The following is a 46,373-nucleotide window of genomic DNA, read 5'->3' as shown; positions in this document are numbered from 1 at the left end:
GTAAGCCAGCAGCTCGCAAGACTGCGAAGAAGACTACCGCTAAGCGTAAGCCAGCAGCTCGCAAGACTGCGAAGAAGGCAACCGCCAAGCGTAAGCCAGCAGCTCGCAAGACTGCCAAGAAGGCAACCGCTAAGCGTAAGCCAGCAGCTCGCAAGACTGCCAAGAAGGCAACCGCTAAGCGTAAGCCAGCAGCTCGCAAGACTGCCAAGAAGGCAACCGCCAAGCGTAAGCCGGCAGCTCGCAAGACTGCCAAGAAGGCAACCGCCAAGCGTAAGCCAGCAGCTCGCAAGACTGCGAAGAAGGCAACCGCCAAGCGCAAGCCAGCAGCTCGCAAGACTGCCAAGAAGGCAACCGCCAAGCGTAAGCCAGCAGCTCGCAAGACTGCCAAGAAGGCAACCTCTAAGCGTAAGCCAGCAGTTCGTAAGACTGCTAAAAAGGCAGCTGCTAAGCGCAAGCCAGTTAAGAGAGCGGCTAAGCGTCGGTAATATCTGTTACACAGTTAACAGATTCATAACGGGGCTACAAAGCCCCGTTATTTATTTCAGAAAGCACTTCCCGCCGGTAGGAATACCCGCCCGTAAAGCCTAAAATCCGCCCCATGATCAGGTTATCTCAAGTCAGTTTATTGCGTGGTGGTAAGGTTCTGCTGTCAGACAGCGATCTTGTCATTCATCCAGGGCAGAAAGTCGGTCTTACCGGTGTAAATGGTTCCGGTAAATCCTCTTTATTTTCATTAATTCAGGGACGGATACATGCCGATACCGGTGAATTTTCCATACCATCGGGCTGGCGGCTTGCCCATATGGCTCAGGAGGTGGAGGCACTTCAGCAGGCCGCAGTGGAATATGTGCTGGATGGTGACCATGAACTGCGGCGTATTGAACGCGAACTAGCATCCGCTGAGCAAAAAGGTGATGACCATGCTCTGGCGCGTCTTCATGCAGATTTTGATGCTCACCATGGCTATACCGCACGTTCCCGCGCTGAACAGCTTATGCATGGTCTTGGTTTCCGACAGGATCAGGTAAGCACGAATGTAAGCGATTTCTCCGGTGGCTGGAGAATGCGTTTAAACCTTGCCCGCACTCTAATGTGCCCTTCCGATCTTCTGCTGTTGGATGAGCCAACCAACCACCTGGATATGGATGCCATCCTCTGGCTGGAAGAGTGGCTGAAGCGTTATCCGGGGACATTACTGTTAATCTCCCACGACAGAGACTTTCTCGATAATGTGGTTGAGCATATCGCTCATATCGAAAAGCAGAACATCGCTCTTTACCGTGGTAACTACACCGCCTTTGAGCGTATTCGTTCAGAACGCCTTGCTCAGCAGCAGGCTGTTCATGAACGTCAGGTAAGGGAACAGGAACGTCTGACTCGCTTTATTGAGCGCTTTCGGGCCAAGGCCACCAAGGCGCGTCAGGCTCAGAGCCGAATCAAGGCGTTGTCCCGCATGGATATGGTTGCCCCGGTTCATGCAGATTCTCCTTTTAAATTTAGTTTCCCTGTTTCCGATAAGCTTTCTTCTCCTCTGATTTCGTTACGCCAGGCCTCTTTAGGCTATGATTCGGCGCTGTTGAAAAATGTCACCCTGAATCTTCAGCCGGGTGACAGCATTGGTTTACTGGGGCCAAATGGAGCCGGCAAATCTACTCTGGTAAAAACACTGGCCGCGCAACTTGAGAAGATTTCCGGTGAAGAGCAGCGGGGAGAACATCTTCGTATAGGCTATTTTGCCCAGCATCAATTGGAATCCTTGGACCAGAACGCAACTCCAGCGATCCATATCCAGCGATTATCTCCCGATGAGCGAGAACAACGTATTCGGGATTTTCTTGGTTCCTTTGGTTTTCATGGGGACAAGGTTGATGAAAATGTTGGATCGTTCTCAGGTGGTGAACAGGCGCGATTGGCTCTGGCAATAATTGCCTGGCAGAAACCAAACCTGCTGCTGTTGGACGAACCTACCAACCATTTAGATCTGGAAATGCGTCACGCTCTCACCATGGCTCTGCAGGAGTTTGATGGAGCAATGGTACTGGTATCCCACGATCGCCACCTGCTGCGTTATACCGTTAACGATCTCTATCTTGTACATGATGGGGCTGTGCAGCAGTACGACGGCGATTTGGACGGTTATGCTGCCTGGCTGGCTAAACAAAAGCGCGAGGAGGTCGCAGGGGCTGTCGATGCTGAAGCTGGTACTTCTCAGAAAGGTGGCATGTCCGCTCAGGACAAAAAAGCCCGTAAAAGGCTTGAGGCTGAACTGAGGGAAAAACTTCGACCCTATCGCAAGAATGTCGCCAAGCTTGAACAGGAAATGGAAAAACAACAGGCCTCTCTTGAAAAGGTTGAAGAAAGGCTGATGGACACCTCTCTCTATGAAGAGTCAGCCAAAGCTGAGCTGAAAAAGCTTCTGGATGAACAGGCTGCATTGAAAAAAGCTTCCGCAGCTACAGAAGAAAACTGGCTGCAATCTTCAGAAGAATTGGAGGCTATGGAAGAAGAAATCATGCGATTAAATGAATAAATGCTTTTGGAGCTTTTTCTGGTACTCGTCCCTTGTTGCCAGAAAAAGCTCTTTAAATGTATTTGTTTGTAGGTGTAAGTGTGGATTGATGGTTTTCTATCCATGTGCCATATATGGATATGCTTTATCAGTGTCAGAATTCTTTACCTCAAAAGGGCGTAATGCTGACAAATGGTTAATCCAGCCATAATAAGATAAGGAACCCTCATCACAGGGAACCTTTTGATAACGCGCTCACTATTTCACATGAATTGTTTTTTTCGAGAAATCGCTGCTACAGCACGTTAAGGGGCTTATTTTTGTCTTCTTCCATCAAGTCTACCGATGTTATTGCAATTGGCCTGATGACATTTGCGCTCTTTCTTGGCGCAGGTAATATGATTTTTCCTCCCTATCTGGGACAAATTGCCGGGCCTGACCTGGTTGTGGCAATAATTGGTTTTCTTCTCACAGGTGTTGGTCTGCCTCTACTGGGTGTCATAGCTGCAGCCCGCCTTGGCGGTGGTCTGAGCAACTTCACTCGCGATCTTCCCAAGTGGGTTTCCATCGTTGTGGGGCTGGTTCTGTACCTAGCTATAGGGCCTCTCTTTGCCGCGCCACGTACAGCTATTGTGGCCTGGGAGATGAGTGTCGCTGATATCTTTGAAGGCTATGACAACGGCCAGATGATTTACAGTGCGGTCTTCTTTGCAATTACCCTCTGGCTTTCTCTGTTTCCGGGTCGTCTGATAGATAATATCGGCAAAGTGATTACCCCAATGCTGGTATTGGTTCTCCTGTCTATTGCTGTTGGTGTGGTGTTCTTCCCTCTTGGACCTGCAGGAAATGTTGCTCCAACTCTGGAAGACAGTGCTTTTTCCTGGGGATTCCAGCAGGGTTACCAGACTATGGATACGCTGGCCTCACTGGCATTCGGTATTGTAATCATCACTGCTCTGCGTGAACGCGGCGTTTCTGATAGTGCTGAACTGACTCGCTATACGATTACCGCAGGTGTTATTGCTGCGGTTGGCCTGTGTGCTGTGTACGTAACGCTGGCTTATCTTGGCGCTACAAGTCACACAGTTGTGCCTGGAGCAGAAAATGGAGCAGATATTTTAACCAGTTATATCTACCAGCTTTATGGTCAATGGGGGATGTTTTTGCTGGGCGCCTCTATCTCTCTGGCATGCCTGACAACCTCTGTAGGTTTGATGACTGCCTGTGGTGAGTATTTCAGCGAAACGCTGCCAGTTCTGGGCTACCGTGGTTTTGTCATTCTCTGCACACTGGTCAGCGCATTAATTGCCAATGTTGGGTTGAATGAACTTCTGGATCTCACGATTCCTGCGCTGCTTATTATCTATCCAGTAGCAATCTGCCTGATTCTTCTGGCTCTGGTTCGTGGTTACCTGAAAAATCCGCCCCGTACTTACATGATGACTCTGTTCCCGGTATTTGTGGTGGGTCTTATTGATGGTCTTGCTGCAAGTGGTGTCGAGTGGGCAAAGGTTATTTCTGAAGGCTCTCTCTCCGTGTTGCCATTACACGACGAAAGTCTGGGATGGCTGCTTCCTGGCATAGTTGGTTTGATGCTGTCTATGGCGGGCAAGAAAGCAGTAGAAGATTAATCCGCCTTCTTCAAAATCGACAAAGGCTACCTTCGGGTAGCCTTTGTCGTATAAGTCGGAAGTAAAAACGGATTAAACGTTTTCTTCCTGAACGCTGTCCAGACGGCCCAGCAGTGCACCGACTTTTTCAGACCAGGATTTCAGTTCGTTGCGCAGGTCGGTGTTTTCCTGTTCCAGCTTGCTTTTGGCTTCACGCAGCTCGTCCAGTTCCAGACGATAAATACCAATTGTTTCAATCGCACTTTGAATTTTTGATTCTAGCTGGCTCAGGGATTCAATGGACATACTTAACATCTCACAGAGAAAGATTTTGACCTGCTCATATTAGGAGTTTTCAGGGGGTGGAGTAAATATAAGAAAACGATCGTTCTGTATTTGTATGTGACAGAGTTCTTTTTCATGGTGGCAAAAAGCCGGTAAGTACCCAGGCCATAATATGTGAAAACACTGGTTTGGGTGTTTAAGTAGTTTTCACAGAGGCAAACAATTATTGCCGCCTATACTTGATTAGCCAGATAGCTAAATATTATGACGAGTGTCGTTTAACACGCTCAGCTCACTCAGTTCGGGGTCTTTATGATGGAACCTGTACCAGTCATCTCAGCCCGAATCGTGTCTCACGACGATGTAGCGGATGAAGCATTGAAAGCATTTTGCCTTTCACTGCTGGTTGGTGAAACCGTTGATGAGTACATTTCTTCCAGACAAATCCACTTCGCTTCACCACAGGTCGAGAATACGTTTCTCAGTCATATTCTTGCGCTCTCTGATTACGCATTAAGCCGCGGGCTTTCCTTATAGAAGCTGAGTAACTTACAGAGCCTGAATAAGATGCCAGATTAGTGGCGCGGCAATTGCGGTAATAGCTCCGGTCAGTGCAAGCCCAAGGCTGGAAAAAGCACCCGTGACAGGGTCACTTTCGAAAGCTCTTGCTGTTCCTACGGCATGTGACGTTAATCCCAGAGTGAATCCACGCACAACTCTGCTGCGGATTTTCAGTAAATCTAAAATCGGCAAGGCAACAATTGACCCAATTATTCCCACCAGAATAACTGTTCCTGCAGCAATCGCTGGGATGCCTCCGAGCCCTTCTGTAACTGCAATAGCAATTGGAGTTGTTACAGACTTGGCTGCTAATGAGAGGAGCGTATGTTCACTTCCTCCAGATATCCAGGCCAGCAAAAGAGCAACGGCTGGTGCAAAGATTGCTCCTGCCACAAGAGTGATGAGCAATGGCTTTGCATGGGAACGTATCAGGTGCAGCTGCTGATACAAGGGAACAGCCAGAGCAACAGTTGCTGTACCTAGTAGCAGGCTAAGAATTTCCGTATCACTTCGGTACCGTTCATAGCTGATACCTGTGAGCTGGAGATACGCTGTGACTATAAGTACAGCTATAACTACTGGGTGAAAAAGAGGGAAGTTCTTGCATGCTTTGTAAATCTTCTGCCCACCAATAAAGCTGCCAGCCGTCAGAGTTATTGCAAAAAGTGGGCTACTGAGAAGTGTCATTAACTTCGGGGGAAGATCAATCATCATGATTCTCCCTCTCTTCCCGAATAAGCTTGTTCATAAGTAGCCCAGTGAAAATGATCGCTATAACTGTTCCAGCAGATGCGGCAACTGCTATGGGCAGGATCTGGCCTTGTATCTTTACAAGGTAATAGCCAAAACCCGTTGCTGCGGGAATTAACAGCATTCCAAGGCTTGCGATCAGAGTATCACTGGAAGACTGGAGGTCGCTTGGAACAGTTTTTACAACGCACAGGGCTCCGAACAGTAGCAGCATGCCCAGTACTGGTCCTGGTAGAGGTAAACCCAGCAGACTGCTGCCAGCTTCACCAAGCACCTGAAAAAACAGAAGAATAAACAGACCACGCATAACGAACTTATATCTGCCACTGAAAGAAGTTGTCCGAGCCTAGGGCTCGGGCGACGTTATGATGGCAGGTATCTACATCAGCGGTAAAGATGATGTTTGCGAAGAAGTTCCAGAAGCCCAAAGAGGAAATAAGCAATAAAGCACACCAGCGTCCATCCTGGGATAGTCAAACCAAGGAATACCCATTGCACTTCAGCACAGTCACCAGTACCACTCAGCATGACCGAGAGGAGTTCCATAATCGGCAGAACATCCACAAGGTAATCGAGGCTTGGCATACAGGCGGGAGCCTGACCTGCGGGAAGGCTTTGCAGGTAGAGCTGGCGAATAGCAAGCCCGGCACCAGCAATGGCCAGCAAAAGAATTACCGAACCGTATCTGCGTCGCCCTGTGCTCTGTGGGTTATGAATCGCTGCGATAAGAGCTGTTAAACCAATCGCCAGAACAACAATACGTTGCGACATGCACAGCGGACACGGCTCAAGTTCCATGATGTATTCAAAGAAGAATGCACCGCCAATCAAACCTGCAGAAACGAGAAATGCCAGAAAGTGGAGTAGTCGTGACTCTGGAATAACCATGCTGTTGTTTAAATCCTTATCAGGGCATGGCCGCATGAAGGTGCAGCATGCGCAGTTAGAATTCTTTTTGAAATGCTTCCATACGCTCTGCCAGATTGGAAGCACTTCGTTGGGGAGGTTGTTCCTCCCCTGATTTTTATCGCTTAATTATGTACAGGGTATATCAGACTGAAATCTCTTCCGCAGAGAAATATTCCTGCAGGAAGGTTTCAAAGTCCACTGTGTCAGCTTCTTCCTTGCTGGCCTGATCTTTATGGGATTGTTCAGCAATTTCAGTGAAATACATCACCCTTTCCGGATGCAGGGAATTATTTCGGAAAGATTCTGCATGCTTAACAGACTGTTCCAGAGAATATTCCCGGAATGTCTTACCCTTTTGTAATTCCACAAGAATCATAGCTGAAGGTGTCAGGCTGACATCACGGAGTTTGTTACTTTCTATATTCAGGCTCTTGGAATACGCATCGGTATTATTGGCCTGATCCAGAAGTCTGGCGATCGGCATCATCAATTCAAACATCTCGGCAGCCCATTCAACAAGCTCTCTTGAACGGTCGCCATCTTTAAACTGAAGACCAGGCTTACGACCTTCTCGCACGCTTAAGGTAAAGTTGCTGGTGATATCGAGGCATTCCTGGTCGGAAATCTCCGGGCTGTCCTGCAAGGCACAGAACAGCAGGAAGGTATCCATAAACAGGGACTGGTTCAGGTCAATACCTAAAGGCATCAGTGGATTGATATCCAGGCTGCGCACTTCAATATATTCAACCCCCCGTTCTTTCAGGGCAACAACCGGCTTTTCTCCTGCGCGAGTCACGCGCTTAGGTCGAATCGTGCTGTAGTACTCGTTTTCAATCTGCAGCAGATTGCTGCTCAACTGACGGTACTCACCATTCGGACCGGTACCAATCTTCTCGTAAGGTGCGTACGGCATGTGAATAGCCTTCCAGAGACTGTTCACATAATTGTCCAGCGTGTTGTAGCAGATTGGCAGGCTGGATTGAGCATCACTGGTGTAACCCAGGTCACTCATGCGCAGAGAGGTTGCCCATGGGAGATACAGCGTATCTTTATCCAGCTCGTCCAGCCCGTGACCATCACCGCCATACAAAAAGCTTTTATCGAGAGCTGGAGATGCGCCAAACAGGTAAGACAGCAGCCACGCGTAACGGCGGAAGTTGCGAATCATGGCGAAGTAGCCAGTGGATTGATAATCCATGGCTGGAAGAGAATCTGTTTTATCTGCCTTCTGCATCAAAGACCAGAACTCTTCACTTAAAGAAAAGTTGTAATGGATACCAGCGATGGTTTGCATGGCTTTGCCGTAGCGATGCGCCAGACCTAACCGGTAAACATGTTTCATTTTTCCGGTGTTGGACGTACCGTAATAAGCCACGGGAATCTGGTCATCGCCTTCAAGAACGGGAGGCATGCTGGTGGTCCAGATGATTTCCCCTTCCGGCATATTGTTCAGTGTTTCTGTATGCAGCTGGCTAAGGAAATCCAGAGCATCCGCAGCGTCCCGATAAACCGGGGTAATAAACTCAAGCAGTGCTTCTGAGTAATCGGTAGTTATGTATGGATGAGTCAGTGCGGAGCCAAGCTGCTCAGGGTGCGCCGTTTGTGACAGCTTTTGCTGTGGGGTAACCCGAAGGCCTTCTTTCTCAATGCCATGTTGAATCTGGTTAAGACAGGCACGATTGTCTCCTTCTGAAAGGACCTGGAGACGTTCCGAAAATCTGGCTGACAAGATGAAACCTTTTGTGTGGTATTCGGCTGCATGCAAAATGACAAGGTCTTTCCTAGCATTTCATGCGAGCCAAAACGTGGGCGCAGACAATCAGAGCACTATAACCTTGGCTTTGTTCAATCGCAAAGGCAGTGCGTTCTGATAGAGCGATATGAGATATAAGACGGGGAAGACTGAGAAAAGACGACACAGATTCGAAAAATTACCGGCAACCTTTTCAGGCTACCGGTAATAGAAAAAGTTACGCAGGTAAGAGTTTACTTGCGAAGCTTCTTGGCATTAGCAAACAGGTCAGCAAAGGTTGCGCCACCCTGAGCAGGTTTGTTGCCGCCCTGGTTTCCTCTGGGCTTTTGGCCGCCACGGGGAGCCTGACGACGATTGTCGTTGCCACCGTTATGGTTGGAGCGACGATCATTGCGAGGCTTGCGGTTGTCAGCAGACTTGGCATCGCCAGGTTGAGCGTTGGCATCGTCAGACATGCGCATGGTCAGCGCGATACGACGACGCTCTACATCCACTTCCAGAACCTTAACCCGAACAACGTCACCTGCTTTTACAACTTCCCGTGGATCTTTCACGAACTTGTTGGAAAGCGCGGAAATGTGAACCAGACCATCCTGGTGAACGCCGATATCCACAAACGCCCCAAAGTTGGTAACGTTGCTGATCACACCTTCCAGCTCCATGTTGAGCTTAAGATCTTTGATATCTTCAACGCCTTCCTGGAACTTGGCAGTTTTGAATTCAGGACGTGGGTCACGGCCTGGTTTGTCCAGTTCCTTGATAATGTCAGTCACGGTGGGCAGACCAAATTTCTCGTCAGTAAATTCAGCTGCTTTTACGCTACGCAGGAAAGTGGTGTCGCCGATAAGTCCGCGAACATCACGTTCAAAACGTGCCGCAATGCTTTCCACAACCGGATAGGCTTCCGGGTGAACCGCAGAGCTGTCCAGTGGGTTATCACCATTCATAACCCGCAGGAAGCCGGCACACTGTTCGAAAGTCTTGTCCCCAAGACGGGAAACTTTCTTCAGAGTATCACGGTTGCCGAATGCGCCGTTCTCATCGCGGAAGTTCACAATGTTTTGCGCAATAGTGGCGTTCAGGCCAGAAACGCGGGTCAGAAGTGCGCTGGAAGCCGTGTTCACATCAACGCCTACGGCGTTTACACAGTCTTCCACAACACTTTCCAGGCTGCGCGCTAGATGAGTCTGGCTCACATCGTGCTGGTACTGACCGACACCGATAGCCTTTGGATCAATCTTTACCAGTTCGGCCAGAGGGTCCTGCAGACGACGGGCGATAGAAGCTGCTCCACGGAAGGATACGTCCAGATCCGGGAATTCTTTGGCGGCCAGTTCGGATGCAGAGTAAACAGAAGCTCCGGCTTCGCTAACCACAATCTTGGACAGATTCAGTTTCGGGAACTGCTTGATAACTTCAGCAGCAAAACGATCAGTTTCACGGGAGGCAGTACCGTTACCGATAGCGATCAGTTCAACACCATGCTTCAGAACCAGCTTGGCAATAGTGCCCAGAGATTCTGTCCACTTGTTGTGAGGAACGTGAGGGAAGATAGTGGTGTAATCAACCAGCTTACCGGTTGAGTCTGTTACAGCAACTTTCACACCGGTACGCAGGCCAGGATCAAGACCCAGAGTCGCGCGGGGGCCGGCAGGTGCAGCCAGCAACAGGTCGCTCAGGTTTTTGGAGAATACTTTGATAGCTTCTTCTTCTGCAGTATCGCGAATACGACCCATCAGTTCTGTTTCCAGATGAGGAAGAAGCTTCACACGCCAGGTCCAGCGTACGGTATCTTTCAGCCACTTGTCGGCTGCACGGCTTTGGTCTTCCAGTTTCCAGTGTTCGGCAACCATCAGCTCACAAGGGTGAGTGACTGTGCGATCTTCAGCACCTTCGATAATCACAGATGCTTGAAGCAGGCCAGAGTTACGACCGCGGAAAATTGCCAGAGCACGGTGAGAAGGAACACCTTTCAGTGGTTCATCATGTTCGAAGTAGTCCTGGAACTTGGATGCTTCTTTCTCTTTGCCAGCCATCACACGGCTGGACATGATGCCCTCTTCCCAGAGGAAATCACGGAGACGACCCAGCAGATCAGCATCTTCGCTGAAACGTTCCATGAGAATGTACTTGGCACCGTCGAGAGCAGTTTTGGTGTCTTCAACACCTTTTTCTGAATCGATAAATTTGGCGGCTTCAGTCTCTGGAGTCAGAGTCGGGTCATTGAAAAGCGCGTCTGCCAGAGGTTCAAGACCGGCTTCAATCGCAATCTGGCCTTTGGTACGACGCTTGGGTTTGTAAGGGAGGTAAAGATCTTCAAGGCGGGTTTTAGTGTCTGCCTCTTTAATGGCCTTCTCCAGTTCTGGAGTCAGCTTTTCTTGTTCCTCAATGCTTTTGAGGATAGCGCCGCGGCGCTCTTCCATTTCCCGGATATAACGCAGGCGCTCTTCCAGGTTACGGAGCTGGGTGTCATCCAGACCGTTGGTTACCTCTTTTCGGTAACGTGCGATAAAAGGAACTGTGGCGCCTTCGTCAAGCAGTTGAACCGCTGCGGCAACCTGTGGCTCCCTGACGTTTAGCTCCGAAGCTATACGCTGAAAGATGCTCTCCATCAAGTGTTCTCTATGCGTCTTGTAAGGCAAAGACAGGGATTATACTGATGACGTCACGAGTTCACAGTGTTCGCTGTGCTTTCTGTTCAGTTAGTTATATTTCCTAAAGCTTTCTTTACTCTGGCTGGTTTCTGTACTTCCGGTGTAGTGAAGGGATTTGGAGTGGAATAAATGATGGAATGGCAGCCGACATACAGTTCCGACAGTGCTTGTCTTCCTGCTGTTTATGAAGATGTTGTTTCGCTCAATACGCCACCTCGAAAAGGGTTAAAACGCAGAGTCAGAAAAAGCGGGAGACAAACGGTTGCAGATTTTTTGGAAAGAGGGCGTATAAAACGCCGTGAACTGTTTGATGATAATCGTTTCAGGAATGACGTAAAAATCATTTATACGCGAAAGATTCAAGGTAGTATTATGGGAAAGAATGAGTTTTCGCATGCTTTCTCCCTGAAAAATGATTCTGATTTTGATGAACTTTATGGTCAGCTGTTTGACGGGCTTTACGGGCAGTTGGAGGGGGAAGTTTCTGAATGGCTGCCGTTTATTTCCCGAAGTGTTGAGATGATGAAAGCTGTTCTGCAGTTTAATAAACCTGTAGAAGAAAGTTGTATAGAGACAATTAACAACAGCACGTTAGCGATAGAAGTTGTCATCCAAACACGTAAAGACTGGGAGCGATTAAATCGGATGCTGACAAGATTTGAGTTTCTTTATACCGTTTTGAAGCGCGAGACAACGTGCGATGAAGAGTCCTGACCCCTAAAGGGTCAGAACTTTTCACTCGATGATCACGACATATCGGTTATTTCACAACCAGAGTTGATCTGGGGCGAATACCTCTTCTGCGAGCGCCCTTGAGCCCAAGAGGTGGTTGTTGCAAAGCGCTGCCGCCAGCAAAAGCTCCTTCCAGTTCGCTCAGGGGTTGATTATCAGACATATTATCGCTGCCTGCAGAACTGATACTGCTAACAGAGCTGGCGCTGGACATAGTTCCCCGATCGCCATACGTATCACGAACAAGGTTTCTCCGAACCGGACTCCCGGAACGCTGCCTGATCTTTCGCTTTCTTCGTGCTTCGGCCGGAGTATCTCTTTCTCTTTTTCTTAAACGGGTTGCACCTGAGTTTCGTTCGAAAAGAGAGAGGGTTTGCAGTCTTTCATCACCATCATTTCTAGGTTTACCAACCCAGCCACGATCAAGGTCTTCACCGAGAGCCGCGTTTGTTTCTTTAAATCCATGTGAGCGACTCATTACCAGAAAGATTTTCTTCATCTGCTCATAATCGTTGTTCACCCGGGTTTCCCGTGCTGCAAAGTTTTCTTCCGGGTCGCCATCAAAGTATTCCGGATGGAAATCGTGAATATGCCTGGCTGAATCGCTGTACAGAAAGTCTCCGTTCTCATCAATCAGGTAAGCAAGGCTAGCCGTTGAAATTTCGTGGGTGGAAATATCTCCGGGAATAATTCCAGTGTCACTGAGAGCCTGAGCTACTGACTGGGAACAGAAAACACTGCTGCCACCAGTTTTGTTTGCCTCAGGGAGAGGTAGAGACAGTTTGCCCAGCAATTTCAGAAGGCCGCGCAGAGCTCCAAGCGCATTGTAGGAGCTGGTATTTCCTTGAAGGACCAGTGCGTCAGCCAGCATTGCCCGTCTTGTAGATTCGTCCATTGGTTTGTTCATTTTCAGAACCCAGGCACTTTCATATTCTTCCCGGTAGCGACACATGATTTCCTGCAGAGTACGTACACAGGCACCATTCCACTCTGCAGTTAATATGAGGATGTTTCGGGGATCATCTTCCTTTCCATCGCACATCAGCGAGTTACCCAATACCATGCCCACATGACCCATTGGCAGGTTCTCATCGGGAGCTGAAGCCTTAATCATGGTCTGCCCCCAGGCACTGCTGCTGCCAAAAACAATAAGATCGCCGGCCGTCAGTTTGTTTGGCTGGAAGCTGGGTTGGGAAATATTGCTGACTTCAGAAGATTCTGATACCTGGCGTGAAGTCACAGGAGGTCCGGAGCTTTTAGGTGCACCAGAGCGTTTCATATATGCGGAGTGTTTCTCGTGCGTCAATTTTGAAGAATTTTGAGGCGTAGAGCTTTTACCAGTCCGAATTGGCTGATTTTGGGGTATAGGGTGCCTTGATCCAATCATTGTTCTACTCTCCAAATTATTTTTAATAAGTTTTGTTTTGAAGAGCATAATTAACTTTTCTGTACTCCTGTATTGAACTTTGGTGTTCCATAAGACTTTGGTCTTAAAGGCTTTTTACCCCTCTTTCTCGATTGTTTTCGGTATTAAGTCTGGCTGAGTACAGCCTTAAACTGGTCTGCAAGAAAGCTGATATCTTCAGGTGCTGTATAAAGAGGAATGGCTAAATAGGCTGTGTTGCCAATGCAGCGAAGGGCACAGCCCTTTTCTATAGCCATTTGTTTAAACTGTGGTCCTGGAATTTCACAGGATTTGGTGGCTGAGAAGAGCAATCCCACTTGCTGGGTTAGGGCGACATCGGGCAAGTCACTGCAATCTGCCATTTCATGAGTGATCTGCTCGGATATTCGCTTAACTTCGTTTTTCCATTCTCCAGATTCAAGAAGATCAAGGTTGGCATTGCCCGCAGCGCATCCCAGCGCACTGGCCATAAAAGTAGCTCCGTGCATAAGTGGTTCATCTTTGATGGCTTCTGTAACTTTCGTAGAAGCCAGAGTCGCTCCCAGACTCATCATGCCGGCGGTTAAGGTTTTCCCAAGGCACATAAGGTCCGGCTCGATATTGGCCTGATCACAGGCAAACAGAGAACCTGTTTTCACAAATCCCACAGCCACTTCGTCAGCGACAAAAAGAATATTGTATTCAGCGCAGAGCTCCCGTAATGCAGCCAGATACGCTGGTGAGTACATTCTGAGGCCAGCAAAACCCTGAATCAGAGGTTCAACAAACAGAGCCGCAATATGCTGGTGGTTCTGTTCGAATACAGCTCTGGCAGAATCCAGGTCTTTCGGTGAGAAGGGGCGATGAACACCGATGGGAGGAGGATCAAGATAAAAAGCGGGCTGGGCGATATGCCGGTAACGATCAAAAATTTTGTGATGATTGCCACATAAAGTCATAGCGCCAAAGGTGTCGCCATGAAATGCGTTAGCAAATGAAGCAAATTTGGTTTTCTCTGGTTTTCCTGAAAGCTGCCAATACTGCAAAGCCATTTTCATTGCGACTTCTACAGCACTGGAACCTGACTCTGAGAAAAAGACTGCCTCCATTGAACCGGGTGTTATTTCAGTGAGCCGTGTTGCCAGCTTTTCTGCAGGCTCATGAGCTAATTCAGAAAAAATGGGTACATGAGGTAAAACAGCCAATTGCTCACGCATCTTCTGTTCAACGTAAGGATGACTGTAACCATGCACCATTGCCCACCAACCCATGGTTCCGTCCAGCAGCGTTCGGCCATCTTCCAGCTTCAGCCGGATTCCCTTACTGCTGCATACCTTTAACGGGTTACCTCCCAGAGGTGAGTAAGCATGCCAAAGTGTTGAGCCGGTTGATTTCATTTGAACCTGACAACTGTTTGGGAAATGAAAAAATAGACGATTGGTGGGAAGTTTGTGTTTTGCCGCTGCCTATCTCACTGAGTGGCAGGAAGAAATCAAAAAGTATTACTACCTTTGCTTGCATGGACATTAAAAACGGAACTCCGGCAGATCAGCCGGAAATAATAGAAACACTGGTTGCAGCCTATTATGGGGATCCATTTCTTCGATGGTTATACCCGGATTATTCTGTTTATCTGGAAGCATTTCCGAAGCTTTGCGAATGTCTTCTGGAGCCTGGTTTTAGTCATGGTCGTGTTTTTCTAACAGACGACGCTTCTGGCGTAGCGGTATGGTTTCACTCATCAGCCAAAATCGATGAGCAGAAAATAAAGCAACTGCACTCTGAATACTTGATCGACGAGATGCGAAGTTGTCTGGTGGAAATTAATGAGCGCCAGTCGAAGAATTATTCAGATTGTGAGGAGTTCTGGTATCTGCAGTTTTTGGCAGTTCATCCTGAACATCAGCGCAAAGGCATTGGGGAACAGATTCTGCGAGAGAGTTTAAAGGTTCCGGATAAAAAAGAGTTACCCTGTTTTCTCTATACGAATCTTCTAGCCACTGTCGCACTTTATGAGAGAGTTGGATTCAAAGTCACTGAACAGTTTCGCGTGGGAGACTCTCCGGAAAACTATGTGATGGCCCGCAAGAAGGTTACTCACGGGACATCACCAGATTAAACGTCACCTATCTCTGAAATCAGTGGCGGGTTTCATCTGTACCCAATAGTTGGCTGATATCTTTTTCGGTGAAGGTGTAGCGGGTGTTACAGAACTGGCAGTCCATATCAATCTGTCCCTGTTCTTCCAGAATCTCTTGAATATCAGCAGGGTCTACAGTCACCAGTGCGCTGCCGGTACGTTCGCGAGAGCAGTTGCAGTGATAGTTGATGGTTTCACCATCGAACAGACGAATGTCTTCTTCGTGATACAAGCGATGCAGAACTTCCTCAGTTGACAGCTCAAGCATTTCTTCATCTTTCAGAGTTTCGGCCAGAACGGTGAAATGTTCCCAACGCTCTGTACGCATAGCCAGATCTTTGTCTTCCTGATGAGGGAGAGCCTGAAGCAGGAAGCCCGCGGCCTTTTCTCCATCACAGGTCAGCCACAGTTTGGTTGGCAACTGTTCAGACTGCTGGAAGTAGCTGCTGAGGCAGTCTGCCAGGTTTTCACCTTCCAGAGGAACAACACCCTGATAGCGTTTGCCCTTATCTGGATCAACGGTGATAACCAGCTGACCATTTTCCAGCAGGGAATGAAGACCTGCATCAGTAGGAGAAAGCTGCTCATCGCTCCAGCGAGCCACGCCACGGAAGGAGCGCTTGTCTGTGCATTCAACCATTAACAGGGAAACCGGGCCGGTGGAACGAGCCTGAAGGGTCATCTTTCCTTCAAACTTCAGAGTTGTGCTCAGCAAAACTGCCGCGGTGGCCAGTTCACCCAGAAGAACACGGATCGTTTCTGGATAAGCGTGAGGAGCAAAAGCTTCCTGCAGGCTTTTATCAAGCTGCACACGCTCGCCACGAATGTCGGTATTCTCAAAAAGGAAGCGCTGGGCAGAATCTGTTTGCATCATAATAAAACGGCAGTGCCTGTTATAAAAAACGGTAATCCGGGTATTATACCGCTTCGGTCTGCAATTCCAGCCACCATTTTCCTGCAGGATTGACCGTAAAAGTCATAACAACAATAGCGACGACAATCGGTCTGGACGATTCGAAGGGGTGTGCCATGTTTAAAGTGTTGCGGTCAGGAATGATGCAAACGCATCAATTACTTCTGGTGGGATTTTTAACTGTCTTGCTTACCGGCTGTCAAAACGTTCAGGACAGCTTGTTCGACTCTGCTATGGATTTCGAGCGTTCTCGAGCCGGGCTTGAGCCGGCACAGACTAGTGCCGGCGATATTGATTTCTCCATGCTTCAGGGCGGAAATGCAGAAGGCGAAACCATTCTTATGATTCATGGTTTTGGTGCAGATAAAGACAACTGGGTGCGTCTGGCCGGTGAACTGGGAGATACCTACCGAATTATTGCCGTTGACCTTGCTGGTCATGGTGAAAGCAGCCAGGCCACAAGTAACAAAGGCGCAGAACTGGACTTTCTGGTCACTTCTCAGGCTGATCGCCTGAACACTCTTCTGGAAACGCTGGATATCGATAAAGTTCATTACATGGGTAATTCCATGGGGGGAGCTATTGGTCTGGCCTTTGCCGTGGCTCACCCTGAGAAGCTGAGATCACTGACCCTGCTTGATAATGCCGGTATCGATTCCCCCACAAAGAGTGAATATTTCCAGCTTCTGGATAAGGGTGAGAATCCACTGATTGCCCGCGAACCGGGTGATTATGCTGTACTGATAGATTTCGTGATGAGCGAAAAACCATTTATGCCCTGGCCTATTACAGCGGTTATGGAGCGTAAAGCCATCGCCCGTAAAGATATGAACGATAAAGTGTTTACGGATTTGATGGCCTCACAGGAGCAGATGGGCGCTCCTGGCTATGTGAATAGCATGCTGGCTTCTATCGAAACTCCCTCTCTGGTGATCTGGGGTGAAGAGGACCGGGTGCTGGATGTGTCCAGTATTGAAGTGATGGAAAAGCACATGCCAAATCTGGAAGCTGTTATCCTGCCAGGCATTGGCCATGTTCCTATGGTTGAAGCTCCCGATCAGGTTGGTGAAGCCTTCCGTAAGTTTGTCAGCCGCCTGTAACTCATTTCTCTGAACTACACTGGGCTGCTTTTGTTTGGGAGAGCAGCCCATGCTGTCAGCGCTGGCATTTTATATCTGGAGCCATATTCAGCCGATTCCCGGTGAAATTGCTCACATGACATATTCTGCCGGGCAAACTGCCGCTGCTTATTTCTATGGTTTTCACAGCCGTGAAATAACAGCCGATGGCTGCACCACTCGTTATCTGGAAAAAGGTCAGGGGCCAACGCTGGTATTGCTCCATGGTGCTGGGGTGAGCAAAGAAATATGGTTGTTGATGGTTCCTTATCTTTCCCGAAGTTACCATCTCCTGATTCCTGATCTTCCAGGCCATGGGCAAAGCTGCCGTGATCTTGAGCGAGACTTTACCGTAGAAGGTAACAGTCGCTGGCTGAAGACTTTTCTGGATAGCCTTAATATCGGGCGAGTGCATATAGCGGCACACTCTGTTGGGGCATCCAGTGTTGGCTGGTTTATAAAAGAAAACCCTGGTCGTATTGATAGCGCAACATTTTTAGCACCTGCGGGAGTTGAGCAGGTTCCTGCACAAATGAACCATCTAACACTATTTATGCAAGAGCTGGTTCAAACCGGGCGCAACAGTTTGCATATTCAAAGTACAGGTGAATTTGAACGGGTTGCTCGAATGACTGTTCACAATCAGCCATGGGTTCCATGGGGCAGCTACCGCTTTTTGGCATGGGAACATATGCGCAATGCTGATCAGCTGGATAAAGTAATTACCGGTATTTTGAAAACCCGCAGTGAGATTCAAACCGGAGCAAAAAGCCTGAAAGAGCTGGTGAACGGTGTTGATACTCCGGCGCAAGTTATCTGGGGGAAAGAGGATAAAATTATGCACATATCCGGCGCAGATATTGTGGAGAAACTGCGGCCAGATATTGACGTGCACCGATTAGATAATGTCGGTCATGGCCCGATGATTGAAGCCCCGCAGAAAACTGCGGAGCTTATTGAGGAACTGATTGGTACTGTTGAGCCCGAGAGTTACAGCAAAGTCTCTGCGTACTGAAGAAACCAGAGCGTTCCCATTCCGAACACAAATGTTGCAATAACATTTCTGCTCTTCCAGGCAATAACTATTGCGATAAGGGCAGCAATGACTCGTGGATTTAACAAAGGATTTTCAGTTTCCAGCCCCGGAACAATAACTCCCGGAACTATCAGGGCAGCCAGTACTGCCGGAGGAACAAATCGCAGAATACGCCCCCACTCTTCTGGAAGAGCTTTACGGCCTGATAACCAAAAGAACGAATAGCGAGCTAGAAAGGTTCCCAAACCTCCTGCCAGGATAACAAACCACAGGGTTGGCAGGCTCATTGAAGACACTCCTTGGCTTCACTGTCTGATTCTACGGGTATGTTTGAAGACAACTTCTTCTCAGCCAGATAGCCACAGGCGATACCAACAACAGAAGCTATGACCAGCCCCAGGTTGAATGGCAAGTCGTGTAGCGCAAGAGCCAGTGAACCACCCACAAGTGCAGCAATAATGGCAGGGAAATCCTTCAAACCCGGAATCATAATGGCGATAAAGCAAAGCCAGACACCGAAGTCGAGCGACCATGACGCCGGGATCACAGAACCAAATGCAATGCCCACCCCTGTGGCTATTTGCCATATCAGCCACATAATTGCCGAGCTGCCGAGATAGAACATGGCCCGGTTTCCATAAGGCACCTGGTTCTGGTCAAACAACCCTGCGCAAATAGCGAATGACTGATCTGTCATAACATAAGCTTGAAGTGCCTTTGGTGTTGAGCTTGGTGGCAACTTGGATGACATAGACGCGCTATACATCATAAAGCGCAGATTGATGATCCAGATTGTCAGAATAATCACCAGCGGTTCCGCATTACTGGCAATTAATTGTGCTGCGGCAATCTGGGAGGCACCGGCAAATACAAAAACAGAATACAGTTGTGCCGTGAGAGGGCTCATACCAGCATCAAGTGCAGTCATGCCGGAAATCATGGCAAATGGAATAACTCCGGGAATCACAGGCAGCATTGCCAGCATGCCGGAGCGGAAAGCAGAACGATTTTGAGAAACTGTCACAAATATCCTGAAAAGTACCTTGGGCTGAAAAATATATATTTCGCGAGGATAACAGGACAGCAGACTGGTAGTCTCCGACCAGTCTGCTTCTTTGCTACTTACAGACAATCAAACTACAGCGTTTACCACTGAACGCCTTTCAGTAAACCCATCAACAGACGTTGTTCGGGAGAAGGTTTGCGCTCCTCTGTACCTTCTGTCTTTTCAACCGTCTCTCGGTTATTACCCAGCGCTGCTTTTGATTCACCAAACATGTTGTAGCTGGCACTCATCATCAGTTCGCTAAGTCGTGGCATGGTTTCGTACAGTGCCAGTGCAGTAAGCCCCATACGCGTAGCAATACGACTTGGACGACGAATGATGGCTTTAATAATCAAGTCCGCTGCTTCATCAGGCGTGAGCGTTGGTACGTTCTGATAGAGCTTGGTTGGAGCAATCATTGGCGTGCGCACCAAGGGCATGTTGATGGTGGTGAACACAATGCCTTTGTCTGCGTACTCTGAGCTGGCACAGCGGGTAAAGGCGTCCAGAGCACCTTTGGAAGCTACATAGGCAGAGAACCTTGGGCTTCCGGCAAGAACACCAATTGATGAGATGTTAATAACCTGCCCATGCTGGTTTTCTTCCATCTCTGGTAAGCAACCCATAATCATGCGCATGGCACCGAAGTAATTGATATCCATGCAACGTTCATAGTCGTGGAAACGGTCGTAACTGTTATTGATAGCCCGGCGAATCGAACGACCTGCGTTGTTTATAAGAATATCCACACCACCAAGGGTTTCCTTAATACCCTGCATTGCGTTGTTGCATTGCTGCTCACTGGTGAGATCAACAACCCAGGTCCAGACCTTTCCACCTTCTTTCCGGATAGCTTTGGCAACGACTGCCAGATTTTCTTCATCGCGATCAAACAGAACCAGATGTGCACCACTGCTTGCCAGACGCATCGCAGTAGCCTGACCAATACCCGACGCTGCCCCTGTAATTAAAACAACCTTCTCTTTTACCTTCTGAGAAAGGATCGATTCACTCAGTCGTTCTTCATTAAGGTTGTGATTCCAGTAGTGCCATAGAACTGATGCGTAGTCTTCAAGTCTAGGAATGCGAATCCCGCTGCCTTCCAGTGCTGAATCAGTATTGGTGCGGTCGTAAGTTGTTGGGAAGTTAATAAAGTCCATTGCAGCTTGAGGAATGCTCAAATCCTGAAGAATTGTCTCGGACAGTTTGGTCACAGCTGGCATTTGCCAGAGACTCTTCAGCACCATAGCTATAACCGGGCTGACGACATTGGAGTCCAGTCTAAAGGCCATGCGAGGCGCGCCACTGGCAGAATAGAAAGTGCTCATCAACTCACCCAGTCGTTTAGGCGTTGGATCAGTGATGTGGAAGCACCTGTTATCAAAGCCGGGCTGGTGAGCAATATGGTCCACAGCATCAACCAGATAATCCACCGGCACCAGATTCATGTAGCCGCCTTCAATACCGATCATCGGCAGCCACTGAGGCAGGCTGTTGCGAAGTTTGCGGATAGCCGGGAACAGATAATAAGGACCATCGGCTTTAGTGATTTCGCCGGTTCGGGAATGGCCAATGACCATACCTGGGCGATAGATGCGCCACTGCAGAGAGCATTCATTCTGAACAACGCGTTCAGCCAGATGTTTGGTTTTCAGGTAAGGGTTTTTGAAAGGCCCTGCTTCATCGAGCATGGTTTCCTTAAAGGTGCCTTCATAAAGACCGGCAACTGCAATAGAGCTGAAGTAGTGGAAGCATCTGGTTTGCAGGTTTTCAGCGAGTTCAAGCGTATTGCGGGTTCCTTCCACATTCGCTTTCATCTGGGAGTCTTCATCGGCATTGATGTCGTATATCGCTGCCAGATGGAAGAAGTGATCAATGTTGCCTTTCAGGCTTTGCAGCTTTTGGCTATCGAGACCAAGATTCTTCTCTGACAGATCGCCATAGTAAACTTGAATCTGTCCTTCAGCTGGCTGCCACTGTTTAAGAAGGCCTTCTACCTGCGGGCCTTCACATTCCCGTACCAGCAGATGCAAATGGCCATTACGTTCAAGAAGTTTGTGAACCAGAAAACGACCGATAAAACCTGTGGCCCCGGTTAAAAAATAGCTTTCACCTGATGAGTACAGAGGGGTGATATTAGTGTCAGTCATATAGGAGCTGTCTTTGTTGTTAATTAAGGAATTCTCTGTGATTCCTAGATCAACACGCTCCCATATAACCTGACTTGATTTACATCAACGAAAAGGGTCAGTGTTTGGCAAAGTTGCGTTATTCACTTTGCTCCTTGTGCACCTCAGGCAAATCTACATTCAGCCAGGGCTTTTGTACGGCCATAAACAACATAGCCGTGCTCCAGCCAAATAACAGGATCCCATTCATTGATTGGATCCCGCTCAGAAGACGCCACTCCCCTGCCAGAGTAATATCTCCGTAACCCAGTGTCGTGTAAGTCACCATGGAAAAATACACAGCATCAACATTACTTGTGATGTCGGGAGATTCTGCAAAGGTCACATAGGGAATCGCCCAGAAAACAACCTGAGCAACATGCAGAAGGAGCAGGAAAATCGATGAGCCGCAGAGAATGATAAACCCTGCATGCTTACCGAAACGTTGATGTAACTGAACATTGTTTTCCTGAAAAAACCTCATCAGGCGGCTCGTGCCCCAGGAGTGAATCAGGATAGTAACAATCATCAGCATGCAGCCGATGATGATCGATTTAATTAACATGGCCGGTTATTTCCTTATCTCTCGGCACTGAAGAGTAGCTTCAGTTCTCAAAGTCCTGCTGGCGAAAACGTTCTATATCCCTGCGCTGCTTTTTGTCCGGACGATGTTCAGATACTGGATAGGAACCACGCAAAGCCTTGCGATTAGCCGCGGCTTCTTCACGCTTGGTTATGCTTTCCTGGGTTTCTTCGTACAACAGTTGGGCTTCAGGCGCGCCACGACGGGTATCGGAAAGAGCTTTGATGACAATGACCTTTTCATCAAAACCCTGACGCAAAACGATAGTGTCGCCAACACGGGCATCTTTACTGGGTTTAGCGCGCTGCCCATTCACATGGACTTTGCCACCTTCAATGGCATCGCGGGACATAGAGCGTGTTTTATAGAAGCGGGCTGCCCACAGCCATTTGTCCAGACGAACCTTTTCCTGTCCCTGCTCTTTGGTTTCCGGTTTCTGGTTTCGTTTACTCATTAACAGCCATTTACTCTATGGGAAGAAGATCACAGAAGTTATCTATAGCCTGAAATTCCCCGGTTTCGACTTTTGGAAGAGTCAGGTCCGGTTGAGAAATCGCAAGCAGATGCTTGATCCCATAAGTGCGGGCAGAACGAAGAACTTCAAGGCTGTCATCAATAAACAGGGTTCGGGCGGGGTCAAAGTTGAGATTCTGGGAAAGCTTCTGCCAGAACGCCTGCTCTTCTTTGGGATGGCCAAAGTCGTGGGAGGAATAAAGCTCATCAAAATACTGGGCAAAGGGAATGAATTCCATCTTCAGATTCAGGCCATCCCGGTTAGTATTCGTGGCGAGAATGATCTTTTTGTTTGAAGTGTGAAGCTTTTTCAGCAGCTGCTCTGCATGGGGGCGGAACTGGATTTTATGGGTGATGTCCCTTTTCATCCCAAGGATGTCCATCCCCAGTTCCCGGGTCCAGTAGTCGAAACAATACCATTCCAGAGTGCCGGCAATCTCTTCCAGCTTGGGGCCAATAATATTCCAGACAATTTCTCTGCTGATGCCCTCTTTATCGGCGTAACGTTCAGGTACCAGCTGCTTCCAGAAGTAGGAATCAAAGTGCAGGTCGAGAAGGGTTCCGTCCATATCGAACAGAACAGTATCGATATCTTTCCAGTTAATCATTTTGGTGAACCGACAAAGCGTTTCACCAAATCATACCTTTAATCTGGTTATAAAAAGAGAGGTTTTACGTAAGCAGTAGTTTTATTGAGTAAGGGCTTTTTTGATTCGTTCATAGTGTTGTGAGTCCGGGTACCACTGTTCAAGAAGCTGTTCTGGTGTCTGCCCTGAATCATTAGTGATCTCTAAGCTGCCTTTAGCTCCGTACTCAAACAATAGAACGAAGATTTCATCAGGAGCTTCCCACTGCACAGCAATATGAAGTGGTGTGTTGCCTTTGCTGTAGTAAATTGGCAGAGATGGAGTTTTGGCGTTTACGTGATCGCTGGAAGTTGTCAGTGCTATTCGTAGTGCCTCGGCACTCAGGCTCTTTATTGCTGTTGTGATCAGATCATTTCCTGTTCTGTCCCGGCGCTTTGCCTGATAAATCGCCGCTGATTTGGGCAGGCTGTTAAGGACATGGCTGAGGGTTTCCGTCATGCCGTTAAAGGTAAGGTAATGCACCAAAGGAATGCCGTGAACATTGAAGTTGATGACATCAAATGAACTCAGCCTTCCTTCAATTAACGCATCTTTGAGAGCGGAATCCATCACTCCAATCATATAAGTTTCAACAGACTGCCCCGGTGTTGTGGTGAGAACAGGTTTTGATTCTGGAACAAGGGCAACGGGGGATTTCAGCTTTTCCAGAAAATATCTCAGCCGGGCCTGTTCTTTCCAGGATTCATCGGTGTGCTTTTTTTTCAGGTAGGCGATCAACTTGTCACGCTGTTCTTTATTTCTCAGCCGTGCTCCATGCTCCCAGGCCAATTCAAAACCATGCAGTGGCCAACTGAAACGCATCATATCGCCGAGAGTATTATCTTTACCTGCACCCTGAAGCCAGTTGGGGTTGGCGCCATTTTTCAGGGCGAATTCCACCATGTAGGGCAATTGGTTGGCTATAGCCATTCTGAGCATGGTGGCATTGTCTTTATCACCACGGTTGATGTCGGCTCCTTTTGTCAGAGCCCAGGTTGCCAGTTTTTTGAAACCACTGAATGCTGAAAAGGAAAGCAGATGGCGACCACGGTCTTCGCTCAGCCCGGAAATCGGGGCATTAAGAAGGCCAACGGCCTTGGGAAGATCCCCAACATCCATAAACTGCTGGTACTGAGTCTGCCAGGCCTTGAGAATGACCTTTTCCACACGGTTATTGGCCTGGTAAGTGGCACTGTTCCTTAAGCCGGGAATGATCTGTTGATCTAAAGTGTTATCTTCCGCAAACCCGGTAGCAGCGGTGAACAGCAACACTAGGAAGAAAGAACGGAGTATCTGTGAAATGTTCAAGGCTGTTTCCCGAAAAGCACTTAGAGTGTATGTCGGCTGGAATCAGCGCTTCCGTTAGGAGCCTGAAACAGTGCGGCGTATACTGACTTTCTCAATCAGCTGTCCGGATCAGAAGAAATATGAAAAAACTGCCAGAAATTCATAATGTCCGGGAAGTGACCCGCAGTGCGCTGTTTCGTGTAGAAGAACTAAAGCTACGCTTTTCCAATGGTGTAGAGCGTATTTATGAACGATTGGCCGGTTTTGGCAGTGGGCATCAGGCGGTGATGGTTGTTCCTCTGCTGGATAAAAACCGTTTTGTGATGATTGAAGAATACGCGGCCGGTACTGAGGATTATCAGCTGTCGCTGCCCAAAGGACTGGTGGAAGCTGGAGAGGATCTTCTGGATGGGGCCAATCGGGAGCTGAAGGAAGAAGCCGGTTATGGTGCTAAAAAGCTTGAACACCTGACAGAATTTACCCTGTCGCCAAACTATATGACCCACCATATGCAGGTGGTACTGGCACAGGATCTCTATGAAGAACGCCTTGAAGGTGATGAGCCTGAACCACTGGGTGTTCATATCTTTTCGTTTGATGAATTGCCTGAATTGGTCGCCCGGCCAGATTTTACTGAAGCCAGAGCCATGGCTGCGCTCTATCTGACACGGGATATTATTCAGGGACGTAACCAGAATTAATCGGGGGTATCTGCATGACCATCGACCATGCTGCTCTTGTAGACAGCCTGAAAGAGCTTTGCCTGAAGGCTGGAGAAGCCATTCTTACGGTGTACTCTCAGGAAAGAATTGATGTGATCCAGAAGTCTGATGATTCGCCGGTAACAGAAGCGGATCGACAGGCTCACCGGATTATCACCGACGGACTTGAGCAGCTTGGGGCTGGAATACCTGTAATCTCAGAGGAAGGCTCTCTTCCTTCTCTGGAAGAGAGGAAAAAGTGGCAGCGCTACTGGCTTGTTGACCCTCTCGACGGCACCAAAGAGTTTATTGCCCGCACTGATGAATTCACCGTAAATATTGCCTTGATGGAAGAAGGCCGCCCTGTTCTTGGTATTATTTATGCCCCTGTTGCACGGGCATTTTATTACGGAGGTAGTGCACTCCACGGCTCATGGCGGCAGAAAGAAGGTGGTGAAATTGTATCGATCCAGACACGCCCTTGTGCACCGGAAGGGTTGCTGAATGTTGCTATCAGCCGCCATCACGGACGAGATCGATTAAAAGATCTGATAGACCGTTTTGAGCAACGTTTCTCTGAAGTGCATCTGACCATTGCCGGCAGCTCGCTGAAAACCTGCCTTGTAGCAGAAGGTTCTCTGGATATTTATCCCCGCAGAGGCCCTACCAGCGAGTGGGATACAGCGGCCGGACAGGCTATTGTTGAAGGCGCTGGTGGCGTGGTTCTCAATGGTGAACTTAAGCCGCTGCGTTATAACGATAAAGAAACACTCCTCAACCCAGACTTTTATGTGTTGGGTGATCCCGGTGCTGAATGGGAAGGCCTGCTTCTCTAAGCTTCTGGCCTCTTCGAAAAACTGGAGCCATCCGCTGGCTCCTCATAGTGTTTTTCATAAACAACCTAGTGTTATCCACCACTTGGTCCGCCTTTAGGGCCAGTTGGCTGACGTGGTGGTCCGTAGGGCATAGGAGAAGAGTTTCCTGGCAGCTGTGACGAATCATTAAATTGGATCACAGGGTCAGAAAGTGAACTGTTGCCGGGAGCGGAGCCATTGCCATTACCTTGAGGAGGCGGTGGTGGAGGGGGAGGAGGCGGCGGTGGATCTTGATTTGGATTTGACCCACCGTTTTGCCCCCCGCCAGAACTAAGAAGCCCAAACCCTCCAGCAGCCCACATAAGTCCGTTGTAGACCATTGTGGCTTCTGCAGGGAAATAGTAAGCGCCTGTGGCTAAACCCACCCCTAAGCCAACTCCCATTCCTATTGCTATTTTGGGGTGCTTAACCGGTGCTTTCACAACACCAACAAGCTGACGAGAAACAAATCCTCTGTAATGTGGTACGGCTCCATCTCGTTGGACATCACTATAGTAAGCGCCACTACTGCTAGAAGTGTCTAGTGAAGTCTGGGGATGTGTTAAGGCGGTCAGCTGGCTTTCATCAATGTCACCGACGAACTCACCCGTGGTGGCATGGGCCAGCAGATTTGTACAAACGGAAATGCCGGGCAGGTTAATAGTTGTATTCTGTGCTTCTTCATCAGTGAGTTGCACAGGCTGAAGATTTATTCTGTCTTTGCTCATATCCCAGCTTGCAGCAAGATTTTTTTCGAGATGCAGGCTCCCATCCTGGTTATACATCCGAACGCGCATTTTGCCGTCTTCTACATATTCAACATGCAGTGTTGCCAAGGCATCCGTTGCACCATTCATTAACCGTTCTGTTTGAGTCAGAGCCTGATCTTTTTTACTTAGCCCGTAAGGCAATGAGTGAAGAGTTGCTACGTAACTGTGTGGGTTATGGGATCTCAAATGAAGTGAATAAGGTGTTTTGTTACCATCTTCGTCTCGCAGATAAAGTTCGTCTGTGGCTAAACCGTGAGAGGAATTGAATGGGTCAGCCAGCGAATTGCGGAGATGGAGATGGGAGCGCTTATATCCCATGTGCAAATCCCATGGATCTGGGAGGTGGCTAAAGGATATTCGGGAATCCAGCTGTGTTACCGGAGTACGCTGACCATTAAAGCAAGAAGCTAGAGTTTTCTCATCGAGTTCTGGAAAAGCTGTGTGAGAGCTATGATCAGGTTGGTGAAGCCAGTCCACCCACCCGGACATCATATTTGCCAGTTTTACGTGGTTAATGTTTTTGACTTTGCGTTCAAATGTAGCGCTTGCTGCCAACTTGGGGAGTGGTGAACCAAGGGTAGCCCCTGCGAGATGTACTTCTTTGGCACCAAACAGAGTCACTTTTTGGTTACCAGCATCTATGTGCAAAACGAGTTCTGCATCATTGTCAGGTAAAGACAGAGCAGATTCTTCCACCGTTGGTTTATGCAGCTGATTTAAGGCTACGAACATTCCTCCATGATCACTCTCTGTGACTTGTAAAAAATACAGGTCACCTTTCACAGCTGCCCCATTACGGGAGATCATTCTCGCTCCCGGGCCTTCAATAAACATAGGAGTTGTCACATGTCCGAGATCGGGCATATCAGACCGGCTGTAAACTGTAGTGATAATGGAAGGGTATGGATTGTTGGACGACGGCACAGGCGTGATCTGTTCAAAATGCGTTGTGTCTTCGAGGGGAGACTCCATGTCGTGCACCGGAACTGCGTACTGGTTGTCCTGGCTCATTATTCCGGTGTGTTCGTCACCGGCTTCAACAAAAGAGAGTAACTCCTCTGGGGTCGGTTCAAGGCATTCAATATCCTCAAGAGCTTTGGCAAGGCTGGAAGCTTCTTCTCCATCAGGAGGGTCCTGATCTCTAAAGGTTGTTACCAATAGGTTCAGGGCTGCAACAGGATCAGGCATTGCAGCGGCTTTGGTCTTTGTTCTTCTATGAAGAACTGGGCGGTACTTATGCTCGGCGGGGACAGGAATCTCAACAGCTTCACCAGATGGTTGCAGTTGTGAGTTGAGCAGTTGGTATTGGTATTTGGAATCTGCCTGAGTAAGAAAAACACCGTTAATGGCTGTGTACTCGTCAAGCGCTGTATCAGCATCACCTTCACTTGGAGTCGTTCTCAGGACAAGCATCACACCATCCTGGGCAGGTGTTACCTGTAGTGCAAACTTTGACTCTGTTAAACCCATGGAGCCTAAGTCTGCAAAGTATCCATTTTGAGCAATGTTCTGACCGTAGACAGCAGGCAGAAGTCTTTGCTGTAACCCTCCACCGGGAATCTCTCTCTTGAGGTGGAGGGAAAATGGGGTCCCATTAGCCTGGCAGACAATGGAAGCCATTAAAGCGAGTACAGCAAAGAGTATGTAATGGAGTCGCAGGATCGTCATAGAGGTACCGCCTGATTCAGGGGTCGGTAATTGAAGGGGGACAGACAGTTACTTAGCTTCAAGAGAAGAGCATGAATATTAGAAGGTAGTGGTAAAGCTTGCAGGAAATTTTGGCTGGAGCAGTTCGCAACCAGATATAAACATCAGTTCTTTAGAACGTCCAGAACACCTGATTGGCTTCCACTTCGTGGCTGCCATTATCTTCGTGAGTGACTTCACCCTTGATGCGAATACGGGTGTTGGGCTTAAGGCCACTCTGGGGAATCTGGTTGGGGGGAACATCAACTTCTATGGCAGCAGTGCCGTCATGCAACAAGATGGTTTCTGGCCCGATCTGCCGAAGAACCACGCCTGTTATATCAACAGTACTACCGCGATGATCTTCACTCAGGGCTTCTTTTACTGTGACCTTTGGAGGTGAAGGCGGCGTTGTGGTTTGCTGCGATCTGGAAGGAGATGAGAGAGAGATCGCCAAAATAAAAGCACAAAAACCGATTGTTGTTTTTACATGACTGGAGAATTGCCTGTATTCGGCTGTTTTTGGTGCTAGTTCCGGCATAAAGCTGATGATTTTTCGACTGTTCGGTTTCCTCTAAATATAGGCAAACTGAAGTAATCATCCACTGGCAGGCTTACTCCTCCACAGGCATTGCCTGTAGAGGAGTTGTATTGAATTAATCAATAATCAGAGAGGTTTCGCCACGGGGCAGGACTTCTCCGATAATGCTGGCTTGTGGGTGTTTTCCACTGGCGATAAGTTCGGCCAGCATATCGTTTGCGGATTCAGCTGGAGCGCAGATCAGCAAACCACCAGAAGTCTGGGCGTCACAGGTGAGCATTTTCAGATTGTAATCCAGATCTTCACGGAAAATTGCATCATCACCAATGTATTGCAGGTTGCGGAATGCTGCGCCGGGAATGCAGCCATCATCAAACAGGTCATAGGCTTCATCGAGAAGCGGCAGAGATTCCGCAGTAATACGCAGAGTCGTCTCACTGCCGTTGGCGATTTCGCGTGCATGACCCAGCAAACCAAAACCGGTGACATCTGTTGCACAGCGGGTGTCGTATTTGCACATGATTTCTGCGCCGGTGCGGTTTAGCAGTTTCATCTGTTCAACAGCGTCACGATAAGCTTCATCGCTGGCAAGCTGCTCCCGATGACCGGAGATCAGTGCGCCAATACCAAGAGGTTTGGTCAGAATAAGTTTGTCACCGGGACGAGCTCCACTGTTGCTGACAATTTTGTCCGGGTGCACAGTACCGATAACCGCAAGGCCAAACTTTGGTGGATGATCTTCAATGGTATGTCCGCCAACAACCAGCGCCCCAGCTTCAGAAACTTTCGCGTGACCACCCTTAAGGATTTCTGCAAATCCCTGAACCGGCAGATCTTTGGTGGAGTACATCATCAGGTTCAGGCACATCAATGCCTTTCCGCCCATGGCAAATACATCACTCAAAGCATTAGACGCGGCAATTTCGCCAAACTCTTCCGGGTCACTGCACACCGGTGGGAAAAAATCTGTAGTGAAAATCAGCGCGGTTTCATCGTTGATTTTGTATACACCAGCATCGTCGTGTGTGGAGATATCCACAAGAAGATCCGGATGACTGGGGAAGTTCAGCTGGCTGAGAATGCCTGCAAGTTCGGTGGGGGAAAGCTTTGCGGAGCAGCCGCCATACTCAACCGTTTTGAGCAGGTCGATGCCAGACCCTACTTCGGTAGGGCTGGTTTCAATAGAACTGGTTTCAGTTTCAGTGGACATAACAAATAAACCTTAATCAAATACGGGCAAGAGTGACCTGAAAGCCGGAAGCCTCAAGCTGATCTTTCAGGGTTTCAGCTTTGGCTGGGTCAACTTCCAGACTCATCCCGCATTCGGAAGAAATTTCTCTGGGCACAGGCAACACTTGGCAATGTATGTTTTGCTCGCGGCAGAAGGCCTCAGCTTTAATGGCGTACCGCATGGTTTTGAATAACAGGAATGTCCGGCTCATGAGGCTTTTTTCTGTGATGAAAGTTGCTGTGAATCGCAAAACGCTGAGACTTCTCTCAGAGCGTTCAACAGATACTCGAAGTCTTCCAGGGAGTGGTACGGTGATGGCGTTAAACGACACGTGCCATTTGGAAAGGTGCCAAGGTGTTGGTGTGCTGAAGGCGCACAATGCAGCCCGGAGCGACTTTCAATATTGAAACGGCTGGAAAGCTCCCATGCCAGAGTTCCTGCATCCATTTTGCTGTGGCTCAGGGAGATAACTTCTCCCTGGTTATCCGGGTCTTCAGTACGCAGGATGGAATATCCGGGGATGCTTTCGATGCTATCCAAAAGCTTCAGGAAGTCATCGTGATTGTGAGCAGGTTCCGGCTTGTTATCCAAAGCTGCAAGAAGACCAAAAATCCCGGCAATATTTGGAGTGCCAGCTTCAAAACGATCCGGCATCTGCAGCGGCATGGATAAATGTTCACTGTTACTGCCAGTGCCGCCGAGTATCAGCGGTTCAACACGATCTGGGTGGCGAATAAATAAACCGCCAGTTCCGGTTGGCCCCAACAGACTTTTGTGGCCGGTGAAGATCAGATAATCCAGCATCCATTCATCTACACGAACAGGGATTTTTCCAAGGGACTGGGATGCATCCAGCATAATGGGAAGATAACCAACCGCCTGACGAATAGCGGCAATCGGCTGGATAACGCCATTTACATTGCTTTGATGATTAATCACAACCAGGGCTGTATGGCTGTTAATCAGGGCAGGGACTTCTTCTGGAAGAATACGGCCATCAGAGCCTGCAGGGAGAGTCACCAGAGTAATATGACCCTGCTCTTCCAGCATTTTTAAAGGTCGTGCACAAGCGTTGTGCTCAACCGGGGAGATCAAAACCTCTGCCCCTTTTGTGAAAGACAACCCCTGCAGAATCACGTTGGCGGCATGGGTGGCGTTGCTGGCAAAACAAAGGTGTTCCACCAGTGAAATATCCATCATTTCCGCGAGCCGATCACGGCACATTTCAACGGCTGTTCCAGAAGTTAGGGCTCTGGAATGGGCAGAGCGGCCATAGTTACCACCTACTTCCATCAGGTAGCGGGTCATGGCTTCTGCTACCTGTGGAGGCTTGGGAAAGCTGGTGGCGCCATTATCAAAGTAAGTGAGCATCAGGGATACACCACATGCCCGGCAGCAGCGAGCTTTTCAGCAATGTCATACATATTGGAAATGCGGCCTGCAGCCAGCTGGTCTTTGATCTCAAAGAAATCTACGCAGGCACCGCAAACGATTACATCCACACCGCTGTTTTCCAGCGCTTTCAGGGAAACGTCTGCACCAGAGTTCTGGACTGCCAGCTTGGCACCGCCGTTATAAAGCAGAATGGCGGATGGCTTGTTATCCAACTCAAGAAGAGTGTTGATATAGCCTTTGACCAGAATCCGGCCGAGATCGTCATCACCTTGCCCCATACAATCACTTTTAAGGGCAACAACATAATCTGAGGTTGATTGCTGGGAACTCTGTTCTGGTGTCTCGGCTGTGGGCTCAGATGTCTGTGGTGCAGATGGTTTATCTGGAGCCCTCTTCGGGGTTTTATCAGCACCTTCACTGCGAACGGCATCGATAATCCAATCATCACCATCGCGGCTGGTGAGAGGTTGGGCATTCTGATCGTTTAGAAATGATACGAGGTTGGTATGGGCAATTTCATTGTCCAGCAGAACCCGGAAAGATTCCCCTGCACTCAGGGTTTTCCAAAGGCGACGGGTTTTGATCAAGGGTTGTGGACAAAGGCAGCCGCGGGCGTCCAGAAGGTGACCGGGTTTTTGAATATCTTGCATGAGAACCTCGTTAGGTTGCGTTCAAAAGGCAACCTCAGGCAAACCAGATCCGCTCATGCATCTCTCTTACTTATGCAGTGATCAGTACTGATTTGAGAAACTGTGAAGACTGAGAAATGTGCTGGATATGCACTGCCCCTGCAATGATGCAGGTCAGCCTTACGTGAAACAGACAGAGTATTTACGGCAGTTGTCTTTTCATCCAGGAAGAGGCGGCGTTCAGTTCATTATGAGTAGAAGCTCTGAATTTCATGGCCGTATAGATCAAAGAAGAATACGGAGGCTATGTGCTTTACAAAAAGCTGTAAAAACGCAAGCTCTGTTCTATACCTCTTCACCCTGTACGTACTCTCTGGTGCAGAGCAGGAGGTTTTTATGCGCCAAGTGCTGGTCACTGTGTTTCAGCTCCAATTTCTCAGTCTTTTAACGGTGCTGTGGGTTGGGAACGTTGGCGCGACGCAAGAAAAAGCAGGTAGCACGCCGTCTGTTCACCTGCCTGGAGATGCTTTGGGAGAATCGTCTGATTCTGGAAGCTATACGTATCTGAAGGAAGTTAGCCCAGGTAAAACACTGGAAATAAGAAGCAGTCGACGACTTCAAAAAGGGGTAAAACACACTCTCACAGATGATGCGTTAGTTGCCGAAACCGCACCTAAAAAGCCCAGGGTTATAAAACCTAAAAGTGTCGGGAGAAAAACAGCTCTGCGTACTGGCAATAGAACGCAATCTAAGCACTCGACAAAAGGCAGAACTTCTAAAACGCAGGAGGTAGTAAGTTCGGATACCTCAGAAGAGGGCATTAGCAGCCAGCCCGTTCTTCCTCCTGTCTCTACGGTAGCGAAGATGAATGCTACACCTTCCCCTGTGATCACTATGACTGAAGTTGAAGAAATGTCTCAGGTGCAGGGTGAGGCTGATGAAGCCAGCCATGAACACATTGATACACCTCCTGTCGTCACTGAAACTGCGCAGCTACCTGATGAAAGCGCATTAGAAAAAGATATTGAAGAAGAAACTGATGAACCAACTGCGGAAGCTATAGAAGAGGATGTTCAAGAGTCTCATATAGCCTCAGAAGAGGCTGAAGAAACCACTATTGATAGTAACAAAGTAAAAGTTACTAACTACGATAAAAATGAAACCTTTCCATTACCCGTTGATTTTCAAACTGTTGAAACTAGAAGAGTCTTAAACACAAATTTAAGAACTTCGGACGGGTGGACCTTAAGCGCGGAGTGGTACAAGGCAGGGAACTCCTACTATAGCGCAGCATATTCTATTCCTTCGGAGAAACTTGAACCCTCTTCTATGCGTATAAAGTTAACTCCAAGGGCGGGAACAACTGTAACGGGAAAACAATATACGACGGGTGAAGTGGTTATTTATGTTATTCCGAATCGTAGAGAAAGGGAGGAGGCTACCGGCCTGTACAGAGAAGAGATGCCCATGAAGCTTAAGCTACGGGCGGATAGTCAGGAGGCGGAGCATACTGCGCAAATACAGGCAGCAACATCCACATTATCCACTCTCGGTGAGGGAGAGTTGCGAGCAATTCAGGAACATCACCTTTGGGCTCAAGTTCACCGATTAGCGGCCATCGTTTCGCCAGAGGTGCTGAAAGAAGTTGTCGATATAGTCTTAAAGAGAAACTCCATTATTTATGAAAGTGCTCGTGAGGTTATAAAGAGAAATACGAAAAAAGAACTTGCTAAACGCTTGACGGAGCTGCTCGAAAGAGAGGATGTGTCGGCTTTTGGTAACTACTTGAATCAGGGTGATTACCAGGATCAGTTGTGGGGTAGCCTTGTACAAAACCTGACAAGTTTTCTCCCAGAGCATTATGACGACATGAAGCTGAGCAGTATGGACTTAGAACTGGCTGCTGGAGGAAAACTTCACAGTAAACGCCATTTTCTCGTACCTTTGGGAATTACTCCTCCTAACCAGCTCTCATCTGCACCAGCCTTTACATTTGATGGACCTGCGCTGGGTCTGGACTCTGCAGGAGAAGCCGAAGCAGGTATTCATGCATTGATTGACCCTGAAGAACTGGCTAAGAGAATGGCAAGCCTGCTTGAGCGTAGAGAAGCAAAACAGGATATTGGTGAATTTCTCACCGCTGAGTCTGTTTTGGGAATTGCCGGAGAGGCTGAAGAGGGCGATTTAGAACCGGTCATTCGCATGGTAAGTCGAGGAGAGGATGGTTCTCTCTACATACTTGATCATGGTGTTTGGATACAGGCGGAAGCAATTCCGCAAGAAGAGCGCCCTTCTGCTGAACGTCGGCACGAAGAAGTTCACCACTATCAAGAGCCTGTTCATAAAGATAGTGGAAGGCAGTATGCCCCAGATCATCAAGAGGTAAGTCATACAGCATCTACTAAATCTGTTGATAGAAGGCAGGCGCCTGCCACTGAAAGAGTGGCTCATAACCCACCACCGAAAATGCCACCAACAACTTCTTCAGCAAGAAAACCATCAGTTGCCAGTCAATCTAATCAATCCGGGTGGAAATGGTCATCGTTGTGGCCGGGAAATTGGGGAAAATCCTGAGGTAGAAGTTAAGTAATCTAGCTTTTACACAGGGCTTCAATAGCTAGGGAGAATCTAATAGGTTCTCCCTCATCACGTACTACTAATTAAGAGGTTTGTGCCCTTCCGGTAGAATGTGTGCCTGACTAACCTGCTCCAACACAATGTAACTATCGAAGTACAACGCAGGTAATTTAATGGCTGTTATTGAAGCAATTAAAAAGCACGCACCTATTCGCAAATATCACTCTGACCCTATCCCTGAAGAATTATTAAACGAAATACTGGAAGCCGGAATTCGTGCCTCTTCTTCAGGCAATATGCAGGCTTACTCTATTGTTGTGACTCAGGATAAAGCGCTGCGGGAAAAACTCTTCAAGCCTCACATGGAGCAGAGCATGGTACTAGATGCACCTGTGCTTCTGACTTTTTGTGCTGACTTTCATCGAATGAGAATGTGGCTGGAACAGAATAAAGCGCCTGAAAATTTCGATAATCTGATGAGTTTTATGATTGGCGCAATAGACGCAACACTGGTTTCCCAAAATGTCGCTTTGGCTGCAGAAGCACGTGGGCTGGGTATTTGTTATATGGGTTCCACTCTTGCGAATTGTGGCGAGATTGCTGAAGTGTTAGAACTGCCAAAACATGTTGTACCTGTTGTTGGTTATTCACTGGGTTACCCGGCTGAAGCCCCTGAACCAAGAGATCGCCTGCCACTGGATGGTTTGGTTCATCGTGAAAGCTACAAAGATTACTCTGCTGAAACTATCACTGAGATTTATAGCGAACGGGAAACTAAGGGTTGGGAACGTTATATGACCTTCCCTGAACTGAAAAAGATGATTGAAAAATCCGGCGCAAAAAATCTTGCCCAGGTTTATTCAGCCGTGAAATACACGCAAGAATCTCACAAGGAATTTTCCCAGAATATCCTCTCTCTGCTGGAACAGCAGGGCTTTATGAACAACGTCTGACACACGACGACACCACTCTATGTGCCGCAAAACGGCACATGTGTTACCAAACGAAACACTTTTCATTTCTTGGCTAAATAGCTAATTGACCGAAATGCCCAGCTAGAGCCTTTCATGGCCTTTCTATACAAAGTTGGCACGATGGTTGATATGTATATGGCAAGTGAGGCCGCAGCATGGGTTGCGAAAGGTTTCCTGGATTGACCGGGGACTGTCTCTCTGGAGATAGCCCGGTTGGGCTGGATATAACAACAAAGTGGGGATGTAAAAATGAAAAAACAACAGAGTGGTTTTACTCTTATTGAATTGATGATCGTTGTTGCGATCATTGGTATTCTGGCTGCAGTAGCTCTGCCTCAGTACCAGACTTACATGGTTAAGAGCCGTGCAACTGAAGTATTTTCTGCTGCTGGCACCGTTCAAGATAGTATCAAGGCTGAAATTCTGAATTACGGAAGCATTGACTCCACCGTGGCGCCATTCCCAAATGCCGTTACGTTTCAGGCATTGTTTCAAAACAACCTGACCGCAGCTGCACTTGATAGTCAGTTTATTGAAGATGCTTCATTTGTTGTCGACAACACAAACGGCCGTGTAGATGTTCAGTTTGAAGTTACCAACCAAGGTGTTGGTAACCAGCTGGGCGGCCTTGTTGCGAATGGTGGTTTGAGTGGTTTGTTAATCTCCTATTTCCCAGCTTACACTCCACGTACTGGTCAGGTAGAGTGGTTGTGTGCAACTCCTGACGGTGTTAACCCAGACATTTTTGAGTACATCCCTGCAGAATGTCGTTTTGATGTAGCTACACAGCTTGCTGCACAAGTTGCTGCACTTGCAGATCGTTAATCAACTTATAGTTAGTTGATAACTTTAAGGGCTAGGTATGATTTTTCTTACCTAGCCTTTTTGTATAAATTAGATTAAGAATCTGGCTGAGCAGCAATGGAAAAGTGATGGTGAGAGATAAAGGGTTCACACTGATAGAGATGATGATTGTAGTAATTATTATTGCTATTTTGTCATCGATGGCTTTACCGGCATATCAAGATTATTTGGTTAGATCTCGAATGGCTGAAGTCGTTATTTCTGCATCTGCGGCGAAAGTAGGAATTCAGGTTGATATGGTTTCTACAGGAAACCGAGATAGCACCTTAAATGCGAGTACATATCAGCAAAGCTATTTAGCGGAATTGAACGATATCGCAAATATAAGTCGATGGATTAATAATATTGCCCTTGATAACGCAACGGGTGTTATTACCATCACGATTAACGATCTCAATACAATGGGCGATTTAAAACGCACATTTATTCGATGGGTGCCAAATCGTATAGGTACCATGGTTGTTTGGCAGTGCCAGACAAACGCTCCTATAAATGGTTATGACCTACTGCCAGTAGAGTGCAGAAACCCTGTTGCAGTTCCAGTTGGGTGATAATTAATTCATCTTGTTCATGAATGTTTTTTGTTACCCGTTCAGGAAGAATAGTGAGCACCCGATTTTTGAGTTTCGAGTGCTGTAAAAAGTGGAGTAGTTAAATAACCCCCAACTCCTTCAATCGCTCCAACAAATAACTCCGCTGTGTATGCCGCTCCGAAAGCACTACCTCACTCCGAGGGTGCAAAAACAAAGGCAAAGACATCCGTGAGTTCTCTTGACTCCCACCAACAGGGTTAATCACCCGATGGCTGGTAGAAGGAAAATACCCACCAGAAGCTTCCTGCAGCATATCGCCGGTATTAATAATCAAATTGCCGAAATCTGATGGCACATCCGCCCAGTTTCCATCTTTCATTTTCACCTGTAGACCAGGCTCGTTGGCAGCCGGGAGAATGGTTAACAGGTTGATATCTTCATGGGCTGCAGCGCGAATAGCGCCAGGCTCTTCTTCTCCGGTAAATGGTGGGTAATGCAGTACCCGAAGAAGGGTGTTGGGAGTATCCACAATCATATTGGGCAGAGGTTCTGAGAATCTACTGACAACTTCTTCGGGAGAGTTATTTTCCACCCATCTCAACAGTTCCCCTGCCAATGCCGAAGCCTGTTGATAGTAACTTCGTATCTCAGTATCCAGTTCATCGGGTACTCGTCCCCAAGGATAGATGTGGTAATACTCTTTGATATCCTTCTTGGTGTGTCCTTTAGCGGTTTCAGAAACTTCTGATGGAAAGAAACCATCCTGCTTTTCCGGGTCGAATAAAAAGTCATTCTTGTGAGAAGAGTTAAAGAACTTGAGCCAGTTTGAGTAGATAGACTCAACCAGCTTTTGCTGTATGGGATGGTTGGTTAGAACGGCAAAGCCAGTGTGGTGTAAGGATTCTACAAATCTTTCGTGGGCATCGCTGGCGAAGTAGTCAACTACCTGAACATCCATAATTTTTACTACAACTTTTATTATAGGAGTGTGCGGATACTAACTATTTCTTGTCGTGCTTCACAGCTCTTTTTTTCACGACTACTTTTCTAACCACCATAGAAGTAATGGGCATAATAAGTGAAAGAAAGGGAGCAAAAGAAAAAGTTAAGAGTGTGGTTATATACGACACTTATGTTGTTTCTTCTTCCCAGGCTGGCCTTGGCCATTCTTTCGTATACTGGTCAGATAATCGTTGGAGAGCAGCAGATAGACAATGTTCATTTGGAGGTGGATAGAGAGTCTTCTGCATCAGACAGCGGCAGTACATACATCACTGCATTTACCTTAATAACTACTGCTACAGGTGGCGACTCTATTTTCCCTGCAGAGAGCTACAAGAGTTATCCACTAATGTGGCTTGCCGATAATGCCGGCAGAGGAATGGGTGGAAAGCCCGTGAAGCTGGTTCTGGTAATAAAGCAGCGAAGCGTAAAGCCATATAACCCCCAAAGCTCAAAACCTGAACTGGTGACTTCTGTATTTGCGGAAACTCTATCAACCGCAGATATTGTTGATATCAGCATGGCTGGAAAACCAGCCCTTCTTTACAGGAATGAAAGGGGGCGTTCGCCCTGGATAATGCTGATGGAAACCAAACACAGTAATAAATGTACAGTTGATCAGGCTGAAGCTGGGTTGTTTTCATGTTTGTCGGGGCAGGAAGAAAGGTTTTCTCTTTCCATTGATAACCCTGCACAAGGAACTGCAGGGTTTAGTCTGGATTTACCTGATATGAACGTCGATCGCCGTGGATGGCTATCTGCACGTATGAGCTTTACAAAGAACGCTGTAATCAATCAGGCGGTTATGCGTCCAAGAACTGTTAAACAGCACCAGTTTCAGTCTGATCAAAGATTTAGGCACTCCTTTCATGTTCCAAGAGGAAAAGGTGGTAGTTACGAGGAATATCATAGGTATAGACAAATGCTTGAGTCTTCCGGTTCTTCTGGATTTCAGCGTTCTGCAAGCATAAGGAATTGGACTGCCACAAGGGCGTCACTTGATATGTATGAAAGAGCCGGTGCTTACCCTGTCAAGAAAGAGCCGCACAAAGTAGCTGTTGAGTTACCAGGTGATTCTTCCCTAGAGAGTGTTCCCCCTCCCTCATTACCGACAACTAAACCTGTAACTTTGCTGGAAGAATCACTTTCCCTCCTTTCTTTGCAGGAAAAAATAATAGAAACAGAAAGATATTTTGTCTGGATAAGTGTGGATGGTGAGGAGCCCATTAGAGTTAGTTTAAGCCTGATACCTGGCAAGGCTACAGGAGCACTGACCCTTTCTTATCAGTTGACCTCTTCAGTAACAGATCAGGATTCTTACATTCTGTTTGAGGAGGGGGAGGATCATTTTTTATGGATGTTGAAAAACAGGTATGCGGGAAGTAATCAGTTCCCTGCTCAATTAATGGCACGGTTTGATATTTCACGAAGTGCGGAAAAGCCTGAAGCACCTTTGAAAGTGAAACAAGTTATATCCTGTTCAGTGCTTTCTGGCGTTATGGAAAGTAGAGCGCAAGAAAAAGAAACGGCTGATATGTCGTTGCTGAGTTTTGTCTCTCTCATCAGGAGTAAGCTGCCTCCGGTTACTGTTCCGCAAATGGGCATGGCGGGGGCTGAAGTCTCCAAAAGGAGACCGCGTTATGATTTTGGAGCGAGGTGCCAGTATTCAGATGTAGGTATGGGAGTAATGCTTGCCAGAGGTCGTGGAGCTAATATGTTTCTGCAGGGGAAAAGGCAGCTTCCGGATGGGCGGGTGATGAAGGTGATTTGGACGCGTCATGCTAGCAACCATGATTACTTCAAGCGAATGCTGAAGGTTGACCCAGTTCCTCAACCGCCGCCCCCTCCTTTGGAGTTTTCTGCATATAAGGGGGATCCTCTGAGTTGCCATCCTTTTACGGACAGAAGGCATTGGAGCAGGAGTTCTTCGAGATCTCAGTACCGCTCACAACAGGTTCTTCACAGCAGTCATTTAACGCGATCGGAGACTTTTAGTTCTACGCAGGCGATAACCAGTTTGTATTCAAAAGAAGGGCCGAAATCTTCTGGAAGCTCAGTGTCACTGCACCCTCCAATGGGTAGAGGTGCGGTGATGGGAACGAAGTCCTCATCCCGGTTTTGATTGGAGTTTCTACACAGCTATAAAGTAAGGTTTGCAACTTTACCGACATTCTGCCGGAAGAAATTCGCTGTCTATACGCCAGAGTGAGCTGGGGTTTGTTTCACATGTCCAAGTGATATTTCCACCGGAGGCATCAGGCTTTAACCAGAGTATTTTTCCATCCAGATCTGGCCCTGCATCAGAACCAAACCATATTTCCAGCGAGGCTTTTCCGGGGGACCAGTTGATCTGGCTAACATTGCCACTGGGTGAGCTGAAGTAAACAACATTGCTGGTCATGCCAGATTGAATATTGCTTGCGTTGGGGAAATCGCCGAATGTTGAATAAAACTCAACCAGTTCCGCTTTTGCTCCGCTGGCTAATTGCAACCCTTCGGCAATTTTTCCGCGGGTGGCATGTGCTTTATAGGCAGGGAGGGCAACTGCTGCCAGAATACCAATAATAGCCACAACAATCATGAGTTCTATGAGTGTGAATGCCTGCTGCGTTTTGTGCTGTGCCATCAGCCTCTTTCTCCCTCCAACCTTGGAATTGTCTATAGAATTGAGCATAGACAAGCCGCCATGATGCGTAAGGCAGATGGATGATTTGGTGGAAGGTGGTGGTGTGGGGTAGGTATCAATCAGGCAGATACAAAAAAGCCCCGACTATGTCGAGGCTTCTAAGTGCTTGCTTTGCAAGGCTTTAATATGGTGCCGGCACCAAGAGTCGAACTCGGGACCTACTGATTACAAGTCAGTTGCTCTACCAACTGAGCTATGCCGGCAACGGGGTGGAATATTATGGATAAGCCCTGTTTTTGTCAACACTCAGATCACGTAAGAAATCGATCTTTTAAACGGGAAAGTGTTTTTAATAGAAGAAGTTACCCGTTTTTTCAGATTTCACGCTTTTAGTGATTTCCAACGACTGTATTTATGGGTTGCATGCGTATTGCCTGCAACTCCATTCAAAGGAAATCAGGCGTGGCTGTCTACGCCAATACCTTTCTTTTTCATCAGTGATGGCAGCATGGACACCCCCACAAAACAGATAGCGCCAATGCCGAGGTAAAGAAACATTTCGCTGGACATGCCCTCACCGCTGGCAATTGCTCCCGCCATAAAGCAGAAAGCAACCGTGCCGGGAATAATGAACAGAGCCGTTAACAGTGAATAGGTCCAGAAACCGATACCAGTCAGGCCATAAGCATAGTTCTGCACATTAAATGGGAATACGGGAACAAGGCGGGTAATCATCAACATACGCCAACCTTGTTTGGAAACGCCTTCATCAATCTTGCGGAAGGCCTGATTGCTGGAAGCCCAGCCTTCAACCATATCTCGTGCTGCATAACGTGCGACCAGAAATGCACAGGCTGCGCCCAGGCTTGCGCCAATCAGGGAATACAAAGAGCCGAGAACGGGACCCCAGATAATTGCGCCAACGATTGTCACCGGGCTGCCGGGCAGAAAAAACAAACAGGCCGCAATGTAAAGGCCAACATAAATAACCGGAGCCAGCATGCCGTAGCTGGTAATCCAGGTTTGCATAGCCTTGAGGTTATCAAGAGTCAGATATTCGAAAGCACCTGTTTTGTAGAGTGTGCCTATGGCGATGGCCAGTACAGCAAGAATAACAAGCAGTTTTGTTTTGCTGCCTTTGTTTCCTTCATTGTTTTCAGCAGACATAGCCGTTTCCAGATGAATTAGATTGCAGTTGTCGAAAGAAGAGAGCCTGAGCCTGTGGTTTAAGCAGGCTCAGGAAATAATGAATTACCAGACAACAGAGGTAACGGCTTTACCATCTTCCAGATCGAGTTCTTTGTGATAAGACCATTCGATCCAGGAACCGTCGTAGTTTTTCACATTCTTGTAACCCAGCAATTGTGTCAGCACAAATGTTGTATGGGCAGAACGTACAGCAGACTGGCAGTAGGCGATGATTGGGCGATCGGCAGTTATGCCAGCAGCTTCATAAACTGTTCTCAGTTCTTCAACAGATTTGAAGTTGTTGCCTTTATCCAGTGCCTGTTTGTATTCCACAAACACAGAGCCGGGAATGCGGCCAGCGCGAATGGCACCGCTCTTCATACTGTCGCCGGTATGCTCATCGAGTGAACGGGTATCAAGAATAATGGCATCGTGATCTTTAATGGCATCCTGAACATCATCCAGGTTGGCAAGGCGACTATCGTCTTCTTCCCAGGTGAATTCATATTCAGTTGGTGTGCGTTTGGCAGACTCTTTGCGAACCATCTCAAAACCAGCCGCAGACCAGCCGTGATAACCACCGTCAATCAGTTTAACTTTGCTGTGGCCATACATGTCCAGAATCCACCACAGGCGAGCGGCGTCGTAATTGCCTTTGGCATCGTAAGGGATGATAGTGGTATCAGCTGTTACGCCCAGGCTGCCGAGAAGCTCTTCCATCTTCGCCCGTGTGGCGCGCATGCCACCAAACTCATATTCGTTGTCGTCTGCAGAAATATCGGGACGCCAAACCTGGCGTGCACCTTCTATATGGCCTTTGCCAAAAAAGTCAGCAGATTTGCGCACGTCGATCAGAACAATATCTTCACCAGCGGCCATCATATTTCTTACTTGCTGCGGTGTTAGAAGGATATCGGCGTTGTAGTAGGTTTGGTTTTTGTTGGCTGTAACTTCAACTTTTACAACTTCTGATTCGTTAAGCAAAAAGGTCCACGTACCTGCTATAGCTGCGAGTCCTAGAACAGCTCCTGCCATTAACTTTTTCATTGTACTCCCCCTGGCTTTTGATAAAGCAACTCAATGAATAAGGCAGTGAACCCATATTTAGGCGTGAGGATCTTCTGCCTCTGAATAGATTGCGCCCTGTGTGAGCGTAAAAGGCTTCTTGTGTCGTGTATTTGTTATAGGTTAGCGAGCTGTATCAGGCCACGCTTACTCTTGTAGCGGTTAACCCAACTCTTTACAGCGCCGTGATTTCTATTAGTGGCGTTGTCTGCCATGTAAGTGTCGCCGAACACCAGATCCAGAATGTGAAGAGAATCTTTGCCCCCCTTCTCCATGGATTCCCGGCATGCTGCGCAGTAGGACACCATGTGATCTGATTCAACCTCATCCGTTCGGGAAGTCATAACCCGACTGGCCAGTTCAGGATTTGCGGGAACAACCATGCCGCCGAATCCGCAGCATTTGGCAGTTTCTCGGGTGTGTGGTGGTTCCTCAGTCTTGTAACCCATTTCATCCATTAACCAGCGAATGCCGTCGTGTATGGAATCCACATTGCGGGTTGAGCAGGAGTCGTGAATAGCAAAGGTTGCATCGCTGTTCAGGCCAATATCTTTTGCGCCTTCGGGTAGGTCTAACTCCGGGAAGATCTGCCAAAGAGAGCGCACGGGCTGTTTAGCATATTCGGAAAGGGTTAGATAACAGCTCTGACAGGCGACAATAATTTCTTCTGCACCACTTCCATCAATGGCATTTTGCAGTTGAGTAAAACGTTCCTTGAACTGTTCCTGTTGTCCAAGAGCTTTCGTGGGCTTACCGCAGCACATCAGGATACTGCCAATTCCGGGCATTTTTTCCTGCAGGAAAGCATAGGTCTTTTCTACCAGTTCCGGTTTATAGGATGGCAGAGAGCAACCGGGAATAAACACACGCTTAATATCGCTCTTAAGGGGTTCCGGTGCTTTTTGTACAGTGTTGAAAACCTTTGAGAATCCCAGAGCCTGATGCACTTTAATGGCTTTATGGCCCTTCATGGGAGATTCACCATTATTGCTTTTCACCATATCGACCCGGGCACTCATTAATGCGCCTTTAATATCAAAATCATGGGGGCAAACCAGTGTGCAGGAGCTGCACATATTGCAGGAGAAAGCGACTTCCGGATCAACCTTGCCGGAGTTCATGATTTTCTGGCAGAGTTCTTTAGGTGAATGACAGTAGTCGTTCAGCATCGTGCAAGTCTGCATACACAGGCGGCATTCACACTGCAGACAGCGGCTGGCTTCATCAATGGCTGATTGTTCAAGGAAGCCTTTGTCTACTTCGTTGAAATCTGTAATCCGTTCTTTTGGTAAGCGAACTTCAGTGGTGCGACGAACAGGTTTGGTATCGTTTATTGGGATGACTGTTTGGAGTTCTGTGTCGTTAGAAAATGCGGTGCGACCTTCCAGCAAGTCTTGCCTACATAAGAGACGGTGAACACTTTCTGCTGCACGCTGCCCTTCTTCCATAGCTTCAATGGCAATGCCGGTGCCGTTAGCATCCCCTGCCACAAAAACTTTTGGATCACTGGTTTTCAGGCTGATATTGCAGCTCTTTATTCTGCTGTTGGAAAGAGTCTGCAGAGGGTTTGTAGAGATAATAGATTCAACCTGCTGACCAACGGCGAATATCACCGTATCAACATTCAAACTAGCCAGAGTTTCTTCGTCATAGGCCGGTGAAAACTGGCCTTCATCATTAAATAAAGAGACGCAGGGTTTAAGAATAACACCGGTTATATGGTCTTCACCTTCAATACGGTGAGGGCCAAAACCCATATGCAGTTTAACGCCTTCCTCTTCTGCTTCATCTACTTCCCAGTTGTGGGCTGGCATGGCGTCTTTGTCACCTTCAAGGCAGGAAAGGTGCACAGTTTCTACCTGATGTAAGCGAATAGCACTGCGGGCACAATCCATAGCAACATTTCCGCCACCAACAACCAGTACTCGTTTGCCAAGCTGTGGGAAGTTACCGTTTAAGCTGACATCCCGCAGAAACTCTACAGCGTCAAATGTGCCTTTCAGGTTGTTGCCTGGTACGGGAATGATGACACCCTTGTGAGCACCAATGGCGAGAACAACGGCATCGTTTTCTTCTTTTAACTGGTCGAGAGAAATATCTGTGCCGATATTAATTCCCATGTGGAATTTAACGCCGAGTTTTTCCAGCAGAGAATATTCGTGGTCAATAATATCTCTAGGCAAACGATAGGCTGGAATCCCAACCCGCAACATGCCGCCTTTTTCTGGCAGGCGATCGTAAATAGTTACGTTGTGGCCTTTGCGGCGAAGATCCAGCGCCGCCTGTGCACCTGCCGGGCCAGCGCCAATCACTGCAACTTGTTTGCCGGTGTCTTCTGCTTTGGTGAGATCCCAGTCTTCTTGCTTGTCATAGCTGTCACAAACAAATCGTTTTAACTGAGCAACAGATAGGGGGTGTTTATGTTCATTGCGTTTGCAGGCATCTTCACAGGGATGTGCGCAGATGCGGCCCAGTGTGCGAGGAAGAAACAGTTTACTCCGGATTAATTCAACAGCCTCTTTGAATTCACTCTTGCCAATATGACCTACATAGCCCCGAACGTCGGTATGCATCGGACATTTCGCCTGACAATAAGGATTGGCTTCTCCCATGCATTCGTCGGCGATGGGCTGGAACTTACCAAGAGTGTTCTGGGTGACCGGAATAATATCAGCTGTAGACATAGCTATTCCCCGTCTGTCACTGCCCCCCCTTCTTTGAATCCAGAGAGGTCACGGCAGGCTTTTAATTTATTTTGTTTAACCTGTAAGAGTCAGATTAAAGACTTAACTTGAATTGTGGGAATATCTTAAGTCTTAAAAAGAAGAGCGTTTGTTGATGTAGAGCAAAGGACAAATCAGTCAAACATTTGTTATCAAATGCTTGTGTATTCACTGTTTGGAATTGTTTTTAACTCTTAAAAATGAAACTCGTAATTCATTAAAACATTCTTGTTAAAACACCATTTATTAAAAAACAATAAATTTTATTTATACACAGAAGAATTGTTTTTGATTAGGCGGATATTGAGAAAACAGCAGGCATAAAAAAAGCCAGCTTCAAAGAAGCTGGCTTTTCGGAATTTGGTGCCCAGAAGAAGACTCGAACTTCCACGCCCTTACGGACACTAGCACCTGAAGCTAGCGCGTCTACCAATTCCG

General features: G+C 47.8%; 42 protein-coding genes and 1 tRNA gene. 15 read left to right on the top strand and 28 right to left on the bottom strand.

The window, feature by feature from the left end; genetic code table 11:
• The 3 genes from ACY2RR_RS24060 to brnQ all read left to right on the top strand — a co-directional run.
• A partial coding sequence (locus ACY2RR_RS24060; RefSeq protein WP_490110746.1) for a hypothetical protein occupies positions 1 to 485 on the top strand: 485 nt, incomplete at its 5' end.
• A gap of 113 nt (positions 486 to 598) precedes the next feature.
• Positions 599 to 2,530, top strand: a complete 1,932-nt coding sequence (locus ACY2RR_RS24055; protein WP_490110745.1) for an ATP-binding cassette domain-containing protein — start codon at positions 599 to 601, stop codon at positions 2,528 to 2,530.
• Positions 2,531 to 2,829: 299 nt separating this feature from the next.
• Positions 2,830 to 4,140, top strand: coding sequence for a branched-chain amino acid transport system II carrier protein (gene brnQ / locus ACY2RR_RS24050; protein WP_490110744.1), 1,311 nt, complete (start codon positions 2,830 to 2,832; stop codon positions 4,138 to 4,140).
• Positions 4,141 to 4,212: 72 nt separating this feature from the next.
• Here brnQ and ACY2RR_RS24045 read toward each other — a convergent pair whose 3' ends face one another.
• On the bottom strand, positions 4,213 to 4,425 hold the full coding sequence (locus ACY2RR_RS24045) for a cell division protein ZapB (RefSeq protein WP_281649057.1): 213 nt from the start codon (positions 4,423 to 4,425) through the stop codon (positions 4,213 to 4,215).
• 291 nt (positions 4,426 to 4,716) lie between these two features.
• On the opposite strand from ACY2RR_RS24045, the gene ACY2RR_RS24040 reads away from it, so the two are divergent.
• Entirely contained in the window at positions 4,717 to 4,941 is a 225-nt protein-coding gene (locus ACY2RR_RS24040) for a hypothetical protein (protein ID WP_490110743.1), read from the top strand.
• 12 nt (positions 4,942 to 4,953) lie between these two features.
• On the opposite strand, the gene ACY2RR_RS24035 is transcribed toward ACY2RR_RS24040, so the two are convergent.
• The 5 genes from ACY2RR_RS24035 to ACY2RR_RS24015 all read right to left on the bottom strand — a co-directional run bounded on the left by ACY2RR_RS24035 (position 4,954) and on the right by ACY2RR_RS24015 (position 10,989).
• On the bottom strand, positions 4,954 to 5,679 hold the full coding sequence (locus ACY2RR_RS24035) for an LrgB family protein (protein ID WP_490110742.1): 726 nt from the start codon (positions 5,677 to 5,679) through the stop codon (positions 4,954 to 4,956).
• Entirely contained in the window at positions 5,669 to 6,022 is a 354-nt protein-coding gene (locus ACY2RR_RS24030; protein WP_490110741.1) for a CidA/LrgA family protein, read from the bottom strand. The genes ACY2RR_RS24035 and ACY2RR_RS24030 overlap by 11 nt, the downstream gene beginning before the upstream one ends.
• Positions 6,023 to 6,099: 77 nt before the next feature.
• Positions 6,100 to 6,639, bottom strand: a complete 540-nt coding sequence (locus ACY2RR_RS24025; RefSeq protein ID WP_490110740.1) for a disulfide bond formation protein B — start codon at positions 6,637 to 6,639, stop codon at positions 6,100 to 6,102.
• A gap of 127 nt (positions 6,640 to 6,766) precedes the next feature.
• Positions 6,767 to 8,353 carry a glutamate--cysteine ligase gene (gshA, locus tag ACY2RR_RS24020; protein WP_490110739.1) on the bottom strand — a complete coding sequence of 529 codons (1,587 nt, stop codon included), beginning with the start codon at positions 8,351 to 8,353 and terminating at the stop codon, positions 6,767 to 6,769.
• Between the two features lie 257 nt (positions 8,354 to 8,610).
• A complete protein-coding gene (locus ACY2RR_RS24015) occupies positions 8,611 to 10,989 on the bottom strand; it encodes a Tex family protein (protein WP_490110738.1) in 2,379 nt (792 codons plus the stop codon).
• A 171-nt stretch (positions 10,990 to 11,160) separates the two neighbouring features.
• Here ACY2RR_RS24015 and ACY2RR_RS24010 point away from each other — a divergent pair, with 171 nt between their 5' ends.
• Complete coding sequence (locus ACY2RR_RS24010; protein WP_490110737.1) at positions 11,161 to 11,745, top strand: hypothetical protein; 585 nt, start codon at positions 11,161 to 11,163, stop codon at positions 11,743 to 11,745.
• Between the two features lie 46 nt (positions 11,746 to 11,791).
• Here the strand turns inward: ACY2RR_RS24010 and ACY2RR_RS24005 are convergent, their stop codons facing one another.
• Together ACY2RR_RS24005 and bioA are read right to left on the bottom strand one after the other, a co-directional pair.
• Positions 11,792 to 13,042: a hypothetical protein gene (locus ACY2RR_RS24005; RefSeq protein WP_490110736.1), complete on the bottom strand. Its 1,251-nt coding sequence runs from the start codon at positions 13,040 to 13,042 to the stop codon at positions 11,792 to 11,794.
• Between the two features lie 251 nt (positions 13,043 to 13,293).
• Positions 13,294 to 14,544, bottom strand: a complete 1,251-nt coding sequence (gene bioA, locus ACY2RR_RS24000) for an adenosylmethionine--8-amino-7-oxononanoate transaminase (RefSeq protein ID WP_490110735.1) — start codon at positions 14,542 to 14,544, stop codon at positions 13,294 to 13,296.
• Positions 14,545 to 14,666: 122 nt separating this feature from the next.
• On the opposite strand from bioA, the gene ACY2RR_RS23995 reads away from it, so the two are divergent.
• Positions 14,667 to 15,266 carry a GNAT family N-acetyltransferase gene (locus tag ACY2RR_RS23995; RefSeq protein ID WP_490110734.1) on the top strand — a complete coding sequence of 200 codons (600 nt, stop codon included), beginning with the start codon at positions 14,667 to 14,669 and terminating at the stop codon, positions 15,264 to 15,266.
• A gap of 19 nt (positions 15,267 to 15,285) precedes the next feature.
• Here the strand turns inward: ACY2RR_RS23995 and hslO are convergent, their stop codons facing one another.
• Positions 15,286 to 16,161, bottom strand: coding sequence for an Hsp33 family molecular chaperone HslO (gene hslO / locus ACY2RR_RS23990; protein WP_490110733.1), 876 nt, complete (start codon positions 16,159 to 16,161; stop codon positions 15,286 to 15,288).
• 155 nt (positions 16,162 to 16,316) lie between these two features.
• On the opposite strand from hslO, the gene ACY2RR_RS23985 reads away from it, so the two are divergent.
• Positions 16,317 to 17,300, top strand: coding sequence for an alpha/beta fold hydrolase (locus ACY2RR_RS23985; protein WP_490110732.1), 984 nt, complete (start codon positions 16,317 to 16,319; stop codon positions 17,298 to 17,300).
• Between the two features lie 49 nt (positions 17,301 to 17,349).
• Positions 17,350 to 18,333, top strand: coding sequence for an alpha/beta fold hydrolase (locus ACY2RR_RS23980; protein ID WP_490110731.1), 984 nt, complete (start codon positions 17,350 to 17,352; stop codon positions 18,331 to 18,333).
• Here the strand turns inward: ACY2RR_RS23980 and ACY2RR_RS23975 are convergent.
• From ACY2RR_RS23975 to ACY2RR_RS23945, 7 genes are all read right to left on the bottom strand, one after another.
• On the bottom strand, positions 18,309 to 18,641 hold the full coding sequence (locus ACY2RR_RS23975) for an AzlD domain-containing protein (RefSeq protein WP_490110730.1): 333 nt from the start codon (positions 18,639 to 18,641) through the stop codon (positions 18,309 to 18,311). The two genes, ACY2RR_RS23980 and ACY2RR_RS23975, sit on opposite strands and share 25 nt — an antisense overlap.
• The gene (locus tag ACY2RR_RS23970) at positions 18,638 to 19,378 is read right to left on the bottom strand and encodes an AzlC family ABC transporter permease (RefSeq protein ID WP_490110729.1); all 741 of its coding nucleotides are present in this window, start codon (positions 19,376 to 19,378) and stop codon (positions 18,638 to 18,640) included. Before ACY2RR_RS23970 ends, ACY2RR_RS23975 begins: the two co-directional genes overlap by 4 nt.
• A 122-nt stretch (positions 19,379 to 19,500) precedes the next feature.
• Positions 19,501 to 21,549, bottom strand: a complete 2,049-nt coding sequence (locus ACY2RR_RS23965) for an SDR family oxidoreductase (protein WP_490110728.1) — start codon at positions 21,547 to 21,549, stop codon at positions 19,501 to 19,503.
• Between the two features lie 118 nt (positions 21,550 to 21,667).
• The gene (locus ACY2RR_RS23960) at positions 21,668 to 22,132 is read right to left on the bottom strand and encodes a potassium channel family protein (RefSeq protein WP_490110727.1); all 465 of its coding nucleotides are present in this window, start codon (positions 22,130 to 22,132) and stop codon (positions 21,668 to 21,670) included.
• A gap of 40 nt (positions 22,133 to 22,172) precedes the next feature.
• Entirely contained in the window at positions 22,173 to 22,604 is a 432-nt protein-coding gene (gene hslR / locus ACY2RR_RS23955) for a ribosome-associated heat shock protein Hsp15 (protein WP_490110726.1), read from the bottom strand.
• A 10-nt stretch (positions 22,605 to 22,614) separates the two neighbouring features.
• On the bottom strand, positions 22,615 to 23,271 hold the full coding sequence (yrfG, locus tag ACY2RR_RS23950) for a GMP/IMP nucleotidase (protein WP_490110725.1): 657 nt from the start codon (positions 23,269 to 23,271) through the stop codon (positions 22,615 to 22,617).
• Between the two features lie 81 nt (positions 23,272 to 23,352).
• A complete protein-coding gene (locus ACY2RR_RS23945; RefSeq protein WP_490110724.1) occupies positions 23,353 to 24,597 on the bottom strand; it encodes a hypothetical protein in 1,245 nt (414 codons plus the stop codon).
• A 119-nt stretch (positions 24,598 to 24,716) separates the two neighbouring features.
• Between ACY2RR_RS23945 and nudE the strand changes: the two genes are divergently transcribed.
• The gene (gene nudE / locus ACY2RR_RS23940) at positions 24,717 to 25,277 is read left to right on the top strand and encodes an ADP compounds hydrolase NudE (RefSeq protein WP_490110723.1); all 561 of its coding nucleotides are present in this window, start codon (positions 24,717 to 24,719) and stop codon (positions 25,275 to 25,277) included.
• 14 nt (positions 25,278 to 25,291) lie between these two features.
• Positions 25,292 to 26,113 carry a 3'(2'),5'-bisphosphate nucleotidase CysQ gene (gene cysQ / locus ACY2RR_RS23935; protein ID WP_490110722.1) on the top strand — a complete coding sequence of 274 codons (822 nt, stop codon included), beginning with the start codon at positions 25,292 to 25,294 and terminating at the stop codon, positions 26,111 to 26,113.
• A gap of 71 nt (positions 26,114 to 26,184) precedes the next feature.
• On the opposite strand, the gene ACY2RR_RS23930 is transcribed toward cysQ, so the two are convergent.
• The 6 genes from ACY2RR_RS23930 to yedF form a co-directional block, all read right to left on the bottom strand.
• Complete coding sequence (locus ACY2RR_RS23930; RefSeq protein ID WP_490110721.1) at positions 26,185 to 28,569, bottom strand: hypothetical protein; 2,385 nt, start codon at positions 28,567 to 28,569, stop codon at positions 26,185 to 26,187.
• Between the two features lie 151 nt (positions 28,570 to 28,720).
• A complete protein-coding gene (locus tag ACY2RR_RS23925) occupies positions 28,721 to 29,128 on the bottom strand; it encodes a NirD/YgiW/YdeI family stress tolerance protein (RefSeq protein ID WP_490110720.1) in 408 nt (135 codons plus the stop codon).
• A gap of 115 nt (positions 29,129 to 29,243) precedes the next feature.
• Positions 29,244 to 30,338, bottom strand: a complete 1,095-nt coding sequence (gene selD / locus ACY2RR_RS23920) for a selenide, water dikinase SelD (protein ID WP_490110719.1) — start codon at positions 30,336 to 30,338, stop codon at positions 29,244 to 29,246.
• Between the two features lie 16 nt (positions 30,339 to 30,354).
• On the bottom strand, positions 30,355 to 30,570 hold the full coding sequence (locus ACY2RR_RS23915) for a putative Se/S carrier protein (protein WP_490110718.1): 216 nt from the start codon (positions 30,568 to 30,570) through the stop codon (positions 30,355 to 30,357).
• Positions 30,567 to 31,730: an aminotransferase class V-fold PLP-dependent enzyme gene (locus ACY2RR_RS23910; RefSeq protein WP_490110717.1), complete on the bottom strand. Its 1,164-nt coding sequence runs from the start codon at positions 31,728 to 31,730 to the stop codon at positions 30,567 to 30,569. The genes ACY2RR_RS23915 and ACY2RR_RS23910 overlap by 4 nt, the downstream gene beginning before the upstream one ends.
• Entirely contained in the window at positions 31,730 to 32,404 is a 675-nt protein-coding gene (gene yedF, locus ACY2RR_RS23905; protein WP_490110716.1) for a sulfurtransferase-like selenium metabolism protein YedF, read from the bottom strand. Before yedF ends, ACY2RR_RS23910 begins: the two co-directional genes overlap by 1 nt.
• A gap of 375 nt (positions 32,405 to 32,779) precedes the next feature.
• Here yedF and ACY2RR_RS23900 point away from each other — a divergent pair, with 375 nt between their 5' ends.
• From ACY2RR_RS23900 to ACY2RR_RS23885, 4 genes are all read left to right on the top strand, one after another.
• Complete coding sequence (locus tag ACY2RR_RS23900) at positions 32,780 to 34,957, top strand: hypothetical protein (protein WP_490110715.1); 2,178 nt, start codon at positions 32,780 to 32,782, stop codon at positions 34,955 to 34,957.
• A gap of 176 nt (positions 34,958 to 35,133) precedes the next feature.
• The gene (locus ACY2RR_RS23895; RefSeq protein ID WP_490110714.1) at positions 35,134 to 35,913 is read left to right on the top strand and encodes a nitroreductase family protein; all 780 of its coding nucleotides are present in this window, start codon (positions 35,134 to 35,136) and stop codon (positions 35,911 to 35,913) included.
• Positions 35,914 to 36,183: 270 nt separating this feature from the next.
• Entirely contained in the window at positions 36,184 to 36,759 is a 576-nt protein-coding gene (locus tag ACY2RR_RS23890) for a pilin (protein WP_490110713.1), read from the top strand.
• A gap of 107 nt (positions 36,760 to 36,866) precedes the next feature.
• On the top strand, positions 36,867 to 37,349 hold the full coding sequence (locus tag ACY2RR_RS23885) for a pilin (RefSeq protein WP_490110747.1): 483 nt from the start codon (positions 36,867 to 36,869) through the stop codon (positions 37,347 to 37,349).
• 100 nt (positions 37,350 to 37,449) lie between these two features.
• Here ACY2RR_RS23885 and ACY2RR_RS23880 read toward each other — a convergent pair whose 3' ends face one another.
• Entirely contained in the window at positions 37,450 to 38,289 is an 840-nt protein-coding gene (locus ACY2RR_RS23880; protein ID WP_490110712.1) for a 2OG-Fe(II) oxygenase family protein, read from the bottom strand.
• 438 nt (positions 38,290 to 38,727) lie between these two features.
• On the opposite strand from ACY2RR_RS23880, the gene ACY2RR_RS23875 reads away from it, so the two are divergent.
• Positions 38,728 to 40,455 (top strand): hypothetical protein, encoded by a 1,728-nt coding sequence (locus tag ACY2RR_RS23875; protein WP_490110711.1) that lies wholly within the window; start codon positions 38,728 to 38,730, stop codon positions 40,453 to 40,455.
• Positions 40,456 to 40,494: 39 nt separating this feature from the next.
• On the opposite strand, the gene ACY2RR_RS23870 is transcribed toward ACY2RR_RS23875, so the two are convergent.
• The 5 genes from ACY2RR_RS23870 to ACY2RR_RS23850 all read right to left on the bottom strand — a co-directional run bounded on the left by ACY2RR_RS23870 (position 40,495) and on the right by ACY2RR_RS23850 (position 45,896).
• Complete coding sequence (locus ACY2RR_RS23870; RefSeq protein WP_490110710.1) at positions 40,495 to 40,959, bottom strand: pilin; 465 nt, start codon at positions 40,957 to 40,959, stop codon at positions 40,495 to 40,497.
• Positions 40,960 to 41,146: 187 nt separating this feature from the next.
• Positions 41,147 to 41,222 (bottom strand) — tRNA-Thr (locus ACY2RR_RS23865).
• Positions 41,223 to 41,415: 193 nt separating this feature from the next.
• A complete protein-coding gene (locus ACY2RR_RS23860) occupies positions 41,416 to 42,126 on the bottom strand; it encodes a TVP38/TMEM64 family protein (protein WP_490110709.1) in 711 nt (236 codons plus the stop codon).
• Positions 42,127 to 42,210: 84 nt separating this feature from the next.
• Entirely contained in the window at positions 42,211 to 43,194 is a 984-nt protein-coding gene (locus ACY2RR_RS23855) for a sulfurtransferase (protein WP_490110708.1), read from the bottom strand.
• A gap of 134 nt (positions 43,195 to 43,328) precedes the next feature.
• Positions 43,329 to 45,896 carry an FAD-dependent oxidoreductase gene (locus ACY2RR_RS23850; protein WP_490110707.1) on the bottom strand — a complete coding sequence of 856 codons (2,568 nt, stop codon included), beginning with the start codon at positions 45,894 to 45,896 and terminating at the stop codon, positions 43,329 to 43,331.
• Positions 45,897 to 46,373 lie beyond the last annotated feature (477 nt).

This window comes from Parendozoicomonas sp. 2304DJ65-17 (assembly GCF_058148445.1).
This window is presented reverse-complemented; position numbering and strand designations above follow the sequence as displayed.

Bases quoted from the DNA above. Each gene is read 5' to 3' on its own strand.
- ACY2RR_RS24005 (WP_490110736.1), bottom strand. From the start codon at position 13,042: ATGAAACGCTCTGGTGCACCTAAAAGCTCCGGACCTCCTGTGACTTCA.
- ACY2RR_RS24045 (WP_281649057.1), bottom strand. From the start codon at position 4,425: ATGTCCATTGAATCCCTGAGCCAGCTAGAATCAAAAATTCAAAGTGCG.
- ACY2RR_RS24055 (WP_490110745.1), top strand. From the start codon at position 599: ATGATCAGGTTATCTCAAGTCAGTTTATTGCGTGGTGGTAAGGTTCTG.
- ACY2RR_RS24025 (WP_490110740.1), bottom strand. From the start codon at position 6,639: ATGCGGCCATGCCCTGATAAGGATTTAAACAACAGCATGGTTATTCCA.
- ACY2RR_RS23900 (WP_490110715.1), top strand. From the start codon at position 32,780: ATGCGCCAAGTGCTGGTCACTGTGTTTCAGCTCCAATTTCTCAGTCTT.
- ACY2RR_RS23980 (WP_490110731.1), top strand. From the start codon at position 17,350: ATGCTGTCAGCGCTGGCATTTTATATCTGGAGCCATATTCAGCCGATT.
- ACY2RR_RS23885 (WP_490110747.1), top strand. From the start codon at position 36,867: ATGGTGAGAGATAAAGGGTTCACACTGATAGAGATGATGATTGTAGTA.
- ACY2RR_RS23925 (WP_490110720.1), bottom strand. From the start codon at position 29,128: ATGCCGGAACTAGCACCAAAAACAGCCGAATACAGGCAATTCTCCAGT.
- ACY2RR_RS23915 (WP_490110718.1), bottom strand. From the start codon at position 30,570: ATGAGCCGGACATTCCTGTTATTCAAAACCATGCGGTACGCCATTAAA.
- ACY2RR_RS23960 (WP_490110727.1), bottom strand. From the start codon at position 22,132: ATGTTAATTAAATCGATCATCATCGGCTGCATGCTGATGATTGTTACT.
- ACY2RR_RS23975 (WP_490110730.1), bottom strand. From the start codon at position 18,641: ATGAGCCTGCCAACCCTGTGGTTTGTTATCCTGGCAGGAGGTTTGGGA.
- selD (WP_490110719.1), bottom strand. From the start codon at position 30,338: ATGTCCACTGAAACTGAAACCAGTTCTATTGAAACCAGCCCTACCGAA.
- ACY2RR_RS23930 (WP_490110721.1), bottom strand. From the start codon at position 28,569: ATGACGATCCTGCGACTCCATTACATACTCTTTGCTGTACTCGCTTTA.
- ACY2RR_RS23910 (WP_490110717.1), bottom strand. From the start codon at position 31,730: ATGCTCACTTACTTTGATAATGGCGCCACCAGCTTTCCCAAGCCTCCA.
- ACY2RR_RS24035 (WP_490110742.1), bottom strand. From the start codon at position 5,679: ATGATGATTGATCTTCCCCCGAAGTTAATGACACTTCTCAGTAGCCCA.
- hslR (WP_490110726.1), bottom strand. From the start codon at position 22,604: ATGAGTAAACGAAACCAGAAACCGGAAACCAAAGAGCAGGGACAGGAA.
- ACY2RR_RS23860 (WP_490110709.1), bottom strand. From the start codon at position 42,126: ATGTCTGCTGAAAACAATGAAGGAAACAAAGGCAGCAAAACAAAACTG.
- ACY2RR_RS23880 (WP_490110712.1), bottom strand. From the start codon at position 38,289: ATGGATGTTCAGGTAGTTGACTACTTCGCCAGCGATGCCCACGAAAGA.
- ACY2RR_RS23850 (WP_490110707.1), bottom strand. From the start codon at position 45,896: ATGTCTACAGCTGATATTATTCCGGTCACCCAGAACACTCTTGGTAAG.
- cysQ (WP_490110722.1), top strand. From the start codon at position 25,292: ATGACCATCGACCATGCTGCTCTTGTAGACAGCCTGAAAGAGCTTTGC.
- ACY2RR_RS23995 (WP_490110734.1), top strand. From the start codon at position 14,667: ATGGACATTAAAAACGGAACTCCGGCAGATCAGCCGGAAATAATAGAA.
- yedF (WP_490110716.1), bottom strand. From the start codon at position 32,404: ATGCAAGATATTCAAAAACCCGGTCACCTTCTGGACGCCCGCGGCTGC.
- ACY2RR_RS24030 (WP_490110741.1), bottom strand. From the start codon at position 6,022: ATGCGTGGTCTGTTTATTCTTCTGTTTTTTCAGGTGCTTGGTGAAGCT.
- ACY2RR_RS24040 (WP_490110743.1), top strand. From the start codon at position 4,717: ATGATGGAACCTGTACCAGTCATCTCAGCCCGAATCGTGTCTCACGAC.
- ACY2RR_RS23855 (WP_490110708.1), bottom strand. From the start codon at position 43,194: ATGAAAAAGTTAATGGCAGGAGCTGTTCTAGGACTCGCAGCTATAGCA.
- ACY2RR_RS23870 (WP_490110710.1), bottom strand. From the start codon at position 40,959: ATGGCACAGCACAAAACGCAGCAGGCATTCACACTCATAGAACTCATG.
- ACY2RR_RS23965 (WP_490110728.1), bottom strand. From the start codon at position 21,549: ATGACTGACACTAATATCACCCCTCTGTACTCATCAGGTGAAAGCTAT.
- ACY2RR_RS24010 (WP_490110737.1), top strand. From the start codon at position 11,161: ATGATGGAATGGCAGCCGACATACAGTTCCGACAGTGCTTGTCTTCCT.
- ACY2RR_RS23985 (WP_490110732.1), top strand. From the start codon at position 16,317: ATGTTTAAAGTGTTGCGGTCAGGAATGATGCAAACGCATCAATTACTT.
- ACY2RR_RS24015 (WP_490110738.1), bottom strand. From the start codon at position 10,989: ATGGAGAGCATCTTTCAGCGTATAGCTTCGGAGCTAAACGTCAGGGAG.
- ACY2RR_RS23890 (WP_490110713.1), top strand. From the start codon at position 36,184: ATGAAAAAACAACAGAGTGGTTTTACTCTTATTGAATTGATGATCGTT.
- bioA (WP_490110735.1), bottom strand. From the start codon at position 14,544: ATGAAATCAACCGGCTCAACACTTTGGCATGCTTACTCACCTCTGGGA.
- nudE (WP_490110723.1), top strand. From the start codon at position 24,717: ATGAAAAAACTGCCAGAAATTCATAATGTCCGGGAAGTGACCCGCAGT.
- ACY2RR_RS23895 (WP_490110714.1), top strand. From the start codon at position 35,134: ATGGCTGTTATTGAAGCAATTAAAAAGCACGCACCTATTCGCAAATAT.
- yrfG (WP_490110725.1), bottom strand. From the start codon at position 23,271: ATGATTAACTGGAAAGATATCGATACTGTTCTGTTCGATATGGACGGA.
- hslO (WP_490110733.1), bottom strand. From the start codon at position 16,161: ATGATGCAAACAGATTCTGCCCAGCGCTTCCTTTTTGAGAATACCGAC.